This is a genomic window from Flavobacterium pectinovorum (assembly GCF_006438875.1).
Lineage (GTDB): Bacteria > Bacteroidota > Bacteroidia > Flavobacteriales > Flavobacteriaceae > Flavobacterium > Flavobacterium pectinovorum_A.
Genome location: NZ_RCZH01000004.1, coordinates 173,015 through 230,685 on the forward strand (window position 1 = coordinate 173,015; position 57,671 = coordinate 230,685).

Consider the following 57,671-nt stretch of genomic DNA (forward strand, 5'->3'; position numbering starts at 1 on the left):
TACAATACAGTTATGCAAGATAAATTAATATTAGCATTGGATCAGGGAACGACTTCTTCGAGAGCCATTGTGTTCAATCATAAAGGAGAAATCGTTAGTCTTTCTCAAAAACCATTCAAACAAATTTTTCCAAAACCGGGATGGGTTGAACATGATCCGAACGAAATCTGGTCCTCTCAGATAAGTGTCGCTGCCGAAGTAATTGCAAAAGTTGGAATCTCAGGGAGAGAAGTTGCCGCAATTGGAATAACCAATCAACGCGAGACGACTATTGTTTGGGACAGGGAAACCAGTGAACCTATCTATAATGCAATTGTCTGGCAGGATCGAAGAACTGCAAAATATTGTGATGAATTAAAAGCAAAAGGACATGCCGAAATGATTCAGAACAAAACGGGCTTAATTCTGGATGCTTATTTCTCGGGAACAAAAGTAAAATGGATTTTGGATAATGTTTCCGGAGCACGTGAAAAAGCAGAACAGGGAAAACTTTGTTTTGGAACTGTTGACACCTGGCTAATTTGGAAATTAACCCGCAGTAAATTATTTATGACGGATGTTTCTAATGCCAGCAGAACTTTATTGTTCAACATTCATACTTTAGAATGGGATAATGAATTATTAGAATTGTTTGATATTCCGAGAGCCATGTTGCCTGAAGTAAAAGAAAGCAGCGAAATTTACGGAGAAACGGCTACTACTCTATTTTCAACAAAAATTCCTATTGCGGGAGTTGCGGGAGATCAGCAAGCTGCGCTTTTTGGACAATTATGTACTTCTTCGGGAATGGTAAAAAACACGTATGGAACCGGTTGTTTTATGCTAATGAATACAGGCGAAAAACCTATTCTCTCTACAAACAACTTATTAACTACTATTGCCTGGAAAATAAACGGAAAAACAACTTATGCTTTAGAAGGCAGTGTTTTTGTTGGTGGCGCTGCCGTACAATGGTTACGAGACGGAGCCAAAATGATTAACTCATCTGAAGAAATTGAGGCTCTTGCCTCAAGCGTACCCGACAACGGAGGCGTTTATTTTGTTCCTGCCCTAACCGGTTTGGGAGCTCCACATTGGGATCAATATGCAAGAGGTGCAATAATTGGAATAACCAGAGGTACAACAAATGCACATATTGCAAGAGCAACATTAGAAGGAATTGCGTACCAGGTAAATGATTTGGTAAAAGCTATGGAAGCTGATTTTGGAGGCAAAGGAATCGAATTAAGAGTTGACGGAGGCGCGGCAAATAATAATTTATTACTGCAATTTCAATCTGATATTCTTGGAACAAATGTCACACGTCCTAAAACTTTAGAAACTACAGCTTTAGGAGCCGCGTATTTAGCCGGACTTGCTGTTGGATATTGGAAAAACATCGACGAATTAAAAAAACAAGGAGCAATAGATAAAGTGTTTTCTCCTGAAATGCCCAAAGAAAAAGTTGACGCTCTTGTAAAAAACTGGGACAAAGCGGTTGGACGAACCTTAGACTGGATTGAATAATAAAACAAAAGAATCAAAGATATGACTCCATTTACAGCAGAAATTTTAGGCACAATGTTAATGATTTTATTAGGAAATGGCGTTGTTGCAAACGTTGTCCTTAAAGACACTAAAGGAAACAATTCGGGTTGGATGGTTATCACCGCAGCTTGGGGATTTGCCGTTTTTGTGGGCGTAACTGTTGCCGGACCAATTAGCGGTGCACACCTAAATCCTATTGTTACGCTTGGTTTGGCTCTTATTGGAAAATTTAGTTGGAATTTAGTTCCTGCCTATGTTCTGGCTCAAATGATTGGAGCAATGTTAGGTGCTTTTTTAGTATGGCTGTCTCACAAAGATCATTTTGCAGCAACGGAAGATGAAGGCACAAAACTTGCTTGTTTCTCTACATCACCTGCCATAAAAAATAATTTATCAAACTTAATTAGTGAGATCATTGCGACTTTTGTCTTGATTTTTTCCATCTTTTATATTGCGGGACCAAGTTTAAAAATTGCAGCCGATTCTAACGCAGTGATTGGTTTAGGAACCATTGGAGCACTTCCGGTAGCAATATTGGTATGGGTAATTGGTATGTCTTTGGGAGGAACGACGGGTTATGCCATAAATCCGGCAAGAGATTTAGGACCAAGAATTATGCATGCAATTTTACCTATAAAAGGAAACAGCAATTGGGGATATGCCTGGATTCCGATAATTGGTCCGATAATTGGGTCTGGTTTGGCGGCTGCTTTGTATTTAGCACTTAACTAATGTAAACTCAACAGATTTTTTGTCGGGTTTCTCATGTCGCGGGTTCGCTTGCAATGTCATTAAGTTAACCTTTTTGACTAGCCTCCAGCTTCAGCTGGAGGTATTGATACGCATAACAAAAGGCTTTAGCCAAATCACACATTTTTGACTAAAGCCCTCAGATTGATTTATATAAACTCCAGCTAAAGCTGGAGGCAATTCAAAACTATACTTTGCAAGAAAATTATAGTTTGAAAAAGCTTAACTTAATGACATTGGGCTCGCGTGAGGGATAGGAATAAACTGCCGAAGCAGTATGGATAGCCCGACAGCATCCTGATAAGAGGGCGTATACGCACACAGTAACTTTGCCCTCTTATCAGGATGGTGGCACGCCCTACTATTAAATTTTAGATTTCTGAGTTTAGATTTTAGATTTTTATCCTGAAAACTAAATCAGACAGTTTTAAAGACTTAAGATTGTGGATTTTTGCATAAGAGCTTTGTCAAAGTTTAAAAATTTGACAAAGTTGAACTTAGTTTAAACAATCGTTAAATATGATAAAAACACTATTTTAAATTAAAGAAATTATATTACTTTTATACTAATTATATAGGATTTGTATAGTTATATTTTTGCATTAATTCAATTAACGAAAAATTAACACAACGTTTGTATATACAAATATTAAAAGCTATACATTTGTACATACAAATTATACACTTACAACTATGACAATTGAAGAGGTTATAAAAAGTACAGTTAAGATGGATAATGCGAAAAAAGTTATTCTGAATATCATGTACACGCAAAATGTGATTCAGGATCATTTCAACGAGTTGATAAAACCGTATGATTTATCCGGAGAACAATATAATGTACTACGTATATTAAGAGGACAAAAAGGAAATCCTGCTAATATGTGTGTGATACAGGAACGTATGCTGGCAAAAACAAGCAATACAACCCGATTAGTAGACAAATTATTACTGAAAGATTTTGTTACCAGAAATGTTTGCCCAGGCAACAGACGAAAAATTGAAGTTCTAATCACTCAAAAAGGATTAGATGTTTTAAAAGATTTAGACCCAAAGGTAGATGAACATGAACGTTTGTTTGCTGAGAATATAAGTAAAGAGGAATTAGAATTATTAAATCAATTATTAGAAAAATACAGAACCAACAAATAAATTTAAAATTATGAGTACATTATTAGAAAATCTAAACTGGAGATATGCAACCAAAAAATTTGATGCAACCAAAAAAATATCTTCAGCAGATTTAAACACATTAAAAGAGGCCGTTAGATTAAGTGCTTCTTCATACGGATTACAGCCTTATAAAGTTGTTATTGTTGAGAATCCGGAAATCAGAGAGCAATTGAAAGCTGCAGCTTACGGACAAACTCAAATTACTGATGCTTCTCAATTATTCATTTTTGCGAATGACTTAAATGCCGGAGCAGAATCTGTAGATGCTTATATCAAAAATATTAGCGAAACAAGAGGTGTTCCTGTTGATGCTTTAGGCGGATTTGCTGACATGATGAAAGGTACAATTGCTAACTTATCTCAAGAGGCAAAAAACATCTGGACTGCAAAACAAACTTATATTGCTTTAGGAACTTTATTAAGTGCTGCTTCTGAATTAAAAATCGATGCAACTCCTATGGAAGGTTTTAATGCAGCTGCATTCAACGAAATCTTAGGCTTTGACAAACTAGGTTTAAATGCTTCAGTTATCGCAACTGTAGGTTACAGACATGATGAGGACGACGCTCAACATCACAAAAAAGTTAGAAAATCACACGAGAATTTATTTATCACTATATAATTTTATTAATCAAAATCAATTTTAACAACATGAAAAATTTAAAAACAATTGCAATAGCATTATTCGTAGCAGTGGCTAGTATCTCAGTAAATGCTCAAACTAAAAAAATCGACGTAAAAGCATCTACTATCAAATGGGTAGGTAAAAAAGTAACTGGAGAGCACTCTGGAACTGTAAACTTTAAAGACGGTGCTTTAGTTTTCAAATCAAAAAAATTAACTGGTGGTAGTTTCACTGTTGATATGACTTCATTGACTTCTACAGATTTAACTGGAGAATACCTAGGAAAATTAAACGGTCACTTGAAATCAGCAGATTTCTTTGGTACTGAAAAATTCCCAACTGCAAAATTAGTTTTCAAAACTATTGCTGTTAAAGCAACTGACGTTTATACTGTAACTGCTGATTTAACTATCAAAGGAATCACTAAACCAGTAACTTTTGATATTACTGTAGCTGGAAACACTGCTACAACTGCATTCAAAGTTGACAGAACTAAATATGATATTAAATACAACTCTGGTAACTTCTTCGAAAACTTAGGAGACAAAACTATCAATGACGATTTCGAATTGACTGTAGCTTTAAAATTCTAATATTTTAAACAGCATAATTCTTAATATTATAAGAAAAACCCCAATGGTTCAAAACTATTGGGGTTTGTTTTTATGACTTAATATATTATTATTTAGTTCTTTTTATATTTATTGGATCCTGACGTGTATCAAATACATCTAAAATTTCAACTGAATTTTTCTCTAAATTTATCCAATAAATAATTTTATAATTTTTAAAAACCAAATAACGAATTTCTTTTGGATGATCAATTAGAAGATCTTCTTTTTGTCCAATTACAGGTTGGTCTTTTAATTTTACTGTCTCTTTTGAAATACTCAAAACAAGTTTTCTTGCAACATCTAAACTTGCTTCTTTCTTATAATAATCAAAAATACTTTTTAACTCTTTTTAGCAAAATCAGTCCAATCAATTTTCAACTCCATTTCTCAATTTCAGAAATTAATTGATCAGATCCTGTTACACGTCCATTTTTAGAATCTTCTAAAGAATCAGAAATTCTCTTTTTAAAATCAGAAACTGACATTGGTTTTAATTCAGAATCTATTTTAGTTTCTTTCTTCAACAATTTTTCAAACTGAGAAATAGCTTTTTCACTTTCAAGTTTTAGGAAGTCTTTAATAAAAATCACTTTTCTAGTATCTAAATCCATCACATTTTATTTTTCTAAAAGTTACAAATTATCTTTAAATGAAAATTTAATTGCAAATAATTTTAAAATGACTCTCCAACAAAGTAAGTAAATATATTTCTTTCCAAAAAGATAACGTTGTTAATACTAAAATAACGCTTTCGTAATAACAGATAAGACTTTGATTAACATTGAGCTTCTACTTTTGGACTGATTAAAAAATCCAAAAAATAGAATCAAAATCATCGTTATGAAAACAAAAATACGTATTGCTATTATCACTTTACTAAGCACTTTTTGTCTACAAGCACAACAACAACCGAAAGGAATTATTGGCAGCTCTAACTGGATGAACAATTGGACCAATTTTAAACCTGCAAATACTGAATATAGCGAAGCTACAAATATAATTGCAGGAACTATTGACAAAGACACAAGATTAACGAAACGAAATACATATCAATTAGTTGGTGTGGTATATGTGACTAATAATGCTGTTTTAACAATCGAGCCCGGAACAGTTATTCGTGGTGACGATAAAACCTGCGGAACTCTTGTCGTAACAAATGGGGCAAAAATTATGGCAGAAGGTTTGGAAACAGATCCTATCGTTTTTACCTCAAACAGAGAAGTTACAGAAAGAAGACCTGGTGACTGGGGCGGAATCATTATATTAGGAAAAGCTCCAATAAACACCATTGGCGGAATCCATATTTTACCTTTTGATCTTGAACCAATGTTAAATCATTATGGAGGTGCAGATGCAGAGGATAATTCAGGAATTTTAAAATATGTGAGAATTGAGTATGCAGGTCGCAAACTAAGTTCATTAAAAGAACTTAACGGACTTTCTTTAGCAGGAGTTGGAAGAAAAACAGTTTTGAATAACATACAAATTAGCTTTTCAAATGATGATTCTTTCGAAAGTTATGGCGGAGATTTGGTTATGACTAATTTAGTTTCTTACAGAACTACTGATGATGATTTCGATTTTACACAAGGTGTTCAATGTAATATCAGCAACAGCATTGCGATTCGCCATCCTTTTTCGTCAGATGTATCGGGTTCAAGATGTTTTGAGGTGGATTCGTATGATAAAATTGGAAATACTGATATGACTAAAAAATTAACCAAAATAAATGCCAGCAATATTACTTTGGTAAATCTTGAAGAAAACAACCAAGGACTTGTCAGAGAATCTGTTTATGTTAGAGAAGATACCTTTTTTAATCTGACAAATAGTATCATTTCGGGCTTTACTCCTTTCGTTTTATTAGAATCAAATATTGGTGATGGACAAACAAATTTATCTAAAATCACTTTCAAAAATCTAATAGTTAACAATTGCAACGGTGGAATTACAAGCGAATCAAGCGGCGGAAATCCTGCAATTCAAAAATTCTACAGCGATCCGTCATTGCTAATAGATTATACTTCTATTAAAAACAGTGAATTGTTTACAATGCCTAATATCAAAGGAAATCCAGACTTTAGAATGAACGTAAACAATACTCTTGCAATTGGAAATTAAAGAATTAAAAAGCTTCTGTTTATTTGAAATTTAACAAATTTTAGGATTTAGAAAAGTTTTTTTTGAAAATTTATGTATTCTAATCCAAATTACATTTATATATTTGTCACATCAAAATAAGATATGAAAACAATAATGAACAATACTTGGTGGTGGAAGAATTTACGTCAAACGTCGTGAACAAAGCTTCCTATGGTATTGTAAAACTATAAATATAAAAGGCTTGTCATCACGACAAGCCTTTTTTTTTGGTCTGAACTTAAACAAAAATATTAAAATTAAAAAACAACATACTTTGAAACCTTTTATACTCAACACACACTACAAACAAATTCTGGCAGACACGATCACGCCGGTAAGTATTTATTTTAAAATCAGAGATAAATTCCCAAATAGCCTGTTATTGGAAAGTAGTGATTATCACGGAAACGACAATAGTTTCTCGTACATCTGCTGTAACCCGATTGCAACGATTAAAATCGAAAACGAAATCATCTCAAAAACTTTTCCTGACGGAACAACAGAACAAATTTCTATTGATGCTTCGACAAATATTCCGCAAGTAATTCAGGAATTTTCAAGTCAGTTTAAATCAGAGAAAAACGATTTTAAATTCATTAATAATGGTTTATTCGGATACATTTCTTACGATGCCGTTCGCTATTTCGAGAAAGTATCGATTGCAAAAAAAGACAGTGCGACTTTAATTCCGGACGTTTTTTACGCAGTTTACCAAAACATCATTGCAATTAATCACTTCAAAAACGAAGCTTATATTTTTTGCCATAGTTTAGACGGAAGAAACAATATCTCAGAAATTGAACAATTATTACAATCTAGAAATATTGCATCTTACAAATTCTCCAAAGAAGGTGAAGGTTTTTCTAACCTAACAGATGATGAGTTTAAACATAATGTGGCTTTAGCCAAAAAACACTGTTTCCGCGGAGACGTTTTTCAATTGGTTTTATCGCGTCGTTTTACACAAGGTTTCAAAGGCGACGAATTCAATGTGTATCGTGCTTTAAGAAGTATCAATCCATCTCCGTATTTATTCTTTTTTGATTATGGAGATTTCAAAATATTTGGGTCTTCGCCCGAAGCACAAATTATCGTAAAAAACAGAAAAGCCGAAATTCATCCAATAGCAGGAACTTTCAAAAGAACCGGAAATGACGAACAAGATGCCATTTTAGCCAAACAACTTTCGGAAGATAAAAAAGAAAACAGCGAACACGTAATGTTAGTCGATTTAGCCCGAAATGATTTAAGCAGAAACGGTCATGATGTAAACGTAGAAAAATACAGAGAAGTTCAGTTTTTCTCGCATGTAATTCACTTAGTTTCAAAAGTAACAGGACATTTACATGAAAAAGCTACAACGATGCAAGTCGTTGCAGATACTTTTCCGGCAGGAACTTTAAGCGGAGCACCAAAACACAGAGCGATGCAATTGATTGAAGATTACGAAAAAACAAATCGTAATTTCTATGGAGGTGCGATTGGTTTTATGGATTTTGAAGGAAATTTTAATCACGCAATTATGATCCGAACTTTCCTGAGCAAAAATCATCAGTTACATTGTCAGGCCGGAGCCGGAATCGTAGCAAGCTCAGACGAAGAAAGCGAAATGCAGGAAGTTTATAATAAATTAAGAGCATTGAATACAGCGCTGGAAATGGCGGAGAAAATTTAGTCATCAGTCGCAGTCACAGAACTTGAAACATTAACTAAAAAAACGGTCGCAGTTTTCAGTCGCAGAACCTGAAACTTGAAACCTGAAACAAATTAACTAATCAAAAAACCTATGAAAAATTATATTGCTTTTGTTATTGCTATCCTATTTTTCGCTTCATGTGAAACTAAGAAAGAATCAAACGTGCTTCCATTAAATGGAACCTGGCGTCTGATATCAGCAGAAACGACAGAAAAAGATTCAACATTCTCGACTTTCAATCCAAAAACAAAAATGATTAAAATTATAAATGATAGTCATTTTGCTTTTTTCAATCATGATTTGAATAACGGAAAAGATAGTACAGCAGCAGTATTCTTTGGCGGAGGTGGAAAATATACTTTGAAGGATAGTATTTATACCGAGAATTTAGAGTTTTTTAATAACAGACAATGGGAAAATGGAAAATTTGAGTTTGTAGTAAAAATTAAAAACGACACACTAACTCAAAAAGGAATTGAAAAAGTAGAAAAATTAGGCGTTGATCGAATTATCACTGAAAAATACGTTCGAGAAAAATAAAAAAACAATCAGTTTTCAGTCGCAGTTTTCAGTCACAGAACTTGAAACTTGAAACAAAGAAAACCTGAAACAAAATACTCATGAAAAAAATATTAGTTATAGACAATTACGATAGTTTCACTTATAATTTGGTGCACTATTTAGAAGATTTGAACTGCGAGGTAACCGTATACAGAAACGATGAATTTGATATTGACGAAATTGCTTCTTTCGACAAAATTTTACTTTCGCCAGGTCCCGGAATTCCGGATGAAGCAGGTTTATTAAAAGCTGTAATTCAGAAATATGCACCAACAAAAAGTATTCTTGGCGTTTGTTTAGGACAACAAGCGATTGGAGAAGTTTTTGGAGGAACACTTTCAAACCTTGATAAAGTATATCACGGCGTTGCAACAAATGTAAAAACTGTAGTTTCTGATGAAATCTTATTTGAAGGTTTAGGTAATGAATTCGAAGTAGGAAGATATCATTCATGGGTTGTTGACGCTGATTTACCTGATGTTCTTGAAGCAACTTCAATCGACGAAAATGGACAAATTATGTCGCTAAGACACAAAACGTTTGATGTAAGAGGCGTTCAGTTTCATCCGGAAAGTGTTTTGACTCCTAAAGGAAAATTAATCTTAGAAAACTGGATAAATAGCTAGTTTACAGTCTCAGTATTCAGTCTCAGTATTCAGTCTCAGTATACAGTCTCAAAAAAACTTAGTCTCTTAGTAACTTAGAACCTTTAAAGAAAAATGGAAATAACTATTTCAGAAACTAAAGAAATCAATATTGAAGATGTTTTGGTTTTATATCGGGCAAATGAATGGAGTTCTGCCAGTAAGCCTAATGAGCTTTACAACGGACTTTTAAATTCTGAAACCTTGATTACGGCTTGGGAAGGAAAAAAATTAATTGGACTTGGGAATGCGATTTCTTATGGATTTCTGACGGTTTATTATCCACATTTATTGGTTTTACCGGAATATCAGGGAAAAGGAATTGGAAAATTGATTATGGATAAAATGCAGGAGAAATACAGTCACTTTCATATGCAAATGTTAACTGCCGACGGAAGATCAGTTGATTTCTACAAGAAAAACGGATTTGAAAGAGCTGGAAAAACAGAACCAATGTGGATTTATCAAGGAAATGAACATTAAAAAAACAGTTTTCAGTCGCAGTCTCAGTTTTCAAAAACTTAGCAACTCAGCAACTTAGAATCTTAGCAACTTAAAAGAATGAAAAATATATTAAATAAATTAATCAATCACGAAGTACTTTCTAAAGAAGAAGCCAAAAACGTATTGATTAATATCTCAAGCGGAAGTTATAACCCAAGTCAGATCTCGGCATTTTTGACCGTATTTATGATGAGAAGTATAACGATTGAAGAACTTTCGGGATTTCGTGAAGCATTATTAGAATTATGCATTCGCGTCGATTTATCCGCGTACAACACGATCGATTTATGCGGAACGGGCGGCGACGGAAAAGATACTTTTAACATCTCGACTTTAGCTTCCTTTATATCAGCCGGAGCAGGAATAAAAGTAGCCAAACACGGAAATTACGGTGTTTCTTCAATCTCAGGATCGAGCAACGTAATGGAAAAAATGGGAATCAAATTCAGCAATGATCCATCGTTTTTAGAAAAATGTATTGACAAAGCCGGAATTTGCGTTTTGCACGCTCCACTATTTCACCCGGCAATGAAAAACGTTGGACCAATCAGAAAAGAATTAGCTGTAAAAACATTCTTTAATATGTTGGGACCAATGGTAAACCCATCATTTCCACAAAATCAACTGGTTGGAGTTTTCAATCTTGAATTGGCTCGAATGTATGCTTATTTATATCAAAATACCGATATCAATTTCACGATTTTACATTCGCTTGACGGATATGATGAGATTTCTTTAACAGGTCCAACCAAAACGATAACATCACATATGGAAGGAATGTTAAACCCCTCAGATTTTGGCGTTAGACTTTTGTCACAAAGCGAAATCGAAGGCGGAAAAACCATCGAAGAATCTGCAGATATGTTTATCAATATCCTATCCGGAAAAGGGAACGAAGCACAGAATAATGTAGTTTGTGCCAATGCCTCAATGGCAATTGCTACAGTTACAAAATGTTCTCCGCTAGAAGGTTTTGAATTGGCAAAAGAAAGTCTGTTCTCCGGGAAAGGATTAAAAGCATTACAAACACTACAAGAATTAAGCAAATAAAAAACAAACACAAATTTCACGAATTAGCACTAATAAAATTTGCGTCTTTGTGACTTTGTGGCAAAACAACAGCCATGAATATTTTAGATAAAATAATATTTGACAAACAACGAGAAGTCGTTCTTAAAAAATCGATCATTCCGGTTTCGCAATTGGAAAATTCTGTATTTTTTGGTAGAGAAACGATTTCTTTAAGTCAAAAACTTAGAACAAGCTCAACTGGAATTATTGCAGAACACAAACGTCGCTCTCCTTCAAAATCAGTAATCAATCATAGCTTTACGGTTGAAGAAGTAGTAAAAGGTTATGAAAATGCAGGCGCTTGCGGAATCTCTGTTTTAACCGATGGAAAATATTTTGGAGGTTCTCTTGACGATTTACTTTTAGCAAGAGCGAGTGTAAATATTCCGCTTTTGCGAAAAGAATTTATTGTCGATGAATATCAGATTTTAGAAGCCAAAGCTTTTGGTGCCGATTTGATTCTGTTGATCGCAGCGGTTTTAACTCGCGAAGAAATCAAATCATTATCAGAATTTGCCAAGAAATTAGGATTAGAAGTTCTATTAGAAGTTCACAATCAGGAAGAATTAGAAAAATCGATTATGCCAACTTTAGATATGATTGGGGTAAACAACAGAAATCTAAAAACTTTCGAAGTAAGTCTGGATTTCAGCAAACAATTGGCATCACAAATTCCGGATGATTTTGTAAAAGTTTCAGAAAGCGGAATCTCGTCAATCGAAGCCATTTCAGAACTTAGACCTTACGGTTACAGCGGTTTCCTAATTGGAGAAAACTTCATGAAAACTGATAACGCAGGCAAAGCAGCAACAGAATTTATAAATAATTTAAAGGCTTAAAAAGTTTGCCACGAATTTCACGAATTTTCACTAATTCAATTCGTGCTAATTCGTGAAATTCGTGGCAAAAAAACTTTGCGCCTTCAGTCTTTATAGCAAAAAAAATTAGTGTCTTAGCGCCTTCGTGGCAAAAACAAACAACAAAAATGAAACTCAAAATATGCGGCATGAAATATCCCGAAAACATTCTCGAAGTAGGTGCACTCCTACCCGATTATATGGGATTTATTTTCTGGGAAAAGTCCGCTCGATATTTTAACGGAACAATTCCGGAACTTATCAAAACAATCAAAAAAGTAGGCGTTTTTGTAAATCAAAATCAGGAAGAAATTCTCGAAAAAGTTACAAAATACAATTTGCAAGCCGTTCAGCTTCACGGAAATGAATCTGTAGAATTTTTATCAGAATTAAAAAAACAATTGCCTAAGAAAATTGAAATCATAAAGGTATTTTCAGCAGATCAAGATTTTGATTTTGAAATTATAAAGCCATTCGAATCGGTCTGTGATTTCTTTATGTTTGATACCAAAGGAAAATTACCCGGAGGAAATGGAACCACTTTTGACTGGACGATATTAAAAAAATACAAATCTGAAAAGCCCTTTTTTTTGAGTGGCGGAATCGGAATAAACGAATTAAAAGCTATAGAAGAAATTTCAAAAACGAATCTTCCTATTTATGCCGTCGATATAAATAGTAAATTTGAAATCGAACCCGGGCTAAAAAACAAAAATCTATTTAGCAATTTCAAACGAAAATTTGATGTTGCCAACTTTTAAAATTGGAATAAAATGAATTTTAACGTCAACGAAAAAGGATATTACGGAGAATTTGGAGGAGCTTATATTCCTGAAATGTTATATCCAAACGTAGAAGAATTACGCCAGAATTATTTAAAAATAACAAGTGAGCCAGATTTTAAAGCCGAGTTCGATCAGTTATTAAAAGATTACGTTGGCCGCCCAAGTCCGCTTTATTTTGCAAAGCGACTATCTGAAAAATACAATACCAAAATCTACTTAAAAAGAGAAGATTTAAATCATACCGGAGCGCATAAAGTCAACAACACAATTGGGCAAATATTGGTAGCACAACGTCTGGGTAAAAAACGAATTATTGCTGAAACCGGAGCAGGTCAACATGGAGTCGCAACCGCAACAGTTTGTGCTCTTATGGGATTGGAATGTATCGTGTATATGGGCGAAATTGACATTGCACGTCAGGCACCAAACGTAGCGCGTATGAAAATGCTAGGCGCTGAGGTTCGTCCGGCACTTTCAGGATCAAGAACCTTAAAAGATGCTACAAACGAAGCTATTCGTGACTGGATCAATAATCCCGTTGACACACATTATATCATTGGATCTGCAATTGGACCGCATCCTTATCCGGATATGGTGACTCGTTTTCAGAGTGTCATTTCAGAAGAAATCAAATGGCAGTTAAAAGAAAAAGAAGGACGCGAAAATCCTGATTATGTAGTTGCATGCATCGGTGGCGGAAGTAATGCTGCCGGAACTTATTATCACTTTTTACACGAGCCTGAAGTTGGTATTATTGCCGTTGAAGCAGCCGGAAAAGGGGTTGATAGCGGTCACAGCGCAGCAACGAGTAAATTAGGAAAAGTTGGTGTTATACACGGTTGCAAAACTCTTTTAATGCAAACTCCAGACGGACAAATTACGGAGCCTTATTCGATTTCTGCAGGTCTGGATTATCCCGGAGTTGGACCAATGCATGCGCATTTGGCACAAACAGGACGTGGCGAATTCTTCTCCGTAACGGATGATGATGCTATGAATGCAGGTTTGCAGCTTACGAAACTAGAAGGAATTATTCCGGCAATAGAAAGCGCGCATGCTTTTGCGGTTTTAGATCAAAAGAAATTTAAACCAACTGATATTGTCGTAATCAGTCTTTCGGGTCGTGGTGACAAAGATCTAGACAATTATATTGATTATTTTAAGTTATAAAAATAGTAATTTGGGCGTTCCCTCCGGTCGGGCTTTCGGCTATATTCCCGATTAACAAAAACTACGGCTAAAAAGCCTTGTTTTTCTAAATCGGGAGATACCGCCTCTATCCCTAACGCAAAAAACAAACAACGAGAAAAATAGTAATTATGGAAAAGTTATTCTCTTACGGAACATTAAGGTCAAAACAAATTCAAATGCAAATTTTTAATAAAGTTCTGACTGGAACTTCTGATCAGCTGCTGGGCTATAAACTAAAAAGTCTGCAAATTGAAGAAGAATTTGGAATGGCAGATTACGTTGTAGCAGTACCCAGCGCAGATTCTTCAGATCCGATACACGGTGTTGCTTTTAATATTTTGGCTTCAGATTTAGCTAAAGTAGATATATTCGAATCTAATGCCTATAAAAGAGTTCAGGTAACATTGAGTTCTGGAATAGTGGCATGGGTTTATATTGAAAATAAATAATCGAAACTAACAAAAATACCTAACAGGTTTTCGAAACCTGTTAGGATAAACAAAACAAAATGATTTTAGCAGCGGCACAAACAAAACCAACACGAGGAGATATTGAAACTAATTTATCAGATCATTATCGTCTTATTGATTTGGCAGTGCAAAATGGAGCACAATTAATCGCATTTCCCGAAATGTCTATTACAGGTTATGAAAGAGAAAATGCTCAAAAATTGGCTTTCAAAAAAGACGATTCAAGACTGGCACATTTAAAAAAATTAGCAGTCGAAAATAATATCATTATTATTACCGGTGCGCCAATTCAAGTAGAATCAGAATTGTTTATTGGGGAATTTATTATTTCTCCTGATAATTCGGTAAAAATTTATACGAAGCAATTTTTGCATGAAGGCGAAGATGAATTCTTTCAGTCTTCTTTCGATTATAATCCGATGATTACAATTGAAGATCAAAAGATTTCGTTTGCCATTTGTGCTGATATTGATAATCCGTTACATCCTGAAAATGCCTGCAAAAAAGAAACTGATATTTATATTGCGAGTATTTTCTTTACGCCAAACGGAATTCCAAATGCGTATCGGGATTTACAAAGTTATGCTCAAAAGCACAAAATGAATGTTTTGATGTCGAATTTCAGTGGAGAATCCTGGGGATCAACTTCGGCAGGACAAAGTGCTTTCTGGAATAACAAAGGGGAATTAATTGCGCAAATGAATGATTCAGATTCCGGATTATTAATTATAGAAAATCACGATGATAATTGGACAAGTCGGGGTATTATCGATTAAAAAAAATGCTACAGATTAAAATGTTTCTTAGTGATTATAGCTGCAAATTATTTCACGCAGATTTAAATTGATTTAAGCCGATTCTAGCAGATTTTTTCACTTAAATCTATTTTAATCTGCTTCAATCTGCAGAATCTGCGTGAAACAAAAAATCTAAGAGAATCTTTTTATCCCGATAGCTATCGGGAGTGGTAAAAAAACAAAGCTTAATAACATACCTAACAGGTTTTGGAAACCTTTTAGGATAACAATAAAAAAAATGAACAGAATAACTCAAAAATTACAAGAAGATAAAAAGATACTTTCTATTTATTTTTCGGCTGGATATCCTAATTTGAATGATACGGTTCAAATCATTCAGGATTTAGAAAAAAATGGTGTTGACTTAATCGAAATCGGTTTGCCTTTTAGTGATCCTTTGGCAGACGGGCCAACGATTCAGGCAAGTTCCACACTGGCACTTCATAACGGAATGACAACTCAAATTCTTTTTGATCAACTGAAAAACATCCGCGAAAGCGTAAAAATTCCGTTGATTATTATGGGATATTTCAACCCGATGTTACAATACGGAATTGAAGCTTTTTGTAAAAAATGTGCCGAAATTGGAATCGATGGTTTAATTATTCCAGATTTACCCGTTGATGTTTATGCAGACGAATACAAAGCTATTTTCGAAAAATACGGTTTGATCAACGTTTTCTTAATTACGCCACAAACTTCTGACGACCGTATTCGTTTTATCGACAGCGTTTCAAACGGATTTATTTATATGGTAAGTTCAGCAAGTGTTACGGGTTCTCAATCAGGTTTTGGAAATATTCAGGAAAGTTATTTCGAAAGAATTGCAAACATGAATCTTAAAAATCCACAAATCATAGGCTTCGGAATTTCAAATAAAGAAACTTTTAACCAAGCGACTAAATTTGCAAAAGGAGCTATTATTGGAAGTGCTTTTATCAAACATTTGAGCGAAAATGGAAGTGGGAAAATTGAAGAATTTGTTGGGGAGATTAGGTAAATAACATCGCTTAAAATTATTTTGTACATTTGAATAAAATTAATTATCATGGATTTAGAAGCTCGTAAAATATCTTTCGTACAAGAATTTCTAAGACTTGAAAGTGAAGAAATAGTTATTCATCTTGAAAATTTACTTCACAAACAAAAAGTTGAATTATTGGATCAGGAAATGAAATCAATGAATGTTGATCAATTTAATAAAGAAATTGATCAATCTTTAGATGATGCAAAAAATAGCCGAATTATAAGCGCTAAAGATTTAAAATCTAAATTTCAAAAATGGGATTAACCGTTTATTGGACACAATTGACTCAGGACAAGCTTGAAGACATTTTTGAATATTACAAATTTAAAGCGGGGATTAAAGTTGCTCAAACTTTAGTAAATGGCATTATTGACAGTTCACTTTCATTAGAAATAAATGCTTACAGTGGGCAAAAAGAAGTACTTTTATCTACTAGAGCGGAAGATTTTAGATATTTGGTTTTTAAAAATTACAAAATAATTTATTGGATCGACGAGGCAAGGCAATTAGTATATGTGTCAAATATTTTTGACACGAGACAAAATCCTCAAAAACTTGCTTTAGGGAAATAAAAAATGAAAGCGTTACGCATAAAATAGTTGGCAATGTTGACATAGGCTGAATCAATATCAAATGATATTTTTTCAGCTTTTTTTATGTCTTTAAAAACCAAGTATTAACATAAAATCACTACAAGGTTTTCTGTTAATATTATGTTAAAATAAAATTAAACAACTGTTTAATTTAAACACTTGTTTAATTTTGTACCCGATTAGAAACACTACCATGTCAAACATCGAATTAAACGATAAAAAAATTCAGATTCTTGAGGTTGCTGAAAAGCTATTTTCTGAAAAAGGATTCGAAGGTACATCGATACGGGATATCTCCAAACATGCAAAAATAAATATTGCAATGGTTTCGTATTATTTTGGTTCAAAAGAAAGACTTCTTGAGGCTTTAATTCTTTATAAAACATCTGATTTAAAACTACAACTCGAAAATTTATTGCAAGAAAATCTCGAACCTGTAGAAAAAGTCAATAAATTAATCGAAATTTACGTTAACGGAATTTGCCTTAATAAAGGCATTTACAGAGTCTTACATTTTGAACTTAATACAAAAAAGAGAGAAAAAAGCATGATTGCTTTTACTGAATTAAAAAAAGGAAATCTAAAATCTGTTGAGAGGATTATTACTCAAGGTCAGGAAAAAGGTGTTTTTAGAAAGGATATTATAATTCCGCTTATCACGCCTACTATTATTGGAACCTTTTTTCATTTTCATATGAATAAATCTTTCTTCGAAGAATTATTGGATTTAAAAACAGAGGAAATGTTTAATAATTACATTAAAACCAGTCTTACAAAGCACATTCAACAAACTATAAAAGCGCTACTTGTTTATGAAAATTAGTCAATTAATGCTCTTTGGAGTTTTCTTTATCGGAATATCTTCAGTAGAAGCACAAGAAAAAACAAGTTTAACCTTAGACGAAGCCGTTAAATTGGCCTGGGAAAAAAGTAACGAAGTTACGCTTGCCAGCACTAAGGTAAACACAAAAAAGTACGAATTACAAACGGCAAAAAACAATCAATATCCTGATATTAAAGTTTCCGGACAATATCAACGCCTTACAAAAGCATCGATTGATATGCCTAATCAGGGCGAAAGCAAATCTTTGGCATCTCCTGACAGAGCAATGCTTGGAATGGCAAATTTGAGCTTACCTCTTTTTGCAGGATTTAAAATTCAAAATGGCATTGAAGCATATGACAACTTGTATGAAGCTGAAAATTCAAATGCTGCTAAAACAAAAGAAGATGTCGCTTTAAGAGTTATAACTTATTATACAGCTCTGTACAAAGCGCAAAAAACTTTGGATGTTTTAAATGAAAATCAAAAAAGCGCTAAACAGCGTGTTACTGATTTTACAGAACTAGAGAAAAACGGAATTATCCCAAGAAATGACTTATTGAAGTCACAATTATTAGTTTCAAAAACGCAATTATCTATTGATGAAGCTAATAACAACCTTAATAACATCAACTTTTATTTAACTACTTTACTAAAGTTAGATCCAAGTACAAAACTTCAGGTTAACGAAGATGATTTCTTTAATTTAAAAACTAATAACGCTCCAACATCTGACCTTTTAGCTCTTGAAAACAGAAAGGATTTAGAGGCTATCCGTTTCCAACAAAAAGCTTCAGAGGCAAATATTAGAGTGGCTAAAGCTGCATATTATCCAACACTTGCATTACTTGGTGGTTATACTGCTTTAGATCTTAAAGACATTATCACTGTAAAATATGCAATGAACTTTGGGTTAGGTTTAACTTATGACATTTCTGGAATTTACAAAAATAGTGCTCACGTAAGAGAAGCTGAAAGCAGAGCTTTGGAAGTAAAAAATACAGAAGCTGTAATGACAGATCGTATTAAAGTTGAAGTTCAAAAATCTATTGAAGATTATGACTTGGCTATTAACCAAAGTGTGGTTTATGATCAGGCACTTCAACAGGCATCTGAAAACTACAGACTTGTAAAAGATAAGTTTGATAATGGTTTAGCAGATACCAATGATTTGGTTGAAGCTGATGTTGAGCAATTAAGCGCCAAAATCAATACTGCTGTATCTAAAGCAACTATTATTCAAAAATATTACGAATTACTATCCGTATCAGGACAATTATCACAATCATTCAATCTTTCTAAAATATAATCGATAGCTCTCATGGAAAAGAAAAAAACAAATACTAAATTCATCATTATACTAACCGTTTTGGTTTTAGTGGGCGGAACTTACGGAATAACAAAGTACATGCACTCACAAGGTCACGAAGAAACGGATGATGCTCAAATTGAGAAAAAAATGAATCCAATTATTCCTAGAGTATCTGGATATATTAGTAAAGTGTATGTAAAAGATAATGACTTTGTAAAAAAAGGAGATACTTTATTTACTATCGATAAAAGAGATTATCAATTAAAAATCGATGAAGCTAATGCTGCTTTATTAGGCGCTGAAGGTCAATACGAAGCTGCAAAAGCTGATATTGGAAGTGCAAATGCAAGTATCTCTGTATCTGATGCTCAAATGAGATCTGCAACAGGTTCTATCGAAAGTGCTAAAATTAGATTGAGACAAATTACAAACGATTACAACCGTTACAACAATTTGTACAAAACTCATACCATCACAAAACAACAATATGAGCAGGCTTTATCTGCAAAGGACGAAGCGGAAAATCAAGTACGTGTTTTAGAGCAACAACAAAGAGCTAGTTCTTACCAAAAATCAGTAATTGAGTCTAAATCTAAAGCTTCTGACAAACAAACTGAAGTTGCTGCTGCAAACATCAAGAAAGCAAAAACAATGTTGGATGTTGCGCATTTAAATCTTAGTTATACTGTTGTAACTGCTGCAATTGACGGTCAGGTTTCTAAAGTTGATATTCAGCCGGGACAATTGGTTCAGCCGGGACAATCTTTATTTTATATCATCAATAATACTGAAGCTTGGGTTGTTGCCAATTTCAAAGAAACACAATTAAACAAAATGATTGTGGGACAAAAAGTAAGCTTAAAAGTTGATGCTTATCCAAACTACGAATTCAAAGGAGTTGTAACATCTTTTTCTCCTGCAACAGGATCTCGTTTTTCATTACTACCTCCTGACAATGCAACAGGTAACTTCGTAAAAACAATCCAAAGATTACCGGTAAAAATTAGTTTAGATCAATCAAACGATCCTGAAAAAGTAAAATTACTAAGACCGGGAATGAATGTTGATGTAGATGTACATTTAAAATAAAATAATGGCAACAGCAGTACAAGCAGACGACGATTTAGTAGAATACGGTTACAGACGTATCATAATCACGATAACAGCGGTCCTTTGTGCCTTGTTGGAAATTGTAGATACCACGATTGTAAACGTAGCTCTAACAGACATGCGAGGCAGCCTTGGTGCTACTTTAACTGATGTGGCTTGGGTAATTACAGCATACGCAATTGCGAATGTTATTGTAATTCCGATGACGAGTTGGCTTTCACAGCAATTTGGAAGACGTAATTATTTTGTGGCTTCTATCATAATATTTACGGTCTGCTCCTTTTTATGTGGTAATGCCAGTAATATATGGGAACTGGTAGCTTTTAGGTTTGTACAAGGTATGGGTGGTGGTGCACTACTGGTAACCGCGCAAACCATTATTACCGAAAGTTATCCTATAGCAAAACGTGGTATGGCGCAAGCTATCTACGGAATGGGTGTAATTGTTGGTCCAACTTTGGGTCCGCCTTTGGGAGGATATTTAGTAGATAATTATTCTTGGCCTTATATATTTTATATCAATATTCCGTTGGGAATTATTGCAACAATTTTGGCACTTACTTTCGTAAGAAGCCCGAAATATGGAGAGAAATTAAAAGCAAATCAGGTTGACTGGTGGGGAATTATTTTATTAGCCGCTTTTATTGGTTCACTTCAATTTGTTCTGGAACACGGACAACAAGACGATTGGTTCAACGATTCTCTTATCGTGACTTTAAGTGTTGTTACCGTTCTTGGATTGGTATTGTTTATCTGGAGAGAGCTTACTTATAAACATCCAATCGTAAATTTAAGTGTTCTAAAAGATGGAAATTTAAGAATTGGAACCGTAATGTGTTTTATTCTTGGTTTTGGTTTATACGGATCGACGTTAATTATCCCAATTTACACGCAATCTGTTTTAGGATGGACAGCTACGGATGCAGGATTATTATTGATTCCGGGTTCGATTACAACGGCGATTATGATGCCATTTGTGGGTAATATGATTCAAAAAGGTGTTCCGCAAGGATATATGGTTGGAGTTGGATTTTTGGTTTTCTTCTTCTTTACCTTTATGATGCAAACCCGTATGACACCAGACACTGGTGTAGAACATATGTATTGGCCTTTAATTTTAAGAGGAATTGGTTTAGGATTACTTTTTGTACCTATTACGACACTTTCACTTTCTACTTTAAAAGGAAAACATATTGGTGAAGGAGCTGCTTTTACGGGAATGATGAGACAGTTAGGTGGTTCATTTGGTATTGCGATTATTACCACTTTTATCACTCGTTTAAGTCAGGAACACAGAGTAAACTTATTGACCAATTTAGATCCTGCAAAATTTGATGTTCAACAGCGTATTGCAGGAATGCAAAGAGCTTTTATGTCTAAAGGATATAGCGCAGATGTTGCACTTAAAAAAGCCTATCAAGGTCTGGAATATGCAGTAATGAAACAAAGTACAGTACTGGCATATATGGATATTTTTATGTACTTAGGAATCATGTTCCTATGTTGTATACCAATTATTCTTTTAATCAAAAAAGGAAAAAACAAGATTAATCCTGCTGATGCAATGCATTAATAATAATTGATTTATAATACGAAAAAAGCCGAGTTCATTCCTGTAACTCGGCTTTTTTATTATATATAATTCTAGTTTTAAATTGATTGTGTTGAGGGGATTGATCCCGAAGCTTCAGGACTTCCTACAACATGATCTAAATATGAAGGGATTGAAATCCCTCCCTACAATATGGCCCGAGTCTCCGACTCTCTTGTAAAAAACTTAGAACCTCAGCGCCTTAGATTCGAAGTAGCTTTCAAGAAAAACCTTTGAACCTTTGTCACTTTGAATCTTTGTTCCTCAAAATTTACCTTGTAAACACCAAATGATTTCCTTTAGAAAGATTCGCATCAAACTGATATCCTTCATAATTAAATCCTTTTAAATCATCAATTGTTTCAGCATTGGTATCAATAATATAACGAACCATCATTCCTCTCGCTTTTTTTGCGAAGAAGCTGATTATTTTAAGTTTTCCGTCTTTGTAATCTTTAAAATCCGGAGTAATTACAGGAACTTTTAAAGCCTTTACATCTACAGCCGAAAAATATTCGTTACTTGCCAAATTCACAAATAACTCCCCTTTTACCAATTCTTTATTTAGCGCTTTGGTTACAGTAGGTTTCCAGAATTCGTGTAGATTTTTGTATTCTCCTACAGGCAATTTTGTTCCCATTTCTAAGCGGTACGCCTGCATTAAATCCAACGGTTTCAAAACTCCATAAAGTCCGGATAAGATTCTAAGTTTGCTCTGAAGAACTTCCATTTTTTCTACCGGAATTGTATAAGCATCTAAACCGGTATAAACATCTCCATCAAAAGTATAAATTGCCGGACGTGCATTTTCCGGCGTAAAAGGTGTTTTCCATTCCTGATTTCTTTTCCAGTTTAGATCTGATAATTTATCTGAAATTGACATTAATTCAGATAATTCAGAAGGTTTTTTGGGTTTTAAAACTTTATGAACCACACGCGCTTCTTTTAAAAAAGCAGGTTCAGTATATTGAGTTGTTGGTAATTCTTTTTCGAAATTTAAAGACTTCGCTGGCGATATAACAATTTTCATTTGTGCGTTTTTATAGAATTCAAAAATACAAATTGAATTTCTAAAAATTACAGATCCGAATTGATTTGTTCGATAACTGCATAAATCAATTTTACTACTATTTCTTTCGCCACGAATTACACAAATTTTCACTAATTTTTATTCTGTTTAATAAATTAACATTCGTGTAAATTCGTGTAATTCGTGGCAACCTTTTTTATTTTGATAAAATTGTACACTTCAAACTGTCAATTTGTTTAAAAAAGTCAACAATAGATTATAATAGGCGTTTTCTATGTTGTAAATTTGCACCTATAAAATTCCAAATAACATTTCAATGTAAAATTGAAAGTTATATTCTAAGAAATAGCCACGAATTCACGAATTAACTTTTTAAAAAATTAATTAAAAAAATTCGTGAATTCGTGGCGAAAAAAATTTAGAACATGACAAAAATATTATATCAACTTGAAAGTTATCAAATAATGGGAATTTTATTCGATGTTCATAGGAATTTAGGTGGAGGTTTTTCTGAAATTGTATATAAAGATGCTTTAGAATATGAATTCAGATTGGCGAATATTCCATTTGAAAGAGAAAAAGAATATTTGGTAAATTATAAAGACATAATCTTAAATCATAGATTTTACGCTGATTTTGTTTTGTTTGATAAAATTATACTTGAAATAAAATCAAGTGATTTTTTACATCCCAAACATATTTCGCAATGTCTAAATTATCTGAAAGTTTCTAAAACAAATTTAGCGATTTTAGCAAACTTCAATTCTGTCTCACTTGAATACAAACGTATTATTTTATAAAAATTACTGAATTCGTGGCTATACAAACAAATTATAAAGCAGCTTTACAAAATAAAATCTTCGAAATTATTTCGCAGGCATCTCAGGAACTAAACGTTGACAGTTACGTAATTGGTGGTTTTGTTCGGGATTTGCTTTTAAACCGAGGTTCTAAAAAAGATATCGATGTTGTTGCAGTTGGCAGTGGTATCGAATTGGCGCTTAAGGTTTCTGAACTACTTCCTAAAAAACCTAAAGTACAGGTTTTTAAAACTTACGGAACAGCGATGTTACGTTTTGAAGATACTGATATTGAATTTGTTGGCGCCCGTAAAGAATCTTATAATTTTGACAGCAGAAATCCAATTGTCGAAAATGGAACTCTTGAAGATGATCAAAATCGTCGTGATTTTACCATCAATGCATTGGCATTATCATTAAACGAAAAAACATTTGGAGATCTTTCTGATCCTTTTGGCGGATTGGCTGATCTTGAAAATAAAACTATAAAAACTCCTTTAGATCCAAGTATTACGTATTCTGATGATCCATTGCGAATGCTACGTGCAATTCGTTTTGCAAATCAGTTAGGTTTTGAGATCGAGAAAAACTCTCTTGATGCGATTACCAAAAATGCAGAGAGAATCAACATCATTTCAGGAGAACGCATTGTTGATGAATTAAACAAAATTCTTTCGACAGATAAACCTTCTATTGGATTTTTACTTTTGTATCAAACCGGACTTTTAGATATTATTCTTCCTGAATTAACGGCATTGAATCAGGTTGAAGAAATTGAAGGTCATACGCATAAAAACAACTTTTATCACACTTTAGAAGTTGTCGATAATATTTGCCCAAATACAGATGACGTTTGGTTACGCTGGTCGGCATTATTGCACGATATTGGAAAAGCACCAACAAAACGTTTTAATAAAAAGCAAGGATGGACTTTTCACGGTCATGAATTTTTAGGTGGAAAAATGGCCAAAAAAATATTTGAACGTTTGCATATGCCACTGAATCACAAAATGAAATTTGTGCAAAAAATGGTTATTATGAGTTCTCGTCCAATTGTTTTGGCACAAGATCTTGTAACCGATAGCGCTGTTCGCCGTTTAGTTTTTGATGCTGGTGAAGATGTAGAGAATTTAATGACTTTATGCGAAGCAGATATTACAACTAAAAATCCGTCGAAGTTTAAAAAGTATCATAAAAACTTTGAAATCGTTCGCAAGAAAATTGTTGAAGTCGAAGAGCGCGATCATGTTCGCAATTTTCAACCACCAATCTCAGGCGAAGAAATTATGGAATATTATAACTTAAAACCTTCCCGTGAAATCGGAATCTTAAAAGAAGCTATAAAAGAAGCAATTTTAGAAGGAGAAATTCCAAATGAATATGATGCTGCTTTTGCTTTGATGCAAAAAAGAGCTGAAAAACTCGGATTAAAGAAAGTTTAATCTTACATTTATAAAAATTATAAGAGATTTTGCTTAATTTTATAAAAACTATACGTTATGACTGCTTCCGAACTAAGACTCTATTTAATCCAAAAAATTAATAATATTGATGATATTGATTTGTTGCTAAAAATAACATCTTTATTAGAGGAAAAAAATTATACTGTAGCAGAAGAAACCTCCCATGAAGTCAATGAACCTGTTATAGAATATAAAAAATCAAAAACTAAAAATATCAGGATTTTCTCTGAAGCGGAACAAAAAAAAATAAATCTAGCCTTAAAACAATACGAAAACGGAGAATGCATTTCTGATGAAGAAGCTCAAATCGAATTAGAGAAATGGTTTCAGGAACAAGAAAAATAGTTTGGACTTCGTTTGCCGAAGAGTCAAAATATGCTATTTTTTTGTATTGGAATCAAAGGAATAAATCGACAACTTACAGTAGAAAATTAAACGTTCTATTCCAAGAATCATTAAAACAGGTTCTAAAATTTCCAGAAAGTTCAATTGAATCAAAAAATTCTAATATCCGACTTAAAATTGCAAATCATTTTGAGTTAATTTATCATATTTCGAATACTCAAATTACAGTATTAGACATTTGGGACATGAGACAAAACCCTGAAAATTTCCGAATTAAATAATTAAAAAAGCTTAGAACCTCAGCACCTTAGAAACTAAGCCACTCGAAAAAAAAAGAATGAAAAAACATTTCCCTACAATCGCAAAAACAGCATTAGTTTTAGTTTATTTAGTAATTGTTGCCGGCGCATTGGTCCGTATGACAGGTTCCGGAATGGGTTGTCCGGATTGGCCTAAATGTTTTGGATATTATATCCCACCAACAGATATAAAGGAATTAACATGGGAACCAAACCGTATTTTTGAAAAAGGGCAAGTAATTATCAAAGATGAAACGCTTTTGGTTGCAAAAGATAATTTTACGACTCAAACTACTTTTGACGCTTCGCATTGGGAAAAATATACCAAACATGATTATGCTATTTTTAATCCGCTGCATACCTGGATTGAATATATCAATAGATTATGTGGTGCTTTGGCAGGAATGGCTTGTTTTGTAATGGCTCTAGCTTCTTTTAGATTTTGGAAACAAAACAAAAAGATCACTTTACTTTCGTGGTTAGTGGTTTTTATGATGGGCTTTCAGGCTTGGTTAGGAGCAAAAGTAGTCTACTCCGTTTTGAATCCAATAAAAATTACGGTTCACATGGTTATGGCTTTAGTAATTGTTGCTGTGATTTTATACATTATTCAATTGGCAAGACCAAAATTAGCCGCAGTAACTTATAACTCAACTTTTAGAAATGTGCTTTTATTTTCACTTTTATTAACTTTAATCCAAGTAGCCATAGGAACACAAGTGCGTCAGTTTGTTGACGAACAAGTTAAAAATGGTTTAACGGCAAGTATACTTTGGTTACAAAATCCTTCTATTACTTTTTATGTTCACCGTTCATTCTCTATTTTAGTTTTATTGGTGAATTTGTATTTATATGTTAGAAACACCAAGTTTGGTTTGGGATTCTCAAAGATAAACTGGGTAATTTTAATTATCGGAGTTGAAATTCTAACTGGAATAGCAATGGCTTATTTTGATTTCCCAATTGGAAGTCAGGCAATACATTTAGTTCTGGCTTCTATCTTATTCGGAATTCAATTTTACATGATTTTAGAAGCTAAGAAACCTAGCCCAACCAACCTTTAAAATCCTGCACTTTTTCGCGGCTTACAATAACCTCATCTTCCTTATAAGTTGGTAAAATAACTTTTAGGCGGGAATTGGTATAAACCTGGATTTCTTTTATTGCCTGAAGTGGCACAATAAATTTTCTGCTTACGCGAAAGAAATTCTTCATGTCTAATTCCTGCTCCAAAATTTCAAGAGTCGAATCGATTAAATAATTTCTATTGTCGAAAGTATGAAGGTATGTTCCTTTGTTTTCACTAAAAAAACACTCTATTTCTTCGGTTGTAATGACTTTTAAATGTTGCCCGATTTTGACTGTGAATCGTTTTTTAAAGCTTTTTTCGAAAGGATTAGACAACATTCGGCGAATTTGCTCAAAATCTGCCTGAAGATTCTGTGTTTCCGAATTTAATTTGGGCATTCGGGTTTTAAATTTCGCAACAGCAACTTCCAGATCATCTTCATCAATAGGCTTTAGAAGATAATCAATACTATTTAATTTGAATGCTTTTAGTGCATATTCATCATAAGCAGTTGTAAAAATAATGGCACTTTGAATATTTATTTTTTCAAAAATTTCAAACGACAAACCATCTGATAACTGAATATCCAAAAAAATCAAATCCGGATGTTCATTATTAGTAAACCAATGAACTGATTCTTCTACAGAGTGCAGCATGGTTTCTACAGCAATATCTAATTTTTCGAGTTTTCGCTGCAATAATCTTGCTGCCGGTTTTTCGTCTTCTATTATTAGTGTGGTCATTTAATACGATGCAAAAATTGAAAATTCAACTATAAAGTTACTCCCATTTATTCTTATTTTGAGCTTCTTTCTCCATATATTTTTGAATTTTCTTTTGCTCCCAATCATCACTAAAAAAGAGATCACGTCCAAAAACACTAAATGCATGAATCGCTAAAGCAATACCCCAATAAAATGCTGTTGAATAAATTTCCCAATTATTGAATCCTCTCACTTCAAAATGATTTCCAACAAAACCTCTATTCAAACCTGAGATAATGATGATTGCATTCACCATAAGGTAAACCTTCAAATGCGAATAAAATCCTTTTATTCTTTTTACTTTTCTATAGGCTATATTATAGCTTTCGTCTGTGCTAAATTCGTGTGCATATTCTTCGTACATGCGTCTTCTAAATCGTCCCATTTTATTTTGATTTAAAAATTTATTGCCATTTATTTTGATTCTCTTTTTCTTTTTCCATCAATTCTTTAATCTTTCTTTCTTCCCAGTCTTTTCCTAAAACCGGAAATACTTCAAAAACTTTTAATCCATGAAAAACAACTCCAACTCCCCACCATAATAGTGGCCAAAAAAACCATAAGTATTGTGGTGATGTCCACAAATTAATAATAATCAATATAATATTGACAACGATGAAAGAAGTAAGATTTCCGTAAAAACCTTTAATACTTTCTACTTTCTTTTTAGCAATATAATATTTATCTTCTTCAGTAAACTTAATATCCATGATTACTCCCATTTTTGTTTTTTATCCTTTTTCTCTAAGATGCTTTTCAGCTTACGTTCCTCCCATTCTTCTCCAAAAATTTTAAAAGAAGCAAATATTTCTACTGCAGATACCAAAAATGCTGTACTCCAGATTACCATTACAAAAGTATTTAAATATCGTATTGGAAATGCATTCAAAGGCAGACCAAAATAATGTTTTAAAGTAAACAAGATCAACCCAATACTATAGATGAAAGCATGAATATAAAATGATCTTAGTTTCACTACTTTTCTGCTTGCTATTTGTCGCAGATCAAATTTTTCAGGGTCATTATCAAAATCTCTTTCCATAATTATTTCCAAATTTGTTTTTTACTTTCTTCTTTATCAATAATCTCTCTGATTTTTTGCTCTTCCCATTCCTTATTAAAAAACGGGAAACAATCAAAAGCTTTCAATCCATGCAAGACAATTGGAATTCCCCAACCCAACAAGCAATACCAAAAATATAAATAACCAGGCGAAGTCATCAAATTCACTGCAATTACAATTGGATTACAGAGAACATACACCGTTAAATGCTGATAAAACTTCTTAATTTCATCTACCTTCTTTTGAGCTTGATAATAACGCTCTGTATTCGAATAATTTGTTTCCATGATTACACCCATTTTTGTTTTTGCTGTTTTTTCTCTAAGATGCTTTTTAGTTTGCGTTCCTCCCACTCTTTTCCAAAAATTGTATAAGAAACAATTAAATCAATAGCCGAAAATAAAAACACACAAGTCCAGATTATCATTACCACAAAATTTAAATATTTAACTGGAAAAAAATCAAAATGAACTCCAAAATATTCTTTCAAAATATAAACAGTTACTCCAATACCATATATAAACGCATGGAGGCAAAATGATTTGAGTTTGACAATCTTTTTGCTGAAGATTTGCTGAAACTCAAATTTTTCCCGATCAATATGACAATTCGTTTCCATGATTATTTCCAACTTTGCTTGTTATTTTCTCTTTCCAGAATCTCTCTTATTTTTCTTTCTTCCCAATCTGAGCTGTATCCAAAAACTTTAAAAGCATGCATTACAACTCCAAATCCCCAGCCTAAAGCTGAAAACCAAAACCATTGAAATCCGGGAGAAAAAGTCAAGTTCACAAAGATCAAACATGGAATCACACAACAATATGAAATTACATTTGCGTAAAAACCTTTTAATTCTTCTACTCTTTTTTTAGCTCTGAAATAAGCTTTATTTTCATCTGTATATTCTGCATTTGTTTCCATAACTGTAATTTGTTTCGTTAAGATTGGAATCTTAACCGTAAAAGTTTTTTCGTTCTGTTCGACCAATACTTTTCTGTTGGTTACAATTCCGTATCGACTCACGATATTTTGTAATCCAACTCCTTGTCGGTCTTGTAAAACTTCTTTTTTCTGAAAGTCATTCTGAATTGCCAAATAATCTCCATCAACAAAAATTCGAATATGCAATGGTTTTTGTTCGCTTACAACATTATGTTTAACCGTATTTTCAAGCAAAAGCTGTAACGATAACGGAACTACTTTGGCATCCGGATTTATGTTTGTTGTTGGCAATTCGTAAAACAAACTGTTCTCAAAACGCATTTTCAATAAGTTCATATACGTTTTTGCAAATGACAATTCATCTTCAACAGAAACCAGTTCTTTATCTTTTTGCTCTAATACGTAGCGGTAAATTTTAGATAAAGAAGTGGTAAATCGTTGTGCATTATCCGGATTTTCTTCGATCAGAGAACTTAAAACATTCAAACTATTAAAGAGGAAATGCGGGTCAATTTGATTTTTTAAACTTTCGAATTTAGCACTTGCCGTTCCTGCAATAATCTTTTGTTGTGTTATTTCGAACTTAGATGCTTGTTTCCATTTTACCATAAAACTTCTGGCTTGCATGAAAGTCGAAACCGCCAGGGATAAAATGATGTAAAACAAATGCACCCAAATCATTCTTTCGCTAAAGAATTTTTCTAAAGGCAAATCCTGGAGAATAACATAAATGTAATAGTTGATACCCAAAACTACCGGAACCGTGTACAAAACCGTAACCATAATTCCGTAATAAACTCTAAGGTTTGTCTGCTCCAGCCAATCCCATTTTCTATCTAACAGAACATTAATATATCCATTTCCAAAACCTACTCCAAAAGAATAAAGGCAACTAATAAAAAAGGTGATAAGAACGTTTTGAATCGTTAAATCGCTTCCTAAACAAGCCGAAAATATTACCGTAAAAATCATAGAAATCTTAAACGAGACAATCGTTCCGCTTTTTAAATCCGAATATACATTTCTATGATCTTTCATTTATGAGTAAGCTTAAATAATTATTTTTTACAATTTTTTTGAGTTTCCAATGCTCTTTCTAATCCCCATTTTGGAGAAAAAGGTGTTTCTGGTTTAAAAGTAGCAAAAAGTTCAATAGCTTTATCAACTTGCGCGCAAAGTGGTTTCGTGTCAACACCTGACCATTTTGCTCCTCCAATTTGATAATCTGCTTCACCAAAAACAATTCTTGGATTGTTTGGGTCTATCGCTTTTCCTTTTGCGTAAGCTTCCATTACTTTAGCCGAATATTTCATTCCGTTTGTCATTGGATCAGCTACAACCCACGCTGTGTAAATCAAAGCCTGCATCGCATATAACTCGGCGTTGTTTTGATCTTTAATAAACTCAACATCAAGAGCGTCTTGTGCTTTTGTCAATAATAAATCTATTTTTGTTTTATCTTTTTCGCTAAATGCTGCTGTAGTATTTACTAATGCAACATAATAATTAGGTAAATAACTTGTTTTCTCTGCCGAAGCAATTCTTTCAAACATTGCAGAAGCTTCTGAATTTTTTCCTTCTTTCCAAAGCCCAAAAGCTTTTGTCATTCCCTGTTCAAATTGTGTTTGTGCAGAGCTTATTACTACTACAAATAAGGCAATCAAAGTGATAATTTTTTTCATTTTATAAGTTATTTAAATGGTTATTTTAATTTGTTGGTTACTATTTATAATACAATTTCAATTTTTGAATCTTTATCAAGAACAAATTTAGCATCTTTATAAGAAGGAGGTCCCATGAATCCTTTAGCATTGTTTGAAGCCGCATAAGCTTCAGAAGGCACTCCCATTGCATTTCGATCCAGTTTGCCGTTATTGTTTTCATCGTGATACGTTGAAATTGCATATTCCCCAGCCGGAAGATTGTCAAATGTTACCACTACTTCTTTGTTTTTAATTTCAGAAGTAAGGCTTTTATACGTCGTTTTAAGAAATGTACCGTCTGAGTTGTACAAACCTACTTTAACAATTCCTGTATCATTTTTTAAACCTGAAACAGCAACAGTTAGTTTTACATTTTGTGCAGACATTAAACTGCAGATAAATAATGTGATTATTGTAATAATTTTGGTCATGATTTCTTTTTTTAAAGGTTGTTATTTTTTAGGTTCTGAGATTCTAAGTTGCTAAGGTTCTAAGTTTTTTTTCTTAGTAAATCAGAACCTTAGTAATTTAGTGTCTCGATTTTTTAATGATGATTAAAACTCTGTTTGTTAATTATACTTCAAAAGTATATCGGATTTTATTCTTTTAAAATTAAATGATACTGAGTTGTTGAATTTCGCTACTGAATTGTTTTTTTGAAGATGCTAAGGTTCTGAGTTGCTAAGGTTCTAAGTTTTTTTACTTAGTAACTCAGAACCTTAGTGACTTAGTGGCTATAGGTTTTTCAATTGATTCTCATTTTTATTTTGGCTAATCGTCCAGAAGAAACCTACAAAGAAAAATCGATCTGCGGTTGGCACAACGGCTTGTCTGTTGTAAACTCCGCTTGCATCCGGTACTTTTGCATAATCGTATCCAAAAACATTCTGTGTTCCTAATACATTCGAAACAGAGAAATAAAGGATCTTTTGTGTGGTCAATAAATACGCCCAGTTAAAACTCAAACTATTATATGACTTTGTTTTTCCGTTCATGAATTGTGTTTGATTTGGGTCATTATACGGACGTCCTGAACTATAACTGTTCGTGAAACCTACTTGTGATTTCCAATCTGTAATGAAATATTTCGTTACGATCGACAAACTGTGATTTGCAATAAAATTAGGAGTTGCCATCGTTGGAAAATTCTTGTATTGTCTTTCTGAATCGATATAAGAATAGGAAATCCAATATTCTAAGTTTTTGTATAAATTGCTGTCTCTCCAGAATAAATCAAGTCCTTTTGCATATCCTGAACCGTTATTATTGAATACTGAATTGTAAGCGATATCTTTTGTATTGTATTGAACCAAATTGCTGTAGTCTTTATAATAAGCTTCTGCTCTAAAAGTCTGACCTGGTTTTGTAAATTGGTAATTTAAAATATAATGTCGTGCTTTTTCACTTTCAAACTGATGGTATTTTGAATATTTAATATAATCAACAACCGGTGTTTGAGAAAAGTCTCCGTAAGCAAATGAAAACTGACTTGTTTTAGAAACTTTGTAAGCGATCGAAGCTCTTGGCGCAAGATTGGTTTCATCTAATAAATTGTTATTCGAAAGTCTTAAACCTACTTTCATTGCCAGTTTTTTGGAGAATAATATATCTCCTTCGGTATAAAAAGCCGCAATATTAGAATCATAACCGTTTGCAACTTTAATCGCGATATTATCATCGAAATTTTCATTGTATTTTGTAATGAAATAATCCGCTCCAAAAGATAATTTAAAGTAATTTGAGATGTTTTTTCTTAATTTCAATTTCAATTGTGCCGCATTTTCATTAGAATCAATATCATTGATATCATATTTGGTTTTATTTTTACTGTATCCGTAACTAATTCCTGATGTAAGCTGCCATCCTGTTCCGAAATCGCCTTTGTAAGACGCATTCAAATAAAAATTATTGTTATTTAAGTCCGTTCTGATTGGATTAACAAAATTCACGTTTTTCTGGTTCAAGTCGAATTTCTCCGAATCAAAAGCAGCATAAAATTTAAAAATTCCTCTTTCAAAATGATATCGGTAAACGGCTTCTCCACCTAAAGATTGATACGGATTATTCCAGTCTACATTTTGAGGAATTGCAGCCTGATATGGCGCTAAATTGATATAATTGGTATTGATACTAAAAGAGCTTTTTTTCCATTTTTGAGTATTTCCAACTCCTAAACCAACCGTCATTAAAGCAATATCTGTTTTATTTTGATCTGGTTCATCTTGCGTACTTAAAAGTAAAACACTTGATAAAGCTTCGCCATATTCCGCAGAATAACCTCCGGTTGAAAACGCAATTCCGCTAAACAAAAAAGGCGAAAATCTACTTCTGGTTGGTAAATTATTGGTTGTTGCCCCATAAGGTTGCGCTACACGAAGTCCGTCTACAAAAGTTTGTGTTTCGCTGGCTTCTCCTCCACGAACAAACAAACGCCCATCTTCGCCCACAGTTTGTGTTCCCGGTAAAGTTTGCAAGGCCGCAATAATATTTCCGGCAGAACCGGCAGTTGTAACAATATCTAATGGTTTTAAAACCGAAACTCGCGCTTTATCTCCGGATTCCAATGTTCCGGCAGTAATGACAACGGCATCAAGAGCGTTAACATTTTCTCTTAATTTAACAGTTTGATTTTTATAATTAGTAACATCAATTTCTGTTTTGAAAGTCTCAAAAAGTAAAAAACTAACAATTATAGTTTGATTTCCTGTAGTGGTAGTTTCAAAAGAAAAATCTCCGGTTTCAGAACTTGTAGCTCCGTCATAAGTCCCGTCCAGATAGATATTAGCGCCCGGAACCGGTTTTCCTTTTTGGTCCACTACTTTGCCGGAAATGACATTCTGAGCAAAAATAAAAGATGTTAAAAGTAAAAAAGTAATTGTAAAAAGTAATTTGGTTTTCATAACATTTGATTTTGATGAGGCAAATGTATTTTAACATTTTAAGTTAAAAAATATTAAATAACCCAATTGTAGAATTTCGAGGATGAGTTGTAAATTACTTATTTGTATCTTAGCTATCGTGTTTTTAAAACTATAGATTATGTCAGAAAGTAAAAGAGTTTCGAATTTATATCAATCCATTTATAATGGAAATCCATGGCTTGAAGTTACTTTAGCAGATACATTAAAAGATGTTACTGCAGCTCAGGCTTATAAAAAAATCAATCCAAATTTAAATACGATTTGGGAAATTGTCAATCACCTCATACAATGGAGAAGAAACATATTAAGACGTGTTCAGGGAGAAATAATTACAACTCCGGATCATAATTATTTTGTGCCAATCTTAGATTCATCTGAACCAGCCTGGGAACAATCGCTGCAAAGTCTGGCAAAATCACAGGAATTATGGAGCGCTTGTTTAAGTGATTTTAATGATGCGGATTTTGAGAAAATAGATCATAATAATAATCATAATTTTTATGAAGACATTCACGGAATCATTCAGCATGATGTGTATCATTTAGGACAGATTGTTATTTTGAAGAAGCTGCTTTAAAGAACGGAAATTATATGCAGTTTTTTTTTCACAATCCCGTCATTTCGACTTTTATGATATAACCAAATCTTTTTTCAGGAGCTAATCCCGCTATCCGTTTCAATCTTTTGTGGCGAACCCCGCCACAAAAGGATTTTCACTTCTATCGGGGCTATGGCAATCATTTTCATAAGAACATTTTCGTAATATTGTCATTCCGAGGTACGAGACTCGAGCGATAGCGAACAGACGAAGTAAATCTCCGCAAGGAGCTCTACAAAGATTGGACTTTCGTTGCGGAGTTACTTGCGAAGATTCCTCGTACCTCGGAATGACAAAATTGAGAGTAATTCTAAATAAAAACATCTTTCTAATAAACTAGTACATGAAAAATTCAATAGTATTACTCGCATTTTTATTTATAAATGTCATAGGATTTTCACAGGAAACTGAACCTAAATTCGATGAAAATCTGGCAAAATCATTACATGCCGATGAGTATGGAATGAAAAAATATGTCTTTTGTCTTTTGAAATCCGGAACGAATACAACGGCATCTAAAGAAGAAACCCAAAAATTATTTGAAGGTCATATGGCAAACATTGGTAAATTAGCCAAAGAAGGAAAACTAGTTGTGGCGGGACCTTTCATGAAAAACGATCGAAACTACAGAGGAATTTATATTTTTAATGTTGAAACTATTGAAGAAGCACAAGCACTTGTTGCTACAGATCCTGCAATACAGGCAAAATTACTCGAAGCCGAATTAACGCCTTGGTATTCATCTGCAGCCTTGCAGGAAATAACAAAGATTCATAAGCAAATTGCTAAGACTAAAATGTAATCTTAAATGAATAAAATAAACTTAAAAATCTCATTATTTCTTTCCTTCCTAATTCTATTTTTATCCGTAAGTTGCTACGGGAAAAGTGATTATGATGCATCAAAAATATCAAATAAGACAAACCAAATTATAAAAAAAATAGAAACGGTTAATGTTCTTATGGGTTCTGCCGTAGGTGCGGCCGGAAGAACACCAAAACAATTTGAAAACTTTGAAGAGTTAAAAAAAAATGCCTCTTTAGAAGAATTAATTATGTTAACTAATCACCCTAACGCTGTTGTAAGATGTTACTCTTTTTGGGCTCTGTTACGCCTAAAAAATATTGACTTATTTTCTATAGTAAAGAATCATTTAGGCGATGATTCAATGGTACAAACTCAGTTTGGGTGTATTGGTAGTAGTGAAAAAGTAGGTGATTTTTACATACAATTAGTTACTACTGACTATGAAGATGATGACGTAAGTACAAAATTACTAAACGAAAGACAACTTAAAATATTAGATAGCCTTTTAATATATTCTGAGAATAATCTAAATATGAGGTTTGATGCTATTTCAAAAGCAGAACCAACTGAAGATTTATATCCAAAAGTTAGAGAATTAGTTATAAAAGAGAATAATCAAAGTGCTTTAGTAACTTTAGCAAAATATAGAAAAGAAAGCGATATAGAACTAATTCTAAAAAATAAAGATATTGATGAAGATGCTGAAAGTGGCTATTTTTCAACTTATAAAGCAATACAAAATTTTCCTGATGTAAGATTTTTGCCTCTTTTAGAAAAAAACTTAAATAATACTTTAGATGAAGATTATTTTAGTCAAGAATGGAGAGAATTATATCTAGCAATAGCATCATATAAAAGTCAAAAATCTTTAGAATTATTAAGTATTCCGTTTACAAAAGTTAAGAATAAAGATATTAAAAAATATCACATTGAATTTGTTAACAATGCGATTCTAGTCAATAAATGTAAAATTTATGATGATTTATTATGGAAAATATGGCAAGAAGAACATCTAATTACTCTCGAAAGCTTTAAATACTTTTTACAATTAAATAAAGCTAAAACTCTTGAATTAAGCAAAAGAGAATTTATACCAAATTATCAGATTAAAGACATAGAAAGCATTCCTAAAACAAGGGAAAACATGTTTACCGAAAGTTTAGAAGAAACTATATTAAATTTTATTCTAATAAATGATAAACTTTTAGCCTATAATTTAATCTCAGATAAAATTGCAAATGAAACTGTTAGTAATTTTGAAATTTATTGTAAAAAAGCCTCTGAATTAAAAGATCGTTTTTTTATCGAACCTCTTTTTAAAAGAATGAAGACCGAAGATAATGCTTATGTTTATTTAGAAATTGTTGAAACATTAATTTCTTTTAAAGATGATTCTATAAATAAGAAGGATTTTAGAAACAAGAAGACAAAATAAAAACATGAATAAGGACTGGGGAAGTAATTCTCTAGACGAAATACTAAAAAAGAACAACATTCATTAAAGATTTTATAATGACAGAAAAAGAGAAAATGATCTCAGGAGAATATTACGCAGCGGGAGATCCTGTTTTAGTAAAAGAACGCCGAAAAGCTAAAAACTTACTTCACCGCTTGAATGTTACTGAATATCGTTTGACAAAAAAAGCAAAAGAAATTTTAGCCGAATTAATTCCAAATGTCGGTAAGAGTTTTTATATTGAACCTCCATTTCATTGTGATTATGGATATAATATTTCTTGCGGTGACAACGTTTATTTTAATGTAAACTGTGTTGTCTTGGATTGTGCTCCGGTAAATATTGGATCAAATGTGTTTTTTGCACCAAATGTTCAAATCTATACTGCAACACATCCGCTTGACGCTGAATTAAGAAAAACATTAGAAAATGCATTGCCAATTTCTATTGGAGATGATTGCTGGATTGGCGGAAATTCTGTAATTTGCCCTGGAGTAACCATCGGAAAAGGCTGTGTTATTGGTGCCGGATCTGTGGTTACAAAAGACATTCCGGACAATTCTCTGGCTGTTGGAAATCCGGCGAAAGTAATTCGAAAATTAAATCAAGAACCCCAATAAAACAAATAATGCTTACCTTAAATAAAGTTCATCATATTGCCATTTTATGCTCTGATTATCAAAAATCGAAAACTTTTTATACCGAAGTTTTAGGCTTAACTATTATTAGAGAAATCTATCGTGAAGAACGTCAATCCTACAAACTTGATCTGGCTTTGAATGGTTCTTATGTGGTTGAATTATTCTCTTTTCCGAATCCTCCAAAAAGACCTTCAAGACCCGAAGCTGTTGGATTAAGACATCTTGCTTTTGAAGTCATTAATTTAGAAGAAACAATTGCTTTTTTAAACACAAAACAGATCGAATCTGAACCCATCAGAATTGATGAAACAACTGAAAAACGATTTACTTTTATTGCAGATCCCGACGAATTGCCGATAGAGTTTTATGAAAGATAAGTAAGTTTTTTTTGCCACGAAGGCGCTAAGACGCGAAGTATTTCTCATTTTATGTCATTTCGACGTAAGGAGAAATCACACTCGTGAATCGACAAAGATTGGCGAAGTTTCCTGGCGGAGTTTCTAGTGTGATTTCTCCTTACGTCGAAATGACAGCGATACCTTTATATTGTCGGTTTTAAATTGAATTTATTCTCCTTATAATTTTTTTTTCACCCACTATATTATCAAAAACATACTGAGAGAAATTTCTTATTTAATCAATTTTAACACAATATACTGAGGCTTTTTTATTAAAAACCGAATATGATTCTTTAATTTTGTGAAATCGCAAATAAAATCTAGCGATCTACAAATCCACATCTGATGAATAAAACGGCGCAAATCAAAAAAAATCATCAATTTATTAAATTCCGAAAATTAGTTATTGTTTCTATTTTAATTGGCTTTCTTTCTGCCTTTCTTGGAATTTCACTTAAAAAAATTACAGAGTATTACGAAGAAATCTTCTTTCATGAAGTTACTTTACATCCATTATTATACATCCTTTTTCCTGTATTTGGATTGTCTGTGATTTATTTTTTAAGACATTATCTTTTTAAGAAAAAAGAAAACAAAGGCATCAAAGAAGTTTTTGAAAGCACTAAATCAACTTCAAAAAATTTACCTTCTTATAAAATTCCATCACACTTTATAAACGGATTAATAACGGTTGCTTTTGGAGGTTCTACCGGAATTGAAGTTTCTACCGTTGTAGCGTCTGCAACAATTGGTTCTGTAGCGCAGCAAAAAGAAAATATATTTAGACAATACAAAACCGAATTAATTTGTGCCGGTGTTGCTGCCGGAGTCACAGCTTTATTCAGCAGCCCAATTGCCGGAGTTTTGTTTGCTCTCGAAGTTATCTCACGAAAAGTGACACGAGCTTTTATCATCTCAAATGTTATTGCTGTTTTAATTGCGTTTGGATTATTGTCGATCTTAAAAGAAGAGCCATTGTTTACGGTTTCTATCACAACATGGCATTTAAGAGCGATTCCGTATTTTATTCTTTTAGGAATTTTAGCCGGAATAAATTCTGTTTACTTAACACGATGTGTACTTTTCTTTAAATCTCAATTTGGAAAAATTGACACTCATTATTATAAAATATTAATTGGGTCAGCAGTTTTGAGTATCTCATTATTTATTTTCCCGCAATTATATGGAGAAGGTTATCATGCAATAAAAGGCATTTTCGGGAATTCATCAGAAATTCCGTTAACACTAACTTTAGCATTGACTTTTATCGGAATACTTATTTTAAAACCAATCGTGACTTCAGTAACACTGGCTTCCGGTGGTGATGGCGGCGTTTTTGCTCCGAGTCTTTTTATTGGTGCTTTCTTAGGATTATTACTGGCTTCAGTACTAAACAGTTTTTTCCATGTAAATGTAATCCCGGTAAATTTTATGATCATCGGAATGGCAGCTGTTTTAAGTGCCAGTATTCACGCGCCTTTCACAGCAATATTTTTGGTTTGTGGACTAACAAATGATTACACTTTATTTTTACCGATATTGGTAGTTTGTTTAATTTCTAAGTACACCGCAAAAATGATTTATCCTTTTACGGTTTATTCTTATTCCCCAAGCCTTATAAAATAAAATACCTAAAGATTTAAGTCATTAAATCTTTAGTAAAAAATACCACAATAAATTTTAGCATTTATGCCAACTCCAAAAATAAAAAGAGGCTATCGTAAAACACGATATATACTTTACAAGGAAACGTTAATAGATTATAAAGAACATTTCTGGTCGTTTATTGGATCGTTTGTTGGAATCGGAATTCTGTCTTATCTTGAATCCATTCGTTTTTCGGGTACTGATATTGTTTTTTTAATTGGTTCTTTTGGAGCATCAAGTGTTTTAGTTTATGGAATAATTCAAAGTCCATTTTCTCAGCCTCGAAATTTAATTGGCGGTCATCTAATCTCAGCAATTATTGGGGTTACCGTACAAAAATTAGTTCCGGACATTATTTGGTTATCTGCACCATTGGCAGTTTCACTTTCGATTATTTTTATGCAAATCACAAAAACACTTCATCCTCCCGGAGGTGCAACGGCACTTATTGCAGTTACAGGTTCTGCTCAAATAAAAGATTTAGGTTATATGTATGTACTTTCTCCGGTTTTAGATGGTGTTTTGATTTTATTTGTAACTGCATTGATCTTCAATAATATGACTTCAAGCAGAACGTACCCAAGTCATAGTACGTATCATAAACGATATCATCAAATTAGGAAACGATTGATTGGGAAGTAAACCTATAGTTTGCTTTTCTATATCCTGCAAGGTTTCCAAAACCTTATAGGTATTAATTTAGATGTCATTTTTAAACCTACAAGGTTTTGGAAACCTTGCAGGACAAAATCGCTGTTTTAAAATCTTTTCAACAAATCGTAATTCACAATTCGTATTTCGTTTTTTATATTTTACCTTTGACCTTTCAATAAAAACAAAGATTATGGTTTATAAATTTAGAGTAATTCTAGACGCCGAAGAAGATATTTTTAGAGACATTGCAATTCTTGAAGATGATACGCTTGAAGATTTACACAATGCTATCTTCAACGCTTTTGGTTTTGACGGAATGGAAGTAGCTTCGTTTTATACCTGCGATGAAACTTGGAATCAGGAAGATGAAATTGCACTTTTTGATACTGGCGACGTTCCCGGAGAACAAAGAACTATGAGCGATTATAAATTATCTGATCTCTTAGATGAACAAAACACTAAAATTATCTACGTATACGACTTCATTAATATGTGGACTTTCTTAGTTGAATTGGCCGCTATTGAAGATCAAATTGCAGGAGTTCCTTACCCGGAAACACTATTCTCTCACGGCGAAATGCCTGATGACTCTGGCGAAAAAAGCTTTGAAGCAGATATGCACGATGATATCTACGGAGAATTTGAAGACGATCTTGACGAAGAAGACCTGGATATGTTCGAAGGAGACGACAGCTTTGAAGATTTTGGGTTTGAAGAGAATTGGAATTAGGAGAAAGGTTCAAAGGTTCAAAGGTTTTCTTTAAAATCTTTGATTTTAAAATGTAATAATATTCTTATTTTTGTGTTTAGTTTTTAAAGCAAAAACTATGAATACTTTTAGAGACCTTCTTATCTGGCAAAAATCAATGAACTTGGTAACTCAAATCTACCAATTAACAAATTCATTTCCGAAAGAAGAAATTTATGGACTATCTTCACAAATCAGAAGATGTTCAGTATCAATACCAAGCAATATTGCCGAAGGTTATGGCAGAGACGGAAATAATGATTATTTGAGATTTTTAAACATTTCAATTTCATCATTATTCGAAATGCAAACGCAACTTGAAATCTCATTCAATTTAAAATATTTAAACGAGAATCAATTTAATAAAATAAATGGAGAAAGCAGAGAAATAGAACGAATGTTAAGTTCTTTTATAAGAAAAATAAAAGATCGCAAACAAAACCTTTGATCCTATGAACCTTTGCCTCTCTGAACCTAAATAAACATGATAAACCTTTTCAACACCCACATCGAGACGCTTGCGATACACCGCGTAGGAAACAAAAGCAGAAACGAAGCAATTTTTTTATCGGAACAGCCTTTTAACTTAAATGATGAGATTGTACCTTTGATAAAAGAGTACTTTTTTAAGCCTTTTAGAGAGAAAGAAGAAAACTATTATCAGTTTGCTCACGAAGTCGATTTGGATTACAACGACATGTTTAAATATGCTACGGAGATTTTTGATAATCCGAATAATTTACAGGAGATTTCAAAAAGAATCACTACACATTTATTCGAGCAGTCAAATCACCCGCACATTAAAAACGGAGAGGTTTATGTAACGTATTTAACAAATTTAAGTATTGACAACAACGTTGTTGACGCTATCGGAATTTTTAAAAGTGAGTTACAAGCCGACTTTTTACAGTTTGAAGAAAAAAACAGTAACCTTGAAATGATCTTGCAACAAGGCATCAACCTAAGCAAATTAGACAAAGGCTGTTTGATTTTTAATTATAAAAAAGAAGAAGGATACAAAATTTTAACTGTAGATAGTAATCGTTATGATGCGCGTTACTGGTTAGAGCATTTTTTATCTGTTGATGCTTTTGAAGATGAGAACTTCATCACAAAAAAATACTTAAAATTCTGTCAGAGTTTCGCAAAAGATGTTGTTTTGCCAGCTGAAGACAAAAAAGAAGAAGTAATGTTTATGAACCGATCTGTGAATTATTTCGCTAAAAATGATCAGTTCGAAGAGCAAAATTTCTTAAATGAAGTATTAGACAATCCGGACTTAATTCCTGAATTCAAAAACTATAAAGTTGATAAAGGAGAAAAATACAGCATCGAAGATGTAACCTCATTCCCTATTGCCAACGCAGCAGTTTCTGACGCTAGAAAATCGATTAAAAACGTTATTAATCTGGACACACACATTCAGATTAAAATGGATTTTATCAATCCTGAAAGCGCTGAAAAATTTGTTGAAAAAGGCTGGGATGAAGAAAAACAAATGTATTATTATCTAGTTTATTTCAATAAAGAAGAAAAAAGCTAGTAGTTATTCATTTTCTATTACTTACTTAAAACAAAAAAGGGCAATTACATTCTTTTGTAATTGCCCTTTTTTTATTTGCTGTTTCTTCAGATCTTATAATAACGAGAATAATGCTTTTACAATATCATCGTAAACCTGCTTATCTCTTTCGCCGGTTCTTGCCAAAACTCTTATTCCCGAGTAATTATTGAAAATAAATCTTGCCAAAACTTTGGCGTCAGTTGCTTTGGAAATATGTCCTAAATCCTGCCCTTTCTGAACTGCTTTTGTAAAAACTTCTTCCATTATGTGGCTATTATTTTTTACAATTTTGGCAATTTCTTCATCATGCATTGCCAGTTCAACAGAAGAATTGACCATAAAACAGCCTTTTGTAATTCTGTCTTCCAAGCTCTCCACAACAGCTTGTTTAAAAATATCATGCAAAGTTTCTTTGATGTTTTCAGATTGATCAAAAAGTGCTACAATTTGATCTTGTGCATTTTTCTGATAACGCTGTAGCGATTGAGCAAACAATTTTTGCTTGTCGCCAAAAGTATCATACAAACTAGAGCGGCTTAAACCTAAATGTGTTACCAAATCCTGAGCCGAAGTTCCGTTGTAACCTTTGTGCCAAAAAATTTCGATGGCTTTATCTAAAGCCTGATCTTCGTTAAATTCTTTTGTTCTAGCCATGACTTCAAAATTAAATTATCATTACAAAGATATAAAAAACGGAACAATCGTTCCTGAATTAGTCAAAAAAATTAGACTACCGCATTTACTATAAGTCCACCATCAACTACGATTTCAGATCCTGTAATAAATGATGCATCATCTGAAGCTAAGAATCTAACTGTATTAGCAATTTCTGCAGATTGTCCAAAACGTTTCAATAAAATTTTCTCTCCTAAAATTGCTCCAAAACCTTCAACCTCTTCTTTCTCCAAACCTAATTTTCCATAAAGAGGGGTTTCAACAGGACCAGGAGAAACAGCATTTACTCTGATTTTTCTTGGCGCCAATTCTGTAGCGAATACACGATTTAAAGATAGAACAGCTGCTTTGCTTGCCGCATAAACACTTGAATTTGGCATACCAACATGAGCATTTATTGAAGTATTGAAAATAATAGAACCACCGTCATTTAATATTGGTAATACTTTTTGAACGGTAAAGTAAACTCCTTTTACATTCACGTTCATGATACTGTCATAATGTTCTTCTGAAGCAGAATCTATCGGAGCGAAAGAAGCAATACCAGCGTTTAAAAATAAGATATCAACTTTACCAAATTTTGCTTTTACTTCGGCAACCAAATTATCAATAGATTTTAAATCCGATTGATCTGAAACAATTCCGGTTACACCTAATTCAGTTTCGGCTTTTGCCAAAGATTCTTTATTTCTGCCTGTTACAATTACTTTTGCACCTTTTGATACAAATTCGGCAGCAGTTGCATACCCAATTCCGCTATTTCCACCAGTTATAATAGCTACTTTGTTTTCTAAATTTTTCATTTTATTTGTTTTTAAGTTATTGATTATTCAATTATTATGGTACAAAGATATAATAACGGAACGATCGTTCCGTTATTATTAATGTTAATATTTCGTTAAAATAATTCCACACCCTAAAAATACTGAGTTGCAGTGGTTAAAATCTATTGAACTATAAACGAAAGAAATAATAAATAGGCAAACTTTCTTAATATTTGCTTAATTTTGTACTCTAAAAAAAACTACGATGGATATTCATTTATACAACGAAAGTCCCTTCCAAACTATAATCTCATTTCATAAGCTAATCGAATCATTTGAGGAGATTGCTTTGTCTGACGTCGATTACCGAGCAAATTATGCTAAAGCTATTCTAAAACAAATAGAGCCATTGCCTGAATTAAGAACAGGTATTAAGGATTATGCAACTATTAAGGATAATGAGGCTTTAATCAAAAATTTATTGGCAGATTTATTCCCTACTGCTTTAACGAACAATGAGATAAAAGCGATTACAATTCCTTTTCAGAATTTATCATTCAATTATACAGAACGTTTCAAAAAGATTCTTAGCAATGCGGGATCTGAATTTGATATGGAAATTCGTGATTTTGATGATCACCAATTCTACGTCAATAATTGTTGCCTGATTCTTGGTGTGTATTACAAACAGAAAATAGATTTCAACAAACCCTTTTTCTATGACATTCCAGACGAAAATGGTGTAGAAAAGCACTATCGCATTCTTTATAATGCTGATTTCATGGAAATTATTCCAACAGAAAACTCCATACACTTAACTCAGGATGATATTGATTTATTAATGGACAATTACGGCGATCTTGAGCTTTGGAAATCTAAATTCCCTAAAGGAAGCTGGACTCTAAAAGGTTTCGGGATTGTTTCCTTATTTGATGCGACTACAGAAAGTGCTATTTCTAATTTAAAAAGCAACTTACTTAAACCGGATTCAAATGCTGGTCCAACTAACGAAATTGTATCTAATATCTTTAAGTCAATTTTTAAGCTTCCTGATCTACAAGTCGGTTTTATTGTGTACAATCCTGAGGAAGAAAAATTTATCAGACCTATTAAATTTGATAGTCAGTTACAGAGTTTTTTACTTTCAAAAGATCAGGAAATCAATTGCAAGAATGCTTTTTTTGGATGTTCATTTGAGAACTTATTAGATAACAAAGAGCCTTTGGTAATTTCTAATGTAAAGAAATTCATTGAAGAATCGAATAATAAAAAACTTGGTGAGCATTTATTAAGCCAGGGAATTCAGAGTTGCGTTTTTGCTCCGGTTATAAAAGACGGACATTTATTGGGTGTTGTAGAATTAGTTTCTCCACATCCTAAAGATTTAAATACTGTAAATGCTACTAAACTCGAATTGGTTCTGCCTTATTTGACGGATACTATAGACCGTTATAATACAGATATGCAGCATCAGATTGAGGCTATTATTCAGCGCGAATATACTACAATTCACCCAAGTGTATATTGGAAATTTAGAAAGGAATCTCAAAATTACTTTCAGAACATCAATCATACAAAAGATTATATTTTTAAGGAAATTGTATTCAAAAATGTATATCCTCTGTACGGACAAATCGATATTAAAGGTTCGTCTGAACATAGAAACGAAACCGTAAAAAGGGATCTTAAAAATCAATTGACTGCTATTTTGCAAATTTTTGAATCTCAGGATCCGAATACGAATCTGGTTTTGCTTGAACAAAGAAAATTTGAATTAGAATCATTTCGCGAGGAACTTGATTTGCCTTTAAAAGCAGATACTGAACAACATATTCAGCGTTATATCGAAGAAGAAATTCACCCCCTTTTGAAGAATACAAAAGAAACTGAGAAAAGCCAGAAACTGGAACGTCAGTATTTTGAAAGTCTGGACGAAAAAACAGGTTTGTTTTATAAAGAGAGAAAGAAATTTGATAATGCAATGTCTATTATCAATAAAAAACTAGCTTCGGTTCTGGACAAAAAACAAATTGAAGCACAGCAAATTTATCCACATTATTACGAGCGTTTTAAAACAGACGGTGTTGAGCATAACCTCTATATTGGGGCTTCTATTGCGCCAACAAAACCTTTTGATATTATGTATTTGCACAATTTACGTTTGTGGCAATTACAAACTTTATGCGAAATGGAATTGGAACATCATCAACTGAAGGAATCTCTTCCGTATGAACTGGATGTGACTTCATTGATTTTGGTTTTCAGCGCACCGCTTTCTATTCGTTTTAGAATGGATGAAAAACGTTTTGATGTTGACGGAACGTACAATGCCAGATATGAGGTTGTAAAAAAACGTATCGATAAATCGCATATTAAAGGTACAAATGAACGAATTACTGAGAAAGAGAAAATTACAATTGTCTATTCTCAAAATAGCGAAGAAGCCGAATATTTAAAATACATTAAATACCTGCAACATAAGAAAATTCTCGAACCATCATTTGAACAATTTGAAGTTGAAGATCTTCAGGGAGTTTCTGGTTTAAGAGCCATCCGTGTAAAAGTTATCAATAACACAGCAAATCCTGCTGCGAAAAAAATCACCTATCAGGATTTATTAGATGAGCTCAACTAAAAGTTGAGCTTATTTTTTATTGAATCGTTTTAAAAGCAATAATAAATGCTATTACCGTAATGATCAATCCGGTCATGAAAAGGTTATAAGCAATACGCAACAAAGTATATTTACGCTGCAAAACCAATCCCAGATAATACAAATCTTTGATCATTGTCGAGTACAAATAATCCCGATCCTTCATCATTTCGTTCATTGCCCAGTCATACTCTACCAATGGCATTTTGTAAAAATTTCCGAAAAACAATAAATTTATTTTTTTTGCTTCGATATCTGCTCGTGTAAAAACTCCTGTTGTTACTTTGGGTCTTGTCGAAAGAATCGCAAAGATTATTGTAGTCACACTAGATATCAACATGATAAAAGTTGGAATCACTAAATGTGCGTTCTTCGGACTGTCTAATTTTGGTATAATCGAAGAAAGAGCAATCGAAATAATAATCGCATTTACAGACAATAAGATATTGGCTTTACTATCCGCAATTCCGCTCAAGCGAGTGTGATTTCCTAAAGTAACTCGAAACAAGGTATCTACACCACGATCCGGTTTTTCGATTTTATCTTTCTTTTTAATTTCATCTGCTTCTTTCTTTTCTTGTTTCCCGATTTTCTTTTGCACGAGAAGTAAGTTTTTCTCTTTTAATGGCTGCCATTTTTTCTGTGCATAATCTGTATAAAATCGATGTTTATTCATTAAGAAATTCAAATTTTCCTTTGCCCATTCGGCATTAGTGAAATTTAGATTCCAGGTATTTTTTAATTCAATACGTAATAATTCGCAAGTCGTTGCATATTCTGCTCCCATAAGATGAGCAAAATCAGCATCTTTAATTATTTTTTCCAGATGTGTTTTTGGGATATATTCTTTTACTGTTGCCAGAATCAAACTGGAAACATTTGCGATAAATTCTTCCGATTGTTCTTTTTCTTTCAAAAAAGCGGCAGCAATTTTTACGCTTTCCTCTTCATGGTTTTCATAACCTTCGATATATCCTGTGTCGTGAAACCAAGCGGCAACTAAAAGAAGTTCTTTTTCATCTTTACTCACATCTTCTTTTTTACACAACTCTTTTACTGCATTTACAACAGTTAAAGTATGGTTAAAATTATGATAAGAATATAAATTAGAAAGTTTATCTTTGAGTAAATTACTGACGAAATCTTCGGATTGTTCTATTAGATTCATAAAGAATATTTTTATACTACTAAATTATGAAATTGTTTTCGGATAATCATTTTATTACTAAGATTAAAACTTGTTCCCTGGCAATAATGGTATTGTTATTTGTTTATTCGTGCGCCACACATAAAGCACAATATGGGAAAAATGTTAGCGCAAACCAAACGGAAAACGCAACTGATACTATAAAAATTGCACATACTTTTTATTTAGTTGGAGATGCTGGAAATGCTGATGAAGTACAAGCGCAGCAAACACTTGAGTTGTTGCATCAAAAGCTGAAAAAATCAAATAAAAAAGCTACCTTATTATTTTTAGGTGATAATATATATCCTAAAGGTTTTCCTGCAAACGACAATGCTTCAGACAAAGCTTTGGCAGAAACAAAATTGAAAAATCAATTAAAATTGACGGAAGGCTTTAAAGGAAAAACAATCTTTATTCCGGGAAATCATGATTGGTATAATGGTATCAAAGGACTGGAACGCCAGGCTGATTTTGTGACTAAATATCTTAATGACAAAAAAGCTTTTTTACCCCGAAAAAGCTGCCCCATAGAAGATGTAAAAATCGACAGCACAACGACTTTAGTTACTATCGATAGTGAATGGTTTCTGGAAGACTGGGATAATCATCCTACTATAAATGACAATTGCGATATTAAAACCAGAGAAGACTTTTTTGACGAACTGGAAAATATTTTAAATAAAAATCAGGAAAAAACGGTTGTTCTTGCCATTCATCATCCATTGATGAGCAACGGATCTCACGGTGGTCAATATTCATTAGAAAAACAATTGTTTCCGTTGGAACAAAAAATTCCGCTTCCGGTAATTGGTTCTGTAATCAACTTACTGCGCAAAACTTCCGGTGCAAGTCCTCAGGATATTCAGAATAAGCAATATACCATTTATGTCAAGCGAATTAAAACACTCTTGCAGAAACAAAAAAACGTGATTGTAGTTTCGGGGCACGATCATAATCTTCAGTATGTTAACAAGGAAAATATACAGCAAATAATTAGTGGTGCCGGATCAAAATCTGAAGCTGCAAGAGCTATAAATCCAACTGAATTTTCTTATGGAGGAAATGGTTATGCAACACTTACTTTATTTAAAAGTGGTGACGCAAAAGTGACTTACTTTGGAAATGAAAACAACAAAGAAAAACAACTTTTTGAACACGAAATTATAAAAGCCAAGGAAATTAACTGGGCCAAAGATATTCCGAATAATTTCCCTCCAAAAATCACAACTTCAATTTATTCTGAAAAAATGACGCAAAAGAGTTTTATTCATAAATTTTTATTCGGGAATCATTACAGAAAATATTATAGTTTGCCAATTGAAGCCAAAACAGCCACTCTTGATACTTTAATGGGAGGTTTAAAACCTATTCGCGAAGGCGGAGGACATCAATCCATTTCATTGCGAATGTCAGATCCTAAAGGAAGAGAATATGTTATGCGTGCGATGAAAAAAAGTGCAACAGCATTTTTACAATCCGTTGCTTTTAAAGATCAGTATGTTGTAAATGACTTTGCAGACACTTATGCTGAGGATTTTTTATTGGATTTCTACACTACATCTCATCCTTACACTCCTTTTGCAGTTGGAAGTATGGCTGATAAACTTGGCATTTTGCATACAAATCCGGTTTTATATTATATTCCGAAACAAAACGCCTTAAAAGAATTTAATTCGAATTTTGGAGACGGATTATATATGGTGGAAGAAAGACCTGCAGATAATCATTTGGACGCTAAAAACTTTGGGAATCCAACTAATATTATCAGTACCGAGGATATGATGAAAAATCTCCATAAGGACGAAAAATATAGTGTTGATCAAAATGAATATATAAAAGCGCGTTTGTTTGATATGCTTATTGGTGATTGGGACAGACACAGTGATCAGTGGCGTTGGGCAGAACACAAAATTGGAGATAAAATTGTTTATAAACCAATTCCGCGTGACCGTGATCAGGCTTTTGCCAAATATGACGGAACTTTGCTTTCTCTTTTAATGAATATTCCTGCGCTTCGTCATCAACGAACTTTTAAAAGTAAAATCGACAATGTAAAGTGGATCAACAGGGAACCTTATCCTATGGATCTGGCTTTCTTGAAAACCGCAGAAGAAAAGGACTGGATTGGTCAGGCAAAATATATTCAGGAAAATTTATCAGATAAAGATATTGACGAAGCTTTTAAAAACTTACCGAAAGAAGTTCAGGATGAAACGATTGAAGATATAAAACAAAAATTAAGAAGCCGAAAAAAGGAACTTCAAGAATATGCTTCTACTTATTTTGATGTTTTAAGCCATACGGTAATGATTGCGGGAACGGATAAAAAAGACAAATTTGTGATCAATCACAATGCGAAGAAAAGCCTTGAAATTAAGGTTTACCGAGTTAAAAAAGAAGGCGATGAATTGGTCTATACTAAAACCGTTACTGACGCAAAAACTTCTAATTTATGGATTTATGGTTTAGATGATTCTGATGTTTTTGAGGTTACCGGAAAAGAAAAATCAAGTATTAAAATTCGTTTAATTGGCGGTCAAAATAACGACACTTATAACATCGAAAACGGAAAAAGAGTTATTGTCTATGATTTCAAATCAAAAAACAACACGTATAATCTTGATTCTAAAACAAAAACTGAACTAACAGATGATTACGATGTAAACTTATACAACTACGAAAAACCTAAGTATAATGTAGTTTCAGGGCTTCCTAATATTGGTTATAACCCTGATGATGGCGTAAAAGTAGGTTTCAACTTAAATTATACGGTTAACAATTTCAAGCAGAATCCATATACACAAAGACACGTTTTAAACGGTTTCTATTATTTTGCAACCGGAGGTTTAGAATTTAATTATGTAGCGCATTTTCCGGGATTATTGGGTAAATGGGTTATCGATGTGGAATCACAATATACTACTCCAAATTTTGCGATGAACTATTTTGGATATGGAAATGAAACTGCTAACAACACAGATGCGTTAGGAATGGATTATAACCGTGTTCGTATTCAGAAGTTCAATGTTGCAGGAGCTATCAGACATGTTGGACGTTACGGAAGTGAATTTATCATTCAGCCAATGTTGCAGCAAATGCGTGTTGAAGAAACTGAAAACAGATTTATTGACACTCCGGGTATTATAAATCCAATGGTTTTTGATAGTCAGGTTTATGGTGGTGCCAAAGTTAAATATTCATTTAAAAATGCTGATTTTGCTGCAAAACCAACTTTAGGCGTTGCCTTTATGATTTCAGCTACCTGGATGGCGAATTTGGATGACACCAAACAAAACTTCCCAACTCTTGAAAGCTTACTAGGGTTCACTCATAAAATTGATCACAACGGAAAATTAGTTCTGGCTACTCTTTTTAAAGGAAAAGCTATTCTGAATAATAACTACGAATTTTATCAAGGTGCTACTTTGGGCGGAGATACTGATTTGCGTGGTTACAGAAACGAACGTTTCTTAGGAAGTTCTTATTTCTCTCAAAGTTCAGATTTGCGTTTTACGATTGGTAAAATTCAGCGTACTATAGCTCCATTAACCTACGGAATTCTGGGTGGTTTTGATTACGGAAGAATTTGGCTTGACGGTGAAAGTTCCAGAAAATGGCATCAGGATTATGGTGGCGGACTTTGGTTAAATGCCATTAATGTTTTGACTGCAAGAATCTCTTACTTTAAATCTCCTGATGAAACCGGAAGGGTTATTTTTGGAGCAGCATATAGTTTTTAGGAAAAGGCCCTGAGGTTCTGAGTTGCTAAGATTCTAAGTTTTTTTAGCCACGAATTTCACAAATTTTCACGAATTATACTTTACGCATAAAGTTCAAAATATCAAAGGTTTTTTAACCGCAAATTGCACAAATTTTCACAAATTATATTAGCCACGAATTCACGAATTATTTGTAATAAAAATTCGTGAATTCGTGGCTAACTTTTTAAAGCCGTGTATAGTTTTTAAAAAAGAATTTGTGAAAATTCGTGAAATTCGTGGCAAACTTTTTTCAGAAACTTAGTGTCTCAGAACCTTAGTCCTTAGCTACTTTAACTTAAACTCATACATCTTTCCTCCTATTTTGTTTGTTTTTTCGTCGGCGATAAGTAAGGTGTTATTGTCTTTGAAAACTATTGCTTCTTTTTGCGAAAAGTGATCAAGTTTTATTTCGGTTTGAGTGCCTTTATGGAACAAATCGCCTTTGAAATCTTTGAATAAAACAATTTTATCATGACTTAGTAATACTACTTTTTTTCCATCAGGGCTTATTGTGGCACTTGTTAAAACACAATGATTGTAATTATTGCAGGTTTTAAACTCCCCTATTTTGGTTGCTTTTTGTGTTCCGGGTGCATTTAGAATTTTATAGATAAAAGCCGTTCCATCAAAATTCTTGCTTCTGTTTTTTGTAAAAAGGTAAAAGTAATTTCCGTGTTCAAAAAAGCCTTCAACATCGTAAAACAATTCTTTTTTCTTTGGAGGAAATTCGGTTTGTTCGGGATACGAGAAAGAGATTTTATATTCGGCTACAGCCAAATCTTTATTCAGCTGATTTTTATTGACTTTATAAATGCATAAATCTTTGCGCTCATTAGCATTGTTTCCGAAATCGCCGATATAAATGTTACCACTTTTATCTTTTGTAATATCTTCCCAATCTACATTTGTTGCATTTGTAATGGTGATGGCTTTATCTAATTTTCCATCTGAATTTATCGCGTAGATTTTATTTGCATTTCCACTGTCTTCGATGGTATAAATCAAATTAGTTTCGGGGAAATACGTAATTCCTGAAACTTCTTTTAGCTTTTTAGGAAGCGAATAAAGTGTCTTAAAATTAGTATTAGATTCTTGTTGACAAGCCAATAAAGCAATAGAAACTCCTAGTAAAAAAAACTTTTTCATAATTTTAAATATTTAAGTTCAATTTAAACCATGTAAGTTATATAAGTTCATATAAAGCAACTTCTTAAATTGACTTATATAACTTATATGGTGAAAAATTAAATCAAATTTGTGTTTTTAAAGTTGCGTGTAATAAACTCAAAAGCTGCATACATAACATGTCCCATTGATTTTGCATTTTTGAATTTCATATCATTGGTATAACGGTATAATTCCATTTTTAGTTGATTCAAATGTTCTTCTGTCGAAATGGTATCGTGACACATAATATTTAATAATTTCTTGATTCTGTTTTCGGCAGAGTGAATACGTTTTGCGAGAATTGCCCTTTCTTCGTCTTTATATTGAATTATGGAACGTTCTTCCAGTTTCTCTTTAATTAATTTAATCATTGGATAATTTTCTTTGAAAAACTGTGGACGATATACTTTAAAATTACCTTCATAACATTGCTGATCAAAATCAATTGGACGAATTTTATATACAACCTGATCAAAATCGTGAATTGGTACAATTACATAATTATACGCACGCATATCTCCCAAAAGCCGAATCATACAGCGTTCGTTGAACTTGACAAATTCTTTTGCGATTTGTGATTTTTCCATTTCGGTACAATTATCCAACAAAGTATCCATAAAAACATCACCAGGAATACCAATAATATGTTCTTCTATAAGAGTGTCTTTATAAACCAAAAAGTTGATTTTATCCGGCGAAAGAATGTCTTCTAATTCTAATCCGTAAATTCTCGAAGCGTCTGCTTTTTTAATATAAAAGTGCACGTAATTATCATTGAGAATATTTCGGACTTTAATCCTGAAAGGTTTCGAGTTTCCGAAAGTGCAATAATCAATTGCATCAATATTTAGAAACTGAATAATTTCACTATTCCCATCAGAATGTAAAAGCGAATATATTTTTTTCAGATTCAAATCGATTTCATTTCTTTCAAATTCGCTATAATAAACCCTAATCCATAATGTATCTGTTTCATTTTTATCATATACATTTATAGAACCTGAAAAACGCAATAAGTCGTCATAGAACACCGATACTTTCGAGATGCGTTCGTATCGTTCCAGGTAACTTAAAAGCGATTGCGTTAAAGGATAGGAAGGTTTTTTTAAAACCATTAAAGGTTCGCTCATTTTGAATATCTTTAATACAAATTTACATTAATTCATTTTAAAGTTAGAATTTAGCGTAACAATAAACAAGTTGAATCGTCATACATAAAACTAAAACCGAATAAATTTGGAAACCATACTTACCATTGAGAATCTTCACAAAAGATACGGGCGCATTCAAGCTCTAAAGGATGTATCTTTTAAAATACAAAAAGGCCGTGTTTACGGTATTCTGGGACCTAACGGAAGTGGAAAATCAACTACTTTAGGAATTGTACTAAATGTTGTAAATAAAACTTCCGGTAATTATAGCTGGTTTGATGGAAAAATTCAAACTCATGAAGCCTTAAAAAAAGTAGGCGCTATTATAGAAAGACCTAACTTTTATCCGTACATGACGGCGGAAGAAAACCTAAAATTGGTTTGCAAAATAAAAAGCATCAATTATTCTAAAATAAGCGAAAAACTGGATCTTGTAGGTTTAAGCGAAAGAAAAGACAGCAAGTTCAGTACTTTTTCGTTAGGAATGAAACAGCGTTTGGCAATAGCTTCGGCACTTTTAAATGATCCTGAAATTTTGATTTTAGACGAACCTACGAATGGTTTGGATCCGCAGGGAATTCACCAGATTCGAGATATTATTAAAAAAATTGCCTCACAAGGAACGACAATTTTATTGGCTTCACATTTATTGGATGAAGTCGAAAAAGTATGTTCTCATGTGATTGTTTTAAGAAAAGGCGAAATTCTATATTCCGGTTCAGTTGATAGCATGTCTGCAAATGAAGGTTTCTTTGAACTTCAGGCCAATGATAATTTAGCATTAAAATCGGTTTTACAAAATCATGAAGCTGTTGACAGAATTACGGAAGAAGATGGGAAAATTTTGGTTTACTTAAAATCAGACTTATCAGCTTCAGAACTAAATCAGTATTTATTTTCTAAAAATATTGCATTAAGTCATTTAGTAAAACGTAAAAACAGTCTGGAAGCACAATTTTTAGAATTAACCAAAAACGCTACTACCAAAACCAACTAAGCCATGAAAAGACTTATATCTATAGAATTACAAAAAATCTGGAAAAACAAAGCCAGTAAAGTCCTTACCTTAACTTATTTCATTTTACTTTCGTTTATTGCGTTAATCGCTTCGATAAAATTTGACATTGGTCCGTTTAAATTTCATGTGGCCGAAATGGGTATTTTTAACTTCCCATATATCTGGCATTTCAATACTTATGTTGCTGCATGGTTAAAATTTTTTCTGGCTATTGTTATCGTTTCCATGATGGCGAACGAATATAGCTACGGAACTTTAAAACAAAATTTAATTGACGGTTTAAGCAAAAAAGAATTTATTTTATCAAAATTCCTGACTGTAGTTCTTTTTGCATTATGCTCGACCGTATTTGTTTTTGTGATGAGTTTAATTTTAGGTTTCAGCTTTTCATCTTATACAGAACTTGATGTCGTTTTTATGAATTTAGATTATCTATTAGCTTTTTTTGTAAAACTAATTGGTTTCTTTTCTTTCTGCTTATTTTTAGGAATTTTAGTAAAACGTTCTGCTTTTGCTTTGGGATTTCTATTGGTTTGGAGTATAATCGAAGGCGTTCTAAAGGGTCTTTTAGTTTTTAAAGTTTTCCCGGACAGTAATACAGGCGATTATATTATGCAATTTCTTCCTCTCGAAGCTATGTCTAATTTAATCATTGAACCTTTTTCAAGACTTTCGGTAATAAGAAGCATTGGAACCCAAATAGGGGTAGAAAATATTAAGGATTATAGCGTACACTATCTTTCTATTTTAATTGTTTTGGGCTGGACATTTTTATTTACATACTTTTCTTATAAATTATTAAAAAATCGAGATTTATAGTATATTTGCTTCTATGAATCGTTATATATGCCTTTTACTTGTTCTTTTTCTAAGTTGCTTATCTTCTAAGATAAATGCACAGTATATAAGTATAAACGATCAAAAAACACCGCAAGAATTAATTGACAATATCTTAGTCAATAGTTCTTGCGTTTCTATTTCAAATACAACCGGAAGTGGAGATACTTTTACTCCGGGACAAAATAGTTTTGCCTATTTTAATGCAAATGGCAGCAGTTTTCCTTTTTCCGAAGGGGTCGTTTTAACGACTTCTACAAGTAGAAATGCAATTGGACCTTTTTTTACCAGTATTGGAGGTGGTAGTACAAATTGGATAGGTGACACTGACTTAAATCAAATTTTGGGAATTAATTCTATAAATGCTACTTCCTTAGAATTCGATTTTGTTCCACTAACTGATTTTCTTAGTTTCAATTATATTTTTGCTTCCAATGAATATCAATATTTTTTTCCCTGTCAATATTCAGATGGATTTGCTTTTTTAATAAAAGAAGCCGGAACCAGCGATCCTTATCAAAATCTAGCAGTTTTGCCCAATACTACTGAACCGGTTTCCTCAACTAAAGTTCGTCCAAAAATTGAACCTGGTAAAACACCTAACGGAGATACATATGACGGTTGTGATGCTGTAAACGAAAACTATTTTAAAGGTTTAAACTCTGCGTCAAGCCCAATAAATTATGCAGGTCAAGTTATCGAAATGAACGCGCAAACTAAAGTAGTTGCAGGAAAAAAATACCATATAAAACTCGTTATTGCCGATGATGATAATCAATACTATGATTCAGCAGTTTTTCTTGAGGCAGGTAGTTTTTCATCTAAAATTGACTTTGGACCAGATCAGACATCCTTAAACAATGATCCGGTTTGTTACGGACAACCTATAATTTTAGATACAAAATTAGCAAGCACTTATGATTATAAATGGTATAAAGACGGTGTGTTAATTAATGGTGCAAACGGTCCAAAATATACTCCAACACAATCTGGAACCTATAAAGTTGTAGCTACGCTAACACCATCAATTTGTGTACTAACAGGACAGATTACGCTTGAATTTGCTGCAGAAATTTTATCAACAGATACTTCTTTAATTCAATGTGACGATAATACCGATGGAATTAATGTTTTTGACTTAACAAAAGTTGATAACATTGTAAAAAACAATGTTTCTGAAATTGCAAACAAGGGTTATTACGAACAATTAGCAGACGCTCAAAACAAGACAAATCCTATTTTAACTCCGGAAAAATATACTAACAAAACACCCAATCAAATTGTCTTTGCAAGAATCGAGAATAAATACGGATGTTACAAAACGGCTGAAGTAACATTACAAATTTCAGCTTCAACAATTCCAACTCAAAATCCAATTGCAACTTGTGATCAAGATGATAAACAAGATGGTTTTTACCAATTTGATCTTGCCGCCGAAGTTACTCCACAAGTTCTTACGGGCTTACCAAACGGACTAGTACCTTATTACTACCTCACTCAAAATGATGCTTTAACTGACACAAACAGGTTGCCAAATCTCTTTAAAAACACTACTGCTTTTAATCAGACCATTTATGTACGAATTATTAACGGACCAGATTGTTACGGCATTACAACTGTGCCGCTTGTTGTAAATACTTTTGATCCGCCTAACTTTCAAGATGAATCCAAAATTTTATGC

The 57,671-nt window shown here is 32.9% G+C and carries 59 protein-coding genes and 1 pseudogene (1 of these 60 cut by a window edge); 42 read left to right on the forward strand and 18 right to left on the reverse strand.

Translation table 11 applies throughout. From position 1 onward, the window contains the following. The first annotated feature begins 12 nt into the window (after positions 1–12). The 5 genes from glpK to EAH81_RS07045 all read left to right on the forward strand — a co-directional run bounded on the left by glpK (position 13) and on the right by EAH81_RS07045 (position 4,668). Complete coding sequence (gene glpK, locus EAH81_RS07025; protein ID WP_140505303.1) at positions 13–1,506, forward strand: glycerol kinase GlpK; 1,494 nt, start codon at positions 13–15, stop codon at positions 1,504–1,506. A 21-nt stretch (positions 1,507–1,527) separates the two neighbouring features. Next, on the forward strand, positions 1,528–2,259 hold the full coding sequence (locus tag EAH81_RS07030) for an MIP/aquaporin family protein (protein ID WP_140505305.1): 732 nt from the start codon (positions 1,528–1,530) through the stop codon (positions 2,257–2,259). Between the two features lie 711 nt (positions 2,260–2,970). Beyond that, entirely contained in the window at positions 2,971–3,429 is a 459-nt protein-coding gene (locus EAH81_RS07035; protein WP_140505307.1) for a MarR family winged helix-turn-helix transcriptional regulator, read from the forward strand. Positions 3,430–3,439: 10 nt separating this feature from the next. Continuing rightward, positions 3,440–4,072 carry an NAD(P)H-dependent oxidoreductase gene (locus EAH81_RS07040; protein ID WP_140505310.1) on the forward strand — a complete coding sequence of 211 codons (633 nt, stop codon included), beginning with the start codon at positions 3,440–3,442 and terminating at the stop codon, positions 4,070–4,072. Positions 4,073–4,101: 29 nt separating this feature from the next. Further along, positions 4,102–4,668 carry a YceI family protein gene (locus EAH81_RS07045; RefSeq protein ID WP_140505312.1) on the forward strand — a complete coding sequence of 189 codons (567 nt, stop codon included), beginning with the start codon at positions 4,102–4,104 and terminating at the stop codon, positions 4,666–4,668. An 88-nt stretch (positions 4,669–4,756) separates the two neighbouring features. Here EAH81_RS07045 and EAH81_RS07050 read toward each other — a convergent pair. Next, positions 4,757–5,026 (reverse strand): annotated as a pseudogene (locus tag EAH81_RS07050) (type II toxin-antitoxin system RelE/ParE family toxin); the annotation flags it as partial. 37 nt (positions 5,027–5,063) lie between these two features. Further along, positions 5,064–5,300 (reverse strand): hypothetical protein, encoded by a 237-nt coding sequence (locus EAH81_RS07055; protein ID WP_140505314.1) that lies wholly within the window; start codon positions 5,298–5,300, stop codon positions 5,064–5,066. Positions 5,301–5,529: 229 nt separating this feature from the next. On the opposite strand from EAH81_RS07055, the gene EAH81_RS07060 reads away from it, so the two are divergent. The 18 genes from EAH81_RS07060 to EAH81_RS07145 all read left to right on the forward strand — a co-directional run bounded on the left by EAH81_RS07060 (position 5,530) and on the right by EAH81_RS07145 (position 21,845). After that, a complete protein-coding gene (locus tag EAH81_RS07060; protein WP_140505316.1) occupies positions 5,530–6,810 on the forward strand; it encodes a hypothetical protein in 1,281 nt (426 codons plus the stop codon). Between the two features lie 295 nt (positions 6,811–7,105). Beyond that, on the forward strand, positions 7,106–8,506 hold the full coding sequence (locus EAH81_RS07065; protein ID WP_140505318.1) for an anthranilate synthase component I family protein: 1,401 nt from the start codon (positions 7,106–7,108) through the stop codon (positions 8,504–8,506). A gap of 111 nt (positions 8,507–8,617) precedes the next feature. Continuing rightward, positions 8,618–9,067 (forward strand): hypothetical protein, encoded by a 450-nt coding sequence (locus EAH81_RS07070; protein ID WP_140505320.1) that lies wholly within the window; start codon positions 8,618–8,620, stop codon positions 9,065–9,067. Positions 9,068–9,147: 80 nt separating this feature from the next. Further along, the gene (locus EAH81_RS07075) at positions 9,148–9,714 is read left to right on the forward strand and encodes an anthranilate synthase component II (protein WP_140505322.1); all 567 of its coding nucleotides are present in this window, start codon (positions 9,148–9,150) and stop codon (positions 9,712–9,714) included. A 93-nt stretch (positions 9,715–9,807) separates the two neighbouring features. Next, positions 9,808–10,215 carry a GNAT family N-acetyltransferase gene (locus tag EAH81_RS07080; RefSeq protein WP_140505324.1) on the forward strand — a complete coding sequence of 136 codons (408 nt, stop codon included), beginning with the start codon at positions 9,808–9,810 and terminating at the stop codon, positions 10,213–10,215. 78 nt (positions 10,216–10,293) lie between these two features. After that, positions 10,294–11,286: an anthranilate phosphoribosyltransferase gene (gene trpD, locus EAH81_RS07085; protein ID WP_140505326.1), complete on the forward strand. Its 993-nt coding sequence runs from the start codon at positions 10,294–10,296 to the stop codon at positions 11,284–11,286. Positions 11,287–11,360: 74 nt separating this feature from the next. Then, positions 11,361–12,146, forward strand: a complete 786-nt coding sequence (trpC, locus tag EAH81_RS07090) for an indole-3-glycerol phosphate synthase TrpC (protein WP_140505328.1) — start codon at positions 11,361–11,363, stop codon at positions 12,144–12,146. 146 nt (positions 12,147–12,292) lie between these two features. After that, complete coding sequence (locus EAH81_RS07095) at positions 12,293–12,925, forward strand: phosphoribosylanthranilate isomerase (RefSeq protein ID WP_140505330.1); 633 nt, start codon at positions 12,293–12,295, stop codon at positions 12,923–12,925. A gap of 12 nt (positions 12,926–12,937) precedes the next feature. Continuing rightward, the gene (trpB, locus tag EAH81_RS07100) at positions 12,938–14,119 is read left to right on the forward strand and encodes a tryptophan synthase subunit beta (RefSeq protein ID WP_140505332.1); all 1,182 of its coding nucleotides are present in this window, start codon (positions 12,938–12,940) and stop codon (positions 14,117–14,119) included. Positions 14,120–14,268: 149 nt separating this feature from the next. Further along, positions 14,269–14,589, forward strand: coding sequence for a gamma-glutamylcyclotransferase family protein (locus EAH81_RS07105; RefSeq protein WP_140505334.1), 321 nt, complete (start codon positions 14,269–14,271; stop codon positions 14,587–14,589). 59 nt (positions 14,590–14,648) lie between these two features. Further along, positions 14,649–15,386 (forward strand): carbon-nitrogen hydrolase family protein, encoded by a 738-nt coding sequence (locus EAH81_RS07110; protein WP_140505336.1) that lies wholly within the window; start codon positions 14,649–14,651, stop codon positions 15,384–15,386. A 259-nt stretch (positions 15,387–15,645) separates the two neighbouring features. After that, positions 15,646–16,407 (forward strand): tryptophan synthase subunit alpha, encoded by a 762-nt coding sequence (gene trpA, locus EAH81_RS07115; RefSeq protein WP_140505338.1) that lies wholly within the window; start codon positions 15,646–15,648, stop codon positions 16,405–16,407. A 48-nt stretch (positions 16,408–16,455) separates the two neighbouring features. After that, positions 16,456–16,698: a hypothetical protein gene (locus EAH81_RS07120; protein ID WP_140505340.1), complete on the forward strand. Its 243-nt coding sequence runs from the start codon at positions 16,456–16,458 to the stop codon at positions 16,696–16,698. Then, positions 16,689–17,006, forward strand: coding sequence for a type II toxin-antitoxin system RelE/ParE family toxin (locus tag EAH81_RS07125; protein ID WP_140505342.1), 318 nt, complete (start codon positions 16,689–16,691; stop codon positions 17,004–17,006). The genes EAH81_RS07120 and EAH81_RS07125 overlap by 10 nt, the downstream gene beginning before the upstream one ends. Before the next feature lie 214 nt (positions 17,007–17,220). Further along, a complete protein-coding gene (locus EAH81_RS07130) occupies positions 17,221–17,850 on the forward strand; it encodes a TetR/AcrR family transcriptional regulator (RefSeq protein ID WP_140505344.1) in 630 nt (209 codons plus the stop codon). Beyond that, positions 17,840–19,159 (forward strand): TolC family protein, encoded by a 1,320-nt coding sequence (locus EAH81_RS07135; RefSeq protein WP_140505346.1) that lies wholly within the window; start codon positions 17,840–17,842, stop codon positions 19,157–19,159. Before EAH81_RS07130 ends, EAH81_RS07135 begins: the two co-directional genes overlap by 11 nt. A gap of 12 nt (positions 19,160–19,171) precedes the next feature. Next, on the forward strand, positions 19,172–20,251 hold the full coding sequence (locus EAH81_RS07140) for an HlyD family secretion protein (RefSeq protein ID WP_140505348.1): 1,080 nt from the start codon (positions 19,172–19,174) through the stop codon (positions 20,249–20,251). 4 nt (positions 20,252–20,255) lie between these two features. Beyond that, positions 20,256–21,845, forward strand: coding sequence for an MDR family MFS transporter (locus EAH81_RS07145; RefSeq protein WP_140505350.1), 1,590 nt, complete (start codon positions 20,256–20,258; stop codon positions 21,843–21,845). Positions 21,846–22,134: 289 nt separating this feature from the next. On the opposite strand, the gene yaaA is transcribed toward EAH81_RS07145, so the two are convergent. Continuing rightward, a complete protein-coding gene (gene yaaA, locus EAH81_RS07150) occupies positions 22,135–22,893 on the reverse strand; it encodes a peroxide stress protein YaaA (protein WP_140505352.1) in 759 nt (252 codons plus the stop codon). A 425-nt stretch (positions 22,894–23,318) separates the two neighbouring features. Between yaaA and EAH81_RS07155 the strand changes: the two genes are divergently transcribed. The 4 genes from EAH81_RS07155 (at position 23,319) to EAH81_RS07170 (ending at position 26,864) form a co-directional block, all read left to right on the forward strand. Further along, positions 23,319–23,693 (forward strand): GxxExxY protein, encoded by a 375-nt coding sequence (locus EAH81_RS07155; RefSeq protein WP_140505354.1) that lies wholly within the window; start codon positions 23,319–23,321, stop codon positions 23,691–23,693. Positions 23,694–23,707: 14 nt separating this feature from the next. Next, complete coding sequence (locus tag EAH81_RS07160; protein WP_170214124.1) at positions 23,708–25,135, forward strand: CCA tRNA nucleotidyltransferase; 1,428 nt, start codon at positions 23,708–23,710, stop codon at positions 25,133–25,135. Between the two features lie 57 nt (positions 25,136–25,192). Continuing rightward, on the forward strand, positions 25,193–25,501 hold the full coding sequence (locus EAH81_RS07165; RefSeq protein ID WP_140505356.1) for a hypothetical protein: 309 nt from the start codon (positions 25,193–25,195) through the stop codon (positions 25,499–25,501). Positions 25,502–25,838: 337 nt separating this feature from the next. Beyond that, a complete protein-coding gene (locus tag EAH81_RS07170; RefSeq protein WP_140505358.1) occupies positions 25,839–26,864 on the forward strand; it encodes a COX15/CtaA family protein in 1,026 nt (341 codons plus the stop codon). Here EAH81_RS07170 and EAH81_RS07175 read toward each other — a convergent pair. The 10 genes from EAH81_RS07175 to EAH81_RS07220 form a co-directional block, all read right to left on the reverse strand. Next, complete coding sequence (locus tag EAH81_RS07175) at positions 26,845–27,612, reverse strand: LytR/AlgR family response regulator transcription factor (protein ID WP_140505360.1); 768 nt, start codon at positions 27,610–27,612, stop codon at positions 26,845–26,847. The two genes, EAH81_RS07170 and EAH81_RS07175, sit on opposite strands and share 20 nt — an antisense overlap. A gap of 37 nt (positions 27,613–27,649) precedes the next feature. Further along, positions 27,650–28,018 (reverse strand): 2TM domain-containing protein, encoded by a 369-nt coding sequence (locus EAH81_RS07180; RefSeq protein ID WP_140505362.1) that lies wholly within the window; start codon positions 28,016–28,018, stop codon positions 27,650–27,652. Between the two features lie 19 nt (positions 28,019–28,037). After that, positions 28,038–28,343, reverse strand: coding sequence for a 2TM domain-containing protein (locus tag EAH81_RS07185; protein WP_241676531.1), 306 nt, complete (start codon positions 28,341–28,343; stop codon positions 28,038–28,040). Positions 28,344–28,345: 2 nt separating this feature from the next. Then, positions 28,346–28,675, reverse strand: a complete 330-nt coding sequence (locus EAH81_RS07190; protein ID WP_140505366.1) for a 2TM domain-containing protein — start codon at positions 28,673–28,675, stop codon at positions 28,346–28,348. A gap of 2 nt (positions 28,676–28,677) precedes the next feature. Next, positions 28,678–28,983 (reverse strand): 2TM domain-containing protein, encoded by a 306-nt coding sequence (locus EAH81_RS07195; RefSeq protein ID WP_140505368.1) that lies wholly within the window; start codon positions 28,981–28,983, stop codon positions 28,678–28,680. A gap of 2 nt (positions 28,984–28,985) precedes the next feature. Next, positions 28,986–29,315, reverse strand: a complete 330-nt coding sequence (locus tag EAH81_RS07200; protein WP_140505370.1) for a 2TM domain-containing protein — start codon at positions 29,313–29,315, stop codon at positions 28,986–28,988. 2 nt (positions 29,316–29,317) lie between these two features. After that, entirely contained in the window at positions 29,318–30,676 is a 1,359-nt protein-coding gene (locus EAH81_RS07205; protein WP_140505372.1) for a histidine kinase, read from the reverse strand. Between the two features lie 20 nt (positions 30,677–30,696). After that, positions 30,697–31,320 carry a hypothetical protein gene (locus tag EAH81_RS07210; protein WP_140505374.1) on the reverse strand — a complete coding sequence of 208 codons (624 nt, stop codon included), beginning with the start codon at positions 31,318–31,320 and terminating at the stop codon, positions 30,697–30,699. A gap of 44 nt (positions 31,321–31,364) precedes the next feature. Further along, entirely contained in the window at positions 31,365–31,772 is a 408-nt protein-coding gene (locus tag EAH81_RS07215; protein WP_140505376.1) for a DUF2141 domain-containing protein, read from the reverse strand. A 303-nt stretch (positions 31,773–32,075) separates the two neighbouring features. Beyond that, positions 32,076–34,241: a TonB-dependent receptor gene (locus tag EAH81_RS07220; RefSeq protein WP_140505378.1), complete on the reverse strand. Its 2,166-nt coding sequence runs from the start codon at positions 34,239–34,241 to the stop codon at positions 32,076–32,078. A gap of 139 nt (positions 34,242–34,380) precedes the next feature. On the opposite strand from EAH81_RS07220, the gene EAH81_RS07225 reads away from it, so the two are divergent. The 10 genes from EAH81_RS07225 (at position 34,381) to EAH81_RS07270 (ending at position 42,754) form a co-directional block, all read left to right on the forward strand. Next, the gene (locus EAH81_RS07225) at positions 34,381–34,839 is read left to right on the forward strand and encodes a DinB family protein (protein WP_140505380.1); all 459 of its coding nucleotides are present in this window, start codon (positions 34,381–34,383) and stop codon (positions 34,837–34,839) included. 364 nt (positions 34,840–35,203) lie between these two features. After that, complete coding sequence (locus EAH81_RS07230) at positions 35,204–35,662, forward strand: YciI family protein (RefSeq protein ID WP_140505382.1); 459 nt, start codon at positions 35,204–35,206, stop codon at positions 35,660–35,662. A gap of 6 nt (positions 35,663–35,668) precedes the next feature. After that, positions 35,669–37,102, forward strand: a complete 1,434-nt coding sequence (locus tag EAH81_RS07235) for a hypothetical protein (protein ID WP_140505384.1) — start codon at positions 35,669–35,671, stop codon at positions 37,100–37,102. A 74-nt stretch (positions 37,103–37,176) separates the two neighbouring features. Further along, positions 37,177–37,743 (forward strand): sugar O-acetyltransferase, encoded by a 567-nt coding sequence (locus EAH81_RS07240; RefSeq protein WP_110836720.1) that lies wholly within the window; start codon positions 37,177–37,179, stop codon positions 37,741–37,743. Between the two features lie 8 nt (positions 37,744–37,751). After that, a complete protein-coding gene (locus tag EAH81_RS07245) occupies positions 37,752–38,141 on the forward strand; it encodes a VOC family protein (RefSeq protein WP_140505386.1) in 390 nt (129 codons plus the stop codon). Between the two features lie 366 nt (positions 38,142–38,507). Beyond that, the gene (locus EAH81_RS07250; RefSeq protein WP_140505388.1) at positions 38,508–39,788 is read left to right on the forward strand and encodes a chloride channel protein; all 1,281 of its coding nucleotides are present in this window, start codon (positions 38,508–38,510) and stop codon (positions 39,786–39,788) included. A gap of 63 nt (positions 39,789–39,851) precedes the next feature. Continuing rightward, entirely contained in the window at positions 39,852–40,451 is a 600-nt protein-coding gene (locus EAH81_RS07255) for an HPP family protein (RefSeq protein WP_140505390.1), read from the forward strand. Positions 40,452–40,653: 202 nt separating this feature from the next. Continuing rightward, positions 40,654–41,193: an IS1096 element passenger TnpR family protein gene (locus tag EAH81_RS07260; protein ID WP_140505392.1), complete on the forward strand. Its 540-nt coding sequence runs from the start codon at positions 40,654–40,656 to the stop codon at positions 41,191–41,193. Between the two features lie 97 nt (positions 41,194–41,290). After that, positions 41,291–41,659 (forward strand): four helix bundle protein, encoded by a 369-nt coding sequence (locus EAH81_RS07265; RefSeq protein ID WP_140505394.1) that lies wholly within the window; start codon positions 41,291–41,293, stop codon positions 41,657–41,659. 36 nt (positions 41,660–41,695) lie between these two features. Then, on the forward strand, positions 41,696–42,754 hold the full coding sequence (locus tag EAH81_RS07270; protein WP_140505396.1) for a nucleoid-associated protein: 1,059 nt from the start codon (positions 41,696–41,698) through the stop codon (positions 42,752–42,754). A 93-nt stretch (positions 42,755–42,847) separates the two neighbouring features. Here EAH81_RS07270 and EAH81_RS07275 read toward each other — a convergent pair whose 3' ends face one another. Both EAH81_RS07275 and EAH81_RS07280 read right to left on the reverse strand, forming a co-directional pair. Then, positions 42,848–43,429, reverse strand: coding sequence for a TetR/AcrR family transcriptional regulator (locus tag EAH81_RS07275; protein WP_140505398.1), 582 nt, complete (start codon positions 43,427–43,429; stop codon positions 42,848–42,850). Between the two features lie 71 nt (positions 43,430–43,500). Beyond that, a complete protein-coding gene (locus tag EAH81_RS07280; RefSeq protein ID WP_140505400.1) occupies positions 43,501–44,253 on the reverse strand; it encodes an SDR family oxidoreductase in 753 nt (250 codons plus the stop codon). Positions 44,254–44,479: 226 nt separating this feature from the next. Between EAH81_RS07280 and EAH81_RS07285 the strand changes: the two genes are divergently transcribed. Beyond that, a complete protein-coding gene (locus EAH81_RS07285; protein WP_140505402.1) occupies positions 44,480–46,849 on the forward strand; it encodes a GAF domain-containing protein in 2,370 nt (789 codons plus the stop codon). Positions 46,850–46,865: 16 nt separating this feature from the next. Here EAH81_RS07285 and EAH81_RS07290 read toward each other — a convergent pair whose 3' ends face one another. After that, positions 46,866–48,035, reverse strand: a complete 1,170-nt coding sequence (locus tag EAH81_RS07290; protein ID WP_140505404.1) for a Pycsar system effector family protein — start codon at positions 48,033–48,035, stop codon at positions 46,866–46,868. 26 nt (positions 48,036–48,061) lie between these two features. On the opposite strand from EAH81_RS07290, the gene EAH81_RS07295 reads away from it, so the two are divergent. Then, positions 48,062–51,796, forward strand: a complete 3,735-nt coding sequence (locus tag EAH81_RS07295) for a metallophosphoesterase (protein WP_140505406.1) — start codon at positions 48,062–48,064, stop codon at positions 51,794–51,796. A 306-nt stretch (positions 51,797–52,102) separates the two neighbouring features. Here EAH81_RS07295 and EAH81_RS07300 read toward each other — a convergent pair whose 3' ends face one another. Next, entirely contained in the window at positions 52,103–52,963 is an 861-nt protein-coding gene (locus EAH81_RS07300) for a hypothetical protein (protein WP_140505408.1), read from the reverse strand. A 98-nt stretch (positions 52,964–53,061) separates the two neighbouring features. After that, positions 53,062–54,114 carry a hypothetical protein gene (locus EAH81_RS07305; protein ID WP_140505410.1) on the reverse strand — a complete coding sequence of 351 codons (1,053 nt, stop codon included), beginning with the start codon at positions 54,112–54,114 and terminating at the stop codon, positions 53,062–53,064. Between the two features lie 106 nt (positions 54,115–54,220). Here EAH81_RS07305 and EAH81_RS07310 point away from each other — a divergent pair, with 106 nt between their 5' ends. The 3 genes in view from EAH81_RS07310 to EAH81_RS07320 are tightly spaced (at most 13 nt apart) and all read left to right on the forward strand, a layout consistent with a single transcriptional unit that may run on beyond the window. Next, the gene (locus tag EAH81_RS07310) at positions 54,221–55,132 is read left to right on the forward strand and encodes an ABC transporter ATP-binding protein (protein ID WP_140505412.1); all 912 of its coding nucleotides are present in this window, start codon (positions 54,221–54,223) and stop codon (positions 55,130–55,132) included. Positions 55,133–55,135: 3 nt separating this feature from the next. After that, on the forward strand, positions 55,136–55,972 hold the full coding sequence (locus tag EAH81_RS07315; RefSeq protein ID WP_140505414.1) for an ABC transporter permease: 837 nt from the start codon (positions 55,136–55,138) through the stop codon (positions 55,970–55,972). Positions 55,973–55,985: 13 nt separating this feature from the next. Then, positions 55,986–57,671, forward strand: the 5' portion of a protein-coding gene (locus EAH81_RS07320; RefSeq protein ID WP_140505416.1) for a T9SS type B sorting domain-containing protein. 645 nt of this gene lie beyond the right edge of the window; 1,686 of the gene's 2,331 nt are visible here — the first part of the coding sequence; its start codon is at positions 55,986–55,988; its stop codon lies beyond the right edge, outside the window.

Bases quoted from the DNA above. Each gene is read 5' to 3' on its own strand.
- EAH81_RS07165 (WP_140505356.1), top strand. From the start codon at position 25,193: ATGACTGCTTCCGAACTAAGACTCTATTTAATCCAAAAAATTAATAAT.
- EAH81_RS07060 (WP_140505316.1), top strand. From the start codon at position 5,530: ATGAAAACAAAAATACGTATTGCTATTATCACTTTACTAAGCACTTTT.
- EAH81_RS07215 (WP_140505376.1), bottom strand. From the start codon at position 31,772: ATGACCAAAATTATTACAATAATCACATTATTTATCTGCAGTTTAATG.
- EAH81_RS07290 (WP_140505404.1), bottom strand. From the start codon at position 48,035: ATGAATCTAATAGAACAATCCGAAGATTTCGTCAGTAATTTACTCAAA.
- glpK (WP_140505303.1), top strand. From the start codon at position 13: ATGCAAGATAAATTAATATTAGCATTGGATCAGGGAACGACTTCTTCG.
- trpC (WP_140505328.1), top strand. From the start codon at position 11,361: ATGAATATTTTAGATAAAATAATATTTGACAAACAACGAGAAGTCGTT.
- EAH81_RS07305 (WP_140505410.1), bottom strand. From the start codon at position 54,114: ATGAGCGAACCTTTAATGGTTTTAAAAAAACCTTCCTATCCTTTAACG.
- EAH81_RS07125 (WP_140505342.1), top strand. From the start codon at position 16,689: ATGGGATTAACCGTTTATTGGACACAATTGACTCAGGACAAGCTTGAA.
- EAH81_RS07170 (WP_140505358.1), top strand. From the start codon at position 25,839: ATGAAAAAACATTTCCCTACAATCGCAAAAACAGCATTAGTTTTAGTT.
- EAH81_RS07205 (WP_140505372.1), bottom strand. From the start codon at position 30,676: ATGAAAGATCATAGAAATGTATATTCGGATTTAAAAAGCGGAACGATT.
- EAH81_RS07220 (WP_140505378.1), bottom strand. From the start codon at position 34,241: ATGAAAACCAAATTACTTTTTACAATTACTTTTTTACTTTTAACATCT.
- EAH81_RS07190 (WP_140505366.1), bottom strand. From the start codon at position 28,675: ATGGAAAGAGATTTTGATAATGACCCTGAAAAATTTGATCTGCGACAA.
- EAH81_RS07225 (WP_140505380.1), top strand. From the start codon at position 34,381: ATGTCAGAAAGTAAAAGAGTTTCGAATTTATATCAATCCATTTATAAT.
- EAH81_RS07040 (WP_140505310.1), top strand. From the start codon at position 3,440: ATGAGTACATTATTAGAAAATCTAAACTGGAGATATGCAACCAAAAAA.
- EAH81_RS07200 (WP_140505370.1), bottom strand. From the start codon at position 29,315: ATGGAAACGAATTGTCATATTGATCGGGAAAAATTTGAGTTTCAGCAA.
- trpB (WP_140505332.1), top strand. From the start codon at position 12,938: ATGAATTTTAACGTCAACGAAAAAGGATATTACGGAGAATTTGGAGGA.
- EAH81_RS07235 (WP_140505384.1), top strand. From the start codon at position 35,669: ATGAATAAAATAAACTTAAAAATCTCATTATTTCTTTCCTTCCTAATT.
- EAH81_RS07250 (WP_140505388.1), top strand. From the start codon at position 38,508: ATGAATAAAACGGCGCAAATCAAAAAAAATCATCAATTTATTAAATTC.
- EAH81_RS07275 (WP_140505398.1), bottom strand. From the start codon at position 43,429: ATGGCTAGAACAAAAGAATTTAACGAAGATCAGGCTTTAGATAAAGCC.
- EAH81_RS07285 (WP_140505402.1), top strand. From the start codon at position 44,480: ATGGATATTCATTTATACAACGAAAGTCCCTTCCAAACTATAATCTCA.
- EAH81_RS07230 (WP_140505382.1), top strand. From the start codon at position 35,204: ATGAAAAATTCAATAGTATTACTCGCATTTTTATTTATAAATGTCATA.
- EAH81_RS07105 (WP_140505334.1), top strand. From the start codon at position 14,269: ATGGAAAAGTTATTCTCTTACGGAACATTAAGGTCAAAACAAATTCAA.
- EAH81_RS07270 (WP_140505396.1), top strand. From the start codon at position 41,696: ATGATAAACCTTTTCAACACCCACATCGAGACGCTTGCGATACACCGC.
- trpD (WP_140505326.1), top strand. From the start codon at position 10,294: ATGAAAAATATATTAAATAAATTAATCAATCACGAAGTACTTTCTAAA.
- EAH81_RS07080 (WP_140505324.1), top strand. From the start codon at position 9,808: ATGGAAATAACTATTTCAGAAACTAAAGAAATCAATATTGAAGATGTT.
- EAH81_RS07315 (WP_140505414.1), top strand. From the start codon at position 55,136: ATGAAAAGACTTATATCTATAGAATTACAAAAAATCTGGAAAAACAAA.
- EAH81_RS07130 (WP_140505344.1), top strand. From the start codon at position 17,221: ATGTCAAACATCGAATTAAACGATAAAAAAATTCAGATTCTTGAGGTT.
- EAH81_RS07075 (WP_140505322.1), top strand. From the start codon at position 9,148: ATGAAAAAAATATTAGTTATAGACAATTACGATAGTTTCACTTATAAT.
- EAH81_RS07210 (WP_140505374.1), bottom strand. From the start codon at position 31,320: ATGAAAAAAATTATCACTTTGATTGCCTTATTTGTAGTAGTAATAAGC.
- EAH81_RS07180 (WP_140505362.1), bottom strand. From the start codon at position 28,018: ATGGGACGATTTAGAAGACGCATGTACGAAGAATATGCACACGAATTT.
- EAH81_RS07300 (WP_140505408.1), bottom strand. From the start codon at position 52,963: ATGAAAAAGTTTTTTTTACTAGGAGTTTCTATTGCTTTATTGGCTTGT.
- EAH81_RS07030 (WP_140505305.1), top strand. From the start codon at position 1,528: ATGACTCCATTTACAGCAGAAATTTTAGGCACAATGTTAATGATTTTA.
- EAH81_RS07245 (WP_140505386.1), top strand. From the start codon at position 37,752: ATGCTTACCTTAAATAAAGTTCATCATATTGCCATTTTATGCTCTGAT.
- EAH81_RS07265 (WP_140505394.1), top strand. From the start codon at position 41,291: ATGAATACTTTTAGAGACCTTCTTATCTGGCAAAAATCAATGAACTTG.
- EAH81_RS07280 (WP_140505400.1), bottom strand. From the start codon at position 44,253: ATGAAAAATTTAGAAAACAAAGTAGCTATTATAACTGGTGGAAATAGC.
- EAH81_RS07045 (WP_140505312.1), top strand. From the start codon at position 4,102: ATGAAAAATTTAAAAACAATTGCAATAGCATTATTCGTAGCAGTGGCT.
- EAH81_RS07195 (WP_140505368.1), bottom strand. From the start codon at position 28,983: ATGGAAACAAATTATTCGAATACAGAGCGTTATTATCAAGCTCAAAAG.
- EAH81_RS07145 (WP_140505350.1), top strand. From the start codon at position 20,256: ATGGCAACAGCAGTACAAGCAGACGACGATTTAGTAGAATACGGTTAC.
- EAH81_RS07140 (WP_140505348.1), top strand. From the start codon at position 19,172: ATGGAAAAGAAAAAAACAAATACTAAATTCATCATTATACTAACCGTT.
- EAH81_RS07155 (WP_140505354.1), top strand. From the start codon at position 23,319: ATGACAAAAATATTATATCAACTTGAAAGTTATCAAATAATGGGAATT.
- EAH81_RS07255 (WP_140505390.1), top strand. From the start codon at position 39,852: ATGCCAACTCCAAAAATAAAAAGAGGCTATCGTAAAACACGATATATA.
- trpA (WP_140505338.1), top strand. From the start codon at position 15,646: ATGAACAGAATAACTCAAAAATTACAAGAAGATAAAAAGATACTTTCT.
- EAH81_RS07260 (WP_140505392.1), top strand. From the start codon at position 40,654: ATGGTTTATAAATTTAGAGTAATTCTAGACGCCGAAGAAGATATTTTT.
- EAH81_RS07035 (WP_140505307.1), top strand. From the start codon at position 2,971: ATGACAATTGAAGAGGTTATAAAAAGTACAGTTAAGATGGATAATGCG.
- EAH81_RS07185 (WP_241676531.1), bottom strand. From the start codon at position 28,343: ATGGATATTAAGTTTACTGAAGAAGATAAATATTATATTGCTAAAAAG.
- EAH81_RS07070 (WP_140505320.1), top strand. From the start codon at position 8,618: ATGAAAAATTATATTGCTTTTGTTATTGCTATCCTATTTTTCGCTTCA.
- EAH81_RS07295 (WP_140505406.1), top strand. From the start codon at position 48,062: ATGAAATTGTTTTCGGATAATCATTTTATTACTAAGATTAAAACTTGT.
- EAH81_RS07055 (WP_140505314.1), bottom strand. From the start codon at position 5,300: ATGGATTTAGATACTAGAAAAGTGATTTTTATTAAAGACTTCCTAAAA.
- EAH81_RS07110 (WP_140505336.1), top strand. From the start codon at position 14,649: ATGATTTTAGCAGCGGCACAAACAAAACCAACACGAGGAGATATTGAA.
- EAH81_RS07135 (WP_140505346.1), top strand. From the start codon at position 17,840: ATGAAAATTAGTCAATTAATGCTCTTTGGAGTTTTCTTTATCGGAATA.
- EAH81_RS07095 (WP_140505330.1), top strand. From the start codon at position 12,293: ATGAAACTCAAAATATGCGGCATGAAATATCCCGAAAACATTCTCGAA.
- EAH81_RS07120 (WP_140505340.1), top strand. From the start codon at position 16,456: ATGGATTTAGAAGCTCGTAAAATATCTTTCGTACAAGAATTTCTAAGA.
- EAH81_RS07175 (WP_140505360.1), bottom strand. From the start codon at position 27,612: ATGACCACACTAATAATAGAAGACGAAAAACCGGCAGCAAGATTATTG.
- yaaA (WP_140505352.1), bottom strand. From the start codon at position 22,893: ATGAAAATTGTTATATCGCCAGCGAAGTCTTTAAATTTCGAAAAAGAA.